The following is a 53,517-nucleotide window of genomic DNA, read 5'->3' on the forward strand; positions in this document are numbered from 1 at the left end:
GGCGCGGCTGGCGCGCACACGCGACAGTTCGGTCGATAGCTCGGACAATTGCTGCGTCGCCAGCACCGAATTGTTGCCAGCCATCAACAGGTCCGACTGGGCGGAGCGGAAGGCCGCGACCTTGGCCTCTGCATCCCTGACCTGCTTCTGCAGATCGTCGATTTCCGGCCCGAGGAAGGCGGTCGCGGCGGCGTTCGACTTGGTCTTGGCATCCGCCTGGTAGGCCAGGTAGGCCTTGGCAATGGCGTTCGGAATGTCGGCGGCAAGCTGGGGATCTTCAGAGGAAAATTCGACGGCGATGACGCGGGTCTTTTCCACGCCATAAACATTGAGCTTGTCGCGCATCTTCGTCAGCACGCGCTCTTCGAGCGGAATTTCTTCCGGATCGCTCTTCAGCCCGGCAACGACCAGGAGCCGGGTGACCGGCGACATGCCGAGCGCATCGTTGAACTCGGGCTTGTCGCCCAGCTTAAGGTCGGCAGCCACCTGCTTGAGAATGTCGGACGAGGAAATGACCTGAACCTCGGTTGCTACACCTTCCGCATCGAGCACAGGTTTGTCGTCTTCATTGGTGCCGGCAGGCCGCGTATAGGCCGATTCGCTCAACTGGATTTTCAGCTGCGTCGTGGCCTTATAATGCGGCGTGGCAAGCCACGCGAACGCGAAGGCGAGACCAGTGACGAGAAGCGTGATCACAAGAATGCGCAGCCAGTTCCGCGCCAGGCTGGCGAAGAGCTGTCTCAGGTCGACATCGACATCTGCGGCCGCGGACTGGTCGGACATGCATTCCTGCTCCGGACATGAGGCTAGATGGTAGCGTAAACAACTATGGTAACTCAGCCGTTAAGATCGCGGTAAGCAGCTGTTAGGGTTTGCTGACATCCGGTAAACAAAGCCAGCAAAACTATACGGCTTTTTGTCGATTGCCGCCAAATCGGCCGCGTCCCTTTACCGGCCATTAACCCTAACAGGATGATAACGAACCCAGATCCTTAAGGTTTGCCGCCGTGTCCTGGCGGCCATAGCGACGAAGGTGTGTGTCCGATCATGAAAAGCGCTGCTGGTCTGTTTCGCGCTCTGCTGGCCGTGTCGATCCTCGCCGGCTGCTCCAGCTACCGGCCGACGCCGGCGGCCTTCCACGAGGTACTCGACCAGCCGTATCGGCTCGGCGCCGGCGACCGTGTCCGCGTCACGGTGTTCGAACAGGACGGTCTGACCAACACCTACAGTGTCGACCAGTCCGGCTACATGTCCTTCCCGCTGGTCGGCGCGGTGCCGGCGCGCGGCCACACGGCCCAACAGCTGGAAAAAGCGCTCGCCGACAAACTGCGCCAAGGCTATCTGCGCGACCCCGACGTGTCGGTCGAGATCGATCGCTACCGGCCGATCTTCGTCATGGGCGAAGTGGGCGCCGCCGGCCAGTATTCCTACGTGCCGGGCCTCACCGTGCAGAAGGCCATCGCGATTGCTGGCGGTTTCTCGCCGCGCGCCAACCAGGAAAGCGTCGACATCACCCGCGACATCAACGGCAAGGTGATGACGGGCCGGGTGGTTACCTCCGATCCGCTGCTGCCGGGCGACACGGTCTACGTTCGCGAACGCCTGTTCTGACATCAACGTGGCGGACCAGCTCAGGATCGTCCACTGCTTTCGCTCACCCGTCGGCGGAATCTTCCGGCATGTGCGCGACCTGACCGAGGCCCAGCTCGCCGCCGGACATGTTGTCGGCATCGTCTGCGATTCGACCACCGGCGGCGAATACGAGGAACGCCTGTTCGACCAGATGAAGGACAGCCTGGCGCTCGGCATCCATCGCACGCCGATGCAGCGCCATGTCGGGCCGGGCGACTTCGCCTCGGCCTGGCGCACTTACAGGATCATCAAGGAATTGCAGCCGGACGTGTTGCACGGACATGGCGCCAAAGGTGGCGCCTATGCCCGTCTGTTCGGCTCATTGTTGCGGGTATCTAGGTCTCGCGTAGCCCGCCTCTATTCGCCGCATGGCGGCTCCCTCCACTATGATGAAACGACGACGACCGGGAAGCTGTTCTTCGCGCTCGAGCGCTTCATGGCGCGCTTCACCGACTGCCTGCTGTTCGTCTCCGACTATGAGCGGCGCACCTATCGCAAGAAGGTCGGCGAACCGCCTATCCCGAACACGCTGGTCTATAACGGCCTGCGCGCCGCCGAGTTCGAACCGGTGGTCGCACAGCCCGACGCAGCCGACCTGCTCTACATCGGCATGATGCGCGACCTCAAAGGGCCTGACATTTTCATCGAGGCGCTGGTGCTGGCCGGGTCCCAGCTTGAGCGCCGCTTGACCGCGGTCATGGTCGGCGATGGCGACGACCTGCCGCGCTACCATGCGCAGGTGAAACGGCTGGGCCTCGAAAAACAGGTCCGCTTCTTGCCGCCTATGCCAGCCAGGGAGGCATTTTCGCTGGCCGATCTGGTCGTCGTCCCCTCCCGCGCGGAAGCCATGCCCTATATCGTTCTGGAGACGCTAGCGGCCGGCAGGCCGATGATCGCCACGGCCGTCGGCGGCATTCCCGAAATCTTCGGTGAGGGATCCCCTGCCCTGATCCGTCCCGATCCGCGCCAACTCGGCGACAAGGTGGGTGAAGCGCTGCGCGATCTCGACGCCTACCGGCGCGTCATGCCCGATACGGCCAGCCTCAAGGCGCGATTCGGCGCCGATGTGATGGCCGCCGAAATCGAAAAGGCCTATTTCGCCGCGCTTAACAGATAGACGACCCTCCAAAACCACAAGTTGTCTCAAGGTTTTTTTAGCTCTCTTTCTGCTATCGTCATCGCGGAAGCTTGTGGGAAACCCGATGAACGAGACCGACCCCACGCGCCGCTTTTCGGCCGATGCGGTGCGCAAATTCGACAGTCCTGCCGAGAGCCCCACGCCCGGCGGCATGAACAGTGTTGCCCGCCAGGTCGCCTCGCAATACCGGCGCGATACGATGTCGCCGGTCATGGTCAGCGGCGTATTGCGCATAGGCGAATTCGGCTTGCTGTTCCTGTCGGGGCTCGCGCTCTACTTCCACTTTGTCGGCTTCTTCAACTATCTCGCCTGGCAATATCCGCTGACCATTGCCGCGGCGTCATTCGTGGCCGTGGTGCTGCTCGACGTCAGCGATTGCTACCAGATCTCCGCCTTGATGCGACCGATCTCCAATCTCGGCCGCGTGCTGATGGTCTGGGCCGGCACCTTCGCGCTGATGGCGCTGACGGCCTTCATCATGAAAATGTCGGAGGATTATTCGCGTCTGCTGTTCGGCACCTGGTTTGTCGTCGGCCTGCTTCTGCTGTTCGGCCTCAGGCTGGTGATGTCGAAGCTGATCCGGCGCTGGGCGCGCAACGGCCGCATGGAACGCCGCGCCGTCATCGTCGGCGGCGGCAAGGCGGCCGAGATGCTGATCCGCTCGGTCGAGAAGCAGCCAGACAACGACATCCGTATCTGCGGCATCTTCGATGACCGCGGCGACAAGCGCTCGCCGCCGATCGTGGCCGGCTATCCCAAGCTCGGCACCATTTCGGAGCTGATGGAATTCGCCCGCATCGCGCGCATCGACATGCTGATCGTGTCGCTGCCGCTGACTGCCGAAACGCGCGTGCTGCAACTGCTGAAGAAGCTGTGGGTGCTGCCGGTCGACATCCGGCTCTCGGCGCATTCGAACGCTTTGCAGTTTCGCCCGCGCGCCTATTCCTACATCGGCTCGGTGCCGATGCTCGATATCTTCGACAGGCCGATCAACGACTGGGATTCGGTCGCCAAGCGCGCCTTCGACATCGTCTTCTCGCTGATCGGCATCATCCTGTTCTCACCGGTGATGCTGGCGACTGCCATCGCCATCAAGCTCGACAGCAAGGGGCCGGTGCTATTCAAGCAGAAGCGGCACGGCTTCAACAACGAGATCGTCGAAGTCTACAAATTCCGCTCCATGTACACCGACCGCTCGGACCCGACCGCCAAGCAGACGGTGACCAAGAACGATCCGCGCGTCACCCGCGTCGGCCGCTTCATCCGCAAGAGCTCGATCGACGAGCTGCCGCAGTTCTTCAACTCGCTGTTCGGCACGCTGTCACTGGTTGGCCCGCGCCCGCATGCGATTGCCGCGCAGTCGCACAACCTTCTCTACAATGAGGTGGTCGACGGCTATTTCGCCCGCCACAAGGTCAAGCCCGGCGTTACCGGCTGGGCGCAGATCAATGGCTGGCGCGGCGAGATGGACACCAATGAGAAGATCCGCATGCGCACGGAATATGACCTCTATTACATCGAGAACTGGTCGATGCTGTTCGATCTGCGCATCCTGGTCATGACGCCGCTGCGGCTGCTCAACACGGAAAACGCCTATTGAGCGCGATTTCCCATGATGTGCCGCAGGCTGCGGTCAATGCCAAGCTGATCGCGCTGATATCCTCGGGCGCGGTGTTTTTCGGCGTCTTCCTGTCAGGCTTCGTCATCGACGAACCGGCGCCCTACGATCTTTGCATGCTCGGGCTGATCGGGGTGTGGGTGCTGTTTGGCCTGCGCATATCGCGCGCCGCCGTGCCGCTGCTCGTGCTGCTGATCACGATGAACATCGGCGGCATGATTGCCATGACGCAGATGGCCGATCTCGCCAACACACCGCTCTATCTCGCCGTCTCGCTTTTTCTCGCGTTCACCGCGGTGTTCTTCTCGTCTGTGACGGCGGTGCAGCCCGGCCTCTACCGGCTGATCTTCATCGCCTATGTCGTCTCCGCGGTGGTGACCTCGCTGCTCGGCATTGCCGGCTATTTCCACGCTTTCCCGGGCGCTGAAATCTTCACCAGATACGACCGCGCCCAGGGCGCCTTCCAGGATCCGAACGTGTTCGGACCATTCCTGGTGCTGCCCGGCATCTATCTGCTCTATCTCCTGTTGACCGGCTCGATCGCGCGCATGCCGCTTCTGGCGGTGCCGCTGCTGATCATCACCGCCGGCATTTTCTTCTCCTTCTCGCGCGGCGCCTGGGGCATGTTCGCCGTCTCGGCCATCCTGCTCACCGGCGCCCTGTTCCTGCAAAGCAACAGCGGCAAGTTCCGGCTGCGCGTCATCATCATGAGCATAGCCGCCGTCACCCTGCTGGTGGTCGCCATGATCGTCATCCTGCAGCTGCCCGGCGTCGGCGAGATGTTTTCCAGCCGCGCCCAGCTCGAACAGAGCTACGACACGGCGCGCCTTGGCCGCTTTGCCCGCTACACGATCGGCTTCGAGATGGCGCTCGAACATCCGCTCGGCATCGGCCCGCTGGTGTTCGGCACCATTTTCGGCGAAGACACGCACGACATCTGGCTGAAGACGCTGATGGATTATGGCTGGCTCGGCTTCGTCTCGTTTCTGTCGCTGACGCTGTGGACGATCGCGGCCGGCTTCCGCATCCTTTTGCGCGACCGGCCGTGGCAGCCCTATCTGCTCTGCGCCTACGTCGCTTTCATCGGCAATATCGGGCTCGGCACATTCATCGATATCGACCACTGGCGCCATGTCTACCTGCTGCTCGGCCTGATCTGGGGCGCGATCGCGCTGGAATACAGGCATCAGCGCGGGTTGCGGGCGGTGGCGGCAAGCTAAACCGATGGGAAAGCCGCCGAGTTCGGATGACTTCGCCTTCAGAACGAATTGCGACCGACGATTTTGTCTATCTCGCGATACCGGTCACCCGCTCGGGATACCGCACTGCCAGCATCGATTTGTCGGCGTGATCGGCAAAGATGGCGCTGACCTTTTCGGCGTCGAACCGCGCCCGTCGCTTGCGCTTCTCGTCGTTGAGCAAAATCCCGCTGATGGCGTCGAACTTGCGGCCGAGGTTTTTCAGTATGCCTCTCTTGATCGGCCAGCTGCTGCTGAAACGGCCGGCCCAGGGAGTGCCTTTCGCCAGATCGCGATAGATCGCCATGGCGTCGACCTCGACACCGATCGGCGGACGGTCCCAGGGCTTGCCCCAGGCGAAGTGGCGGGCGTAGCAGCGGCTGAAAGGGATCTGGCTGGTGTAGTTGGTCATCACGTTCCAGAACGGGTGCATCGTCTGCCACCGTCCCTCGAAGGCCACGTTTAATGGGCCTTGGTCCATTCCGTAGACATGCTCGGACGCCAACTCCCGCGTACGCTCCAGCAGTCCCTCACGCCTGACGAGCGGCATGTTGAACACCAGCACACCCGAATTGAATTTCGGCGCCCCAGGCTGCACCGGCAGATGATTCCTGAACTTCGCGTCGAAATAGGTTTGCTCGTCGTGTGCGGCCAGCAGCGGAGCGTTGAGCGGGACGTTGCAGAGGTCTTCTATCGATCGGTTGAAAAGCACGTCGGCGTCTGAATAGGCGATGCGGTCATATGGTTCGAATTCAGGCAATTGATCGGCAAACAGCCTGATATAGGCTGCAAGAGTAGGATGTGGCCCACGGTTGAAGTTCGTCGCGTCCATGAATTTCGTTACGTCGATGATTCCGATCCTTCCACCGAGCACACGCTCGCCGAGCGAGCGATCTTCGGCGGGAACAATACCGGTGTGCAGAATAAAGCCGTCGACGGGGCCAGAAACATCCAGTACGCGGCGCGCGGCCAGACAGGCGTAAGGGAAGAAATTTTGGTCAGCAGCGAAAAAGAAACACGATTTCTGTGACATGCTATAAAAGCTCACCCTTCAACTGCTCCTTGTTTCGTCCAGGCCCACTGTAACTCTCAGGCGAAACCACCCAGCACTTCTGGAAAATGCACGGCCATGGCACCGGCATCAGCCTGCTCGGCGTACATCTTGTGTGTCTTGCGGCCATCATAGTGAGCCCGCCGCTTTTTGCGCGCGTCGTTCAACAACAGCCCTCGCGCGGCATCGATACTGCGTCCAAGCCTCTTCAGCACGCCCCGTTCGAACGGAATGCGTTGCCGGAAACGCGAAAGCCATGGCGTGTCCTTGGCAAGATCGCGATACACTGCGAGGGCGTCGAGTTCCACGCCAACCTGCCCTCCCCATGGCTTGCTGCCGGAAAAATGTCGGGCGTATGCCTGGGAGAATCTGTACTCCTTGGTGTAGTTGGACATCAAATTCCAATTGGGATGCATCGTCTGCCACTTGCCCTCGAAGGCGATGTTGAGCGCATTTTGGTCGTTGAGCTTCTTCTCCATGGCGACATGGCGGGTGCGCTCCAACAACCCTTGTTCGCGCACAGCACTCATATCAAACAGCAGCACGCCTGAATTGAAGTACGGCGCCCCCGGCTGCATAGCGAGCTTCTGTCGGTAGGTCGGCAGGAAGTACATGTAGTCGTCGTGGGCTGCCAACAGCGGGGCGTGAAGTTGTTGATTAGTCAGATCCCCGATGTCCCGGTTGAAAAGCACGTCGCAGTCCGTGTAAGCGATCCGGTCATATCCCTCGAACGCAGGCATCTGATCGGCGAAAAGCCGAATGAATGCAGCGATACCGCTGTCACGGAAGCCGGACCTGACCTTCGCCATGAACGACGAAACGTCGACCAGTGCAATCTGGTCTTTGAGCAGGCGCCGGGCGACCTGCACATCGTCCTCACTTGCGCCAACGTGAAGAATGAAGCCGGGGGTCGTCGCGGAGACGTCCAGTATTCTGCGCGCGGCCAGACATGCATAGGGAAAGTAGCCGCCGTCAGCCGCAAGAAAAAAACAGGAATTCGGCACGGCCAATCCTACTTGTCGATGTGCCGCGAGCCATATCGCTTTGCCGTTGCAACGACAAGCCAATAGCCGGACTTCGTTGCAATCGACGGCAAGACTTCACGGCGCAGCCACGATCAAAGCCGGCAAGGCTCCACTGCACTTGGTCGGGCTCACCACCGCCCGCCTCGTGCTTGGCGCCAAGAGGCGGTGGCCGACAAGAGCAATGAGATCACCGCGTTCCACCGCTCCTTGCACGTCTTGAAGGACGACGGTCAAGGGGTAAACACGACGGCCGAGAACCGCTATTCCTTCAATAGTAGTATGGTGGCAGAAGCCGAGAAGATTTTCTATGCTTACGTCAATGTTTTTGCATTCGACCGGCGACGACGGTTGCGCTGTAAGACAAATTTAGTTTGCTTGTGTCGTTCCCGAACTACGAAGAGCGACATAACTGGGGGGAATCAATGAACGCCGTGATCGTCATTCCGGCTCGCTATCAATCCGGCCGATTGCCAGGCAAACCGATGATAGAATTAGCTGGCGTCCCCATGATCGAGCGAACTTATCGGCGATGCGCTTTGGGCTTTCCTGCCGAACATATCTATGTGGCGACCGATGACGAGCGCATTTACCAACATTGCGTGGGCGTCGGCATCCGCACGCTGATGACTTCTCCGGATTGCCCGACGGGCACCGACCGCGTTGCCGAGGTCGCCGACAGTGTCGCAGCAGACCTTTATATCAACGTCCAAGGGGACGAGCCGCTCTTCAACCCTCGCGACATTCAACTGATTCTGGATGCCGCAGAGGCTAATCCGGGCGAAGTTCTGAATGGCGTTTGCCCCATAGATACTGAGGAGAGATTCCGCAGCCCTTCAATCCCAAAGGTAGTGATGCGCCCAGATGGACGTCTGCTCTACATGTCGAGGGCTGCCATCCCGACCAGCAAGGCGTTTCAGTTCAAGAAGGCTTGGCGCCAGATATGCATCTATGCATTTACGCCCGAAGCGTTGAGGGCATTCCGCGGCGCCAAGGGAAAAACAGGTTTGGAGCAGATCGAGGACATAGAGATTTTGCGCTTCCTCGAATTGGGCTTCGATGTCCGCATGGTGCCGGTGTCCTCAGACTCTGTCGCAGTGGATACCCCTGCTGATGTAGCGACAGTCGAAGATATTCTGCGACAGGGCGAAAGGTAGACACTATGGCCAGCCTGCGGCGGATCATAAAGACGTTCAGCGCTTCGCTTGAATTAGGCTTGCCGGCGATTACAGGAGACGCCCTGGTGGTCGGCTCGGCACCGGGATCTCGCCCGCCTAGCGGAGCGTTAGACGGCTTCACGCTGATGACCGTCAATGCCTCTCAAGTGTTGGCCGAAAGCTGGGGCTTCGGGGTCCCTGACTTCACTATATTTCGCCCTCAAATCGGAGATGACCGGCCTGAGGATATCAAAGCTCGTGAAGTTCTGGCCGACCGCTCGACAAAAACCGCTATCGTCGTAGATTGGAAAGAGGATCGCTCGGCTTTCGAAGCCATTCTGCGCGAGATGGGCTATGGATGGCAGGCACTGACTCTCCTGACCGAATGGCAAAGACAGCGCGTAATGTTCAAAACCGCGTGCGCGACTTCAGCGCTCGAAGTTGGCAAGCTCAACATCTCCAACGGCATCCTTGGCGCTGGCTTGTCGTTGTACTTAGGCGCGCGCCGCGTGGTGATGGCCGGGGTTTCATTCTCTAAGGACGGACATGCCTACGACAACGCGCATATAACCAAGCGTCTGCATATCGACGACGATCGACGTATTTTGAATGCGTTGTCGAAGCGAACCGGCAAGGTCTTTGCGGCCCAGCCCGCTTTAGCTGGCGAATGCGGCATCCCTTTGTGGCAATAGTTCCCAGAACCTGCAGCGGACGCCGCGCAGAAACTTGCCCTGGCGGCGGCCCCCACCGGAATTCACCGGCAATGATCGGCTTCTGTTCTTATGCGCCAATTTATCCCTTGCGCGCCGACCCTTGAGAATATAGGGCTTTGCGCGGTCCGGAGTGTAGCGCAGCCCGGTAGCGCACTTGACTGGGGGTCAAGGGGTCGTCGGTTCGAATCCGGCCACTCCGACCAAGTTTTCCCCACAACTCAATGCTTTGGCATGTTGCTTCCTGTTCCGTGGACTTGATCGCCAATGATCAGAGCGCGGGGTCCCGAAAATTTCCGGAGTGAGCCCGATCCGGACATGCGCAAGCGCCCAAGTGATGCGAGCCATGGGTAACTCTCTTGGGATGCGGAATTAGGTGTGGAATTAGAGTGCAAATGCAGCTTTGAAGAAGGTGTAGGCACGGGGGAACGCAGATGTCGAAAATGACTGAACGGTTGCGTAAGCTTGGCATTCTGAAAGCGCGGAACACATTGCCTGGATGCGTAAGGGTCGGTCTGCATTCGCACAGCAACTTGCGGCCCAGTTCTTTTCTCCATTGCACTGATCAGTCGCCGGTTGAAATCGGCACCTTTTGCTCAATTGCGCCTGAGGTCCTGTTCGTCTGCCAAGCTAACCATCCGACAGAAACAGCCTCGACCTTCGGAATCCAAGATCGGATCGTTAAAACAAAGACGATGTATGAGTACCTGCGGACAAAGGGGCCAATCGTCCTCGGCAATGACGTCTGGGTAGGAACGAGGGCTATTATTCTTTCTGGTGTTACGATAGGTGATGGCGCCATAGTTGCCGCTGGCAGTGTGGTGACCAATGACGTGCCGCCTTATGCCATCGTCGGAGGCAATCCGGCGAAACTTATCCGGTATCGGTTTTCGGACGAGACCATCGCGGCGATGCGAAATATCCGTTGGTGGGATTGGCCACTCGAGGTGATCGAGCAGGAGAAGGCAGCCTTCGACTTGCCTGCCGACGAATTCGTGAGGCGTTTTGGAGGGAACGCGAAGCCATGAGATGCTTGGTGATCAATCTTGATCGGTCGGCAGACCGGCTGGCTACAATGGCGGCCGAGTTCGCAGGGATCGGCGTTCCTTTTGAGCGCATTGCAGCGGTCGATGCCCGCAACGATCCTTTGAGTTTTCCCGTTTCAAGCCGCCTTACCAGACCGGAGATAGCTTGTTTTCTCAGCCATCGGAAATGCTGGCAGATCATTGCCGACGGCGCGGATCAATATGGCGCCGTCTTTGAGGACGACGCCGCTTTCAAAAGCGATGCCGGATCCATTTTGTCCAACGACGGCTGGGTGCCGCGCGACGCCGATATCGTCAAGCTTGAGACGATGTTCGGCCAGGTCAGGCTGGGGCGCATTGGCTCCATCGGGAACGGCTACGCGGTTGGCCGGCTGGTGGGCGAACATCTCGGAACGGCCGGCTATGTCATTTCGAAGGCTGCAGCTCAAAAGCTGCTCGGCCGTATAAGACACCTGAAGGAGCCGATCGATCTCACATTGTTCAGTCCGAATTCATTGACCTTCGCGTCCAACAAGACATATCAGCTAGCGCCCGCCCTTTGTGTTCAGAGCCAACGGCTTCCAGGAAGAACAGCCAACTCGACACAGATCCAACTGGCACCGCATCATCCCAAAAGCATGGCAACAAAGGTTCACGGAGAATTCTCGCGACTGTTGGCCCACTGCCGAAATGGAACCTTCTGGCGAACCCAGAAGGTGGATTTGCGTTGGGACTTGACGAACGACGTGCCCCCGCCTTTGCGGTCCATGGATCAAATGGCGAAGGATCATCCGAGCCGCGTATCTGGGCTTTGATGTGGGCTTCCCGCAAACAAGATGCGTTTCTTACAACGTCACGCCGGCGTGCCGCTCAATGAATGGCTCGATGGGGCCGGTCAGCAAAGGGGCTTCCTGCTTGATCTTTTCGTCGCTCCAATCCCACCACCGGATCGCCAGCAATTTCGCAATGACGTCCTCCGAAAACCGATAGCGGATAAGTTTGGCCGGGCTGCCGCCAACGATCGCGTATGGCGGTACATCCTTGGTTACAACCGCGCCAGCAGCAACGATAGCGCCGTCCGCAATGTGTACGCCTGGCATGATCATCGCAGAGCGGCCAATCCAGACATCGTTGGCGATGGCAATGCCACCGGGTTTGCCACCATTTTCACTTGGATCGGCCGCGTCCATCATGCGGCTGTAGATCGGGAATGTCGTTGCGGCCCCAGGGGAGTGACTTCCTCCCGAACATATAAGGCTGACGTTGCCGGCGACCGAACAAAACGCCCCGATGGTCAGCGGAGCGTGCCCCGCGGTTCCAAATACCTTCTTGCGGCTCACGCCATAGCTGTGGCGTCCGATTGTCACGCTTGGTGGCAGCTTGGACCGAAACGGGCTTTTCACCCCTAGCCATTTGGCAATACTCACGGCGACCACCTATGCACTGATGCCAAAGAACTACAGGGTTTCGCGACAAATGAAAGCGAGCGGACTTTGCAGCCTGCTGGCTCAGCCGTCGGTTCGAACCCGGCCACTGCGACCGTCTCAAAGCACAAACCAGTCCTCCTTCCCCAAAATCATCCGAAGCGTCCCTACTGACAAACATCAACCCATTCGGCGCCGACAATCTGTGCCATGCGCTGCGGGCTGAGCCTTACAGCGGCGTTGGTGGCGCCGGCCGCGGGCACGACTTCATCGAAGGCGCGCAGCGAGACGTCGCAATAGACCGGCAGCGGCGCCGGCAGGCCGAATGGGCAGACGCCGCCGACGGGATGGCTGGTAATCGCGACAACCTCGTCGGCGTCAAGCATGCGCGGCTTGCCGCCGAAACGGTCCTTGAATTTGCGGTTGTCGAGCCTCGACATGCCGCCGGCCACGATCAGCATGGTCTCACCGCCGACGCGGAGGCAGATGGTCTTGGCGATCTGCGCCGGCTCCACGCCATGCGCCTCAGCCGCCAGCGCCACCGTCGCCGAACTCGCTTCGGTGACGAGCACTTCGACATCGGGCGCATGGGCAGCCAGGAAGGCGCGCACGGATTCAAGGCTCATCTCGGCATTGTCCCATTCGAAAACGGTTAGCGTTCACACTGGATAGCTTCACGCTCGGTCGGCGGCAACCTCCCCGCCCCTCGACGGCCGCAGCGATGCCAAGCCAGGCGGGTCGCGCCGCATGTCGGCAACGCAAGGCGCATCCCCCGTGCGGGAGATGTGTTCGGGCTGCTGCATTGGTAGGTCGCAATGGATCAGGGCCGGCGCTGATGCTGTGCTCCCACGACCAACTGGAGAGATCATCATGCTCAAGCTCGCCTCGGCTCTGGCGCTGCTGCTTATCGGGCCGGCGCCGCTGCTTGCCGACGACATGCCGATGAACGCGGACGCCATCAAATGGGGGCCTGCTCCTGCTGTCCTGCCCGCCGGCGCGGACATGACTGTCATCGCCGGGGACCCCTCGAAGGATGGCATCTACGTGCTGCGGTTGAAGCTGCCGGCCGGCTACAGGATTGCCGCGCACAACCATCCCACCTCGGAATATGTGACGGTGATTTCCGGCAATTTTCATATCGGCATGGGCGACAAGCTCGACGAGACCAAGGGCATCGAACTGACCGCCGGCGGCTTCGGCGTAGCCCCACAGGGAATGAACCATTACGCCTGGACGACAAGCGCTACGATCGTCCAGGTTCATGGCGAGGGGCCGTTCGCGATCACCTACGTCAACCCGGCGGACGATCCGAGCAAGAAATGACATTCGCCATTGGGCGAATGCAACGAGCCCGCCAGGGCAAACCGTGGCGGGCTTGTTGAACGACGCTTGGCCGTTGTTTATGAAACGGACCGGTTTTCCACAGGCGCCGTGGGCGCCGGGGCATCGATCAGGGCCGTTTCCGGCAATTGCAATGCTGCGGCGATCCGGCGAAGTTTCGTCGGATCGGTGTCCTTGCCGCTCTCTATGTCGGCAATCTCGCTGGTCGACAGACCGCAGGTCAGGGAAAGCTCTTCAATACTGTATCCCTTTGTCTCCCGGATGGCTTTGAGGCCGGGGTGCTCGAGCGCAACGTCGGCCGCCAGCCTGGAGAAGGGTTCGTGTTTTGCAGTTTGGGGCATTGGCAACTCCATGGGGCTAAAGAGTTTTGGATCAAATGATAGGGTGTTGCCTGAGAGCCGGGACAATGCCCGCTTGACGGCGATTTGCCAAGGCCCAAACCGACCGTCACAGCATCGTGAACCGGCGTCAAAACCGCAGGCGCCAGGGCACATATAGGATCTCCGCCCCGATCTCCCAATCAAGTTCTTTTGAAGGGCCGCAGGCCGAAGTGTTCAGCGGTTTTGCGCCGCTCGCGCGTTAGCCTGATGTTGCTGGCAGCCGCATCGGGCCAGCTTTTCCCAAGAGGATCAGATCCATGACATTCAAGACATCAGCCATCGTGCTCGCCACGATTTCAGGCCTCGCTGGCGCGAGCATGGTCGCGGCGCAAGCCGCCGAGGCCGTGCGCATTCGCGGCACGGTGACCGCCTTTGCCGGAGCGACGCTGACGGTGAAGACCCGCGAAGGCGCTACCGACGCCATCGCGCTGGCTGAAGGGTGGAAGATTTCCGGCGTCGCCAAGGCGGATGCCGGGGATATCAAGCAAGGCGATTTCCTCGGCATTGCCTCTGTTTCGAAGGCCGATGGCGGCAGCGGCGCGCTTGAGGTGGTGATCTTCCCGGCCGCGCTGAAGGGCGCCGGCGAAGGCGACCGCCCGTGGGATCTCGAGCCCAACAGCCGGATGACCAACGGCACGGTCGCCGATGTCACCGAGATTGCAGGTCGCACGGTGACGCTGACCTACGACAATGGCCAGAAAAAGCAGATCGCGATCCCGCAGACGACGCCGGTGGTGACCTTCGCGCCGGCGACGCCCGCCGACCTCAAGCCTGGCGCTGTGGTGTTCGTCAACGCCGAGCGCGGCAGCGACGGCAAGCTGACCGCGGGCCGGGTCGTTGTCGGCACCAACGGCGTCATTCCGCCGATGTAAGTTGCCGACGAAGCCGCCAGACACAATCCAGAAACAAAATTCTACAGTCCGGAAAAACTGTCGAAAAGTTCGGAGGCGATAGTCATGACTGCGGGGTTCACCGGGACCGATCTTGCTCGGTGACGGTCAAATTCAGCCCGCGCAGAAAAGGAAACGAAGTCATGAAGAAGTCCCTCCTGTCGGCTCTCGGGCTGGCTTTTGCCCTGGCTGTCTCTCTGCCGCTCATCGGCGCCAGCAGCGCCGACGCAGCATCGCTGCACAAGAAGCATCACCATCATCATCATCACAACAAGCATCACCGCCGTCACCATCACCACCACCACCACCACAAGGTGGAGGCCAAGAAGGCCTGACACGGCCGACTTGCCCAACGGGAAGGCTGGCCCTGGAGTCCTCGCCAAGGCCGCCTTCCCGTTGGTTTTTGCCAGGCGACACGTGGAAAAGCTGAAGGCAGGATTCGATGGCGCCGATGCGCCAGAACGCGAGCAACCACAGGTTGCCAGTTGCAGGACACCCCAGGTCTCTCAATGCCGTCGAACCCGCTAGGACGGCGCCGCGAACGCGAGCACTATTGCGATCAAAATCAAAAGCGGCCCCATCCATTTGAAATGCTTCGCGACCTGCAGCCACCATGGCTGCTGACCTTGCTGGGCCTGAAAAGGACTTTGGAGCAGCCCAAAACCAACGCCTGTCATCCACAGCCCAGCGCAGAACATGATGAACTCGTCGATGTAATTTGCGACCACGCCCGTCTCCTCCGCCGGTACCTTTGGACTGGCGTTATAGTCGCAGCCGGGAGTGGCAGAAAGCGCGGTGCCAAGTGGCGGCAATGACTGCTGCCGCCACCTGACAAGAGCCGGGCGCGGACTCGGTCTTGGCCGGCCATTTGGGCACGCCACGGTGTGACCTTCGCATGGGATGCCGCGCTGCTACGTCAGCGCCCTTCACGCGAAATGCATGATCGATGCCCGCCCGGCCCCGCCAGGCGCCGTCAGTTGGCGAAGGCTAAAAATCGACGTCGCAAAAAAATGCGGAGAAAATTCGAACCACGCATGAACCTTTGCTTTGGAGGCCGCACTAACCCGGCATGGACGCCGATAAGGCGATCCCAACACAGAAGGACGCCATGGTGGCGATCCTCGATCCAGAGAAGGAAATGCTCAAATGACCAACTTCAAGCGCATCACGCTCGCCGCGGCTTTCGTCGTCTCGGCCTTCGGTTCGGCTTCCGTTCCGACCTCGGCTTTCGCCAACGGCACGCATCCCACGGGCGACGGCGGCGCGGTTTGCAAGGGCTCCGGTCATTGCCTGGTGCTCTCGATCGAGTGCAAAGGCACCTATACCGACGCCACGGACAAGAATGGCACTGTCTATGGCAAGTGCAGCCAGACCGCGCAGGTTTCGCCGCAGGCCAAGATCAAGCTCGCCAAGTAATCGGCCGCAGATCAGGGAAATGGCGGCCGTCCGCGGGACGGCCGCCATTTTCTTTTTGTTTTCGTGAATTGTTTTAGCGCCGGCTGAGCAACAGGCTGGCGAGAAGGCCGACCACGACCAACCCAACAGCAGCGGCTGTTGCCGGACGATCGCGCGCCGTCTTTTCGATCGCCCTGCCCTGCTTCCTGATCGCCGGCAGCGCATCGCTGACAAGGTCGGCAAGCTGCCCATAATAGTCCGAAGCGGCATCGCGCCCGTCCTCGTAGTAAGCACCGCCGCGTTTGGCCACGACTTTGCGCAACGCGGCGAGCTCTTTGGAAAGGGTCGCGACCTGCTTTTCGAGATCGAGATCGGAGAGGGTCGAAAGCGATACCATGATTGTTTTCCTTCTTTTTGAGAGAAGGCCAAACGCATGGCCGCAGAACCGGTTCCGGTCTGCTTGCCCGAGGCAGCGGAAAGGTTAGCGCACCTGGTCGAGCAGACGCTTGCACTCCAGGAGGTCAAACAGCGCCTCCTGCAGCAAGGCCCGGTTGTCGCGCGATAGTTTCGACGCGCCGGGCTGGACCGGACCTTCCTCCTCGGTCTTGCCCAGGCCGAAAAAGCGGCGGCTGGGTTTTACCTTGGGCTGGCCGACCAGCATCTCGTCATCCATGCCGCGAGGCTGGGCGGCCGGAGTCAGCGGCACCTGATCGGCCTGCCTGCGCTGCGAGATCGCTTCGACGGCAGCCATGTCGCCATTGCCGATCGCGACCAGGAAATGGTTGCCGTTCTCGCGCAGCAGTTTCTGCACGCCCTTGATCGTGTAACCTTGGTCGTAGAGCATGTGGCGGATGCCCTTGATCAGTTCGACATCCTGCGGCCGGTAGTAGCGGCGGCCGCCGCCGCGCTTCATCGGCTTGATCTGGTTGAAACGGGTTTCCCAGAAGCGCAGCACGTGCTGCGGCAGATCCAGATCCTCCGCGACCTCGCTGATGGTGCGGAAAGCGTCGGGGCTCTTGTCCATGGGCGAAATCCTCACGCTGGACGACGATCCGGCCCAGTCTGCCGAATCGGGCATCATTTCAGCGGTTTATGAAACAATATTCAAGCCCGGCGTCAAAACGGCCCGGCGTTTTCAACCGAAGCCTGCGGCAGAACCTATTTGCCGCCCTTGGCCTTGCTGTTCTGGTGCGAGCGCAGGATACGGCTTTTCAGCACGTTCGACGACTTGAAGGTCATCACCCGGCGCGGCAGGATCGGCACTTCCTCGCCGGTCTTGGGATTGCGGCCGATGCGTTCGTTCTTGGAACGGACGTGGAAGGTGGCGAAGGACGACAGCTTCACCGTCTCGCCGCGTACGATGGCTTCACAGATTTCGTCCAGCACCGCTTCGACGAGTTCTGCCGATTCAGTGCGTGACAAGCCGACCTTACGGTAAACAGCTTCGGCAAGGTCGGCGCGCGTAAGTGTCTTTCCCCCCATGCGACCGTCCCATCAGTTCAAAAAACATAAATCGATACAGGTAAAGGCAGAGCCTAAGTAATTGATCCGGCAAGGTCAAGGACCGAAACCGGACCGTTCGGCACTTACCAGCGAACGAGAACCGCGCCCCAGGTGAAGCCGCCGCCCATCGCTTCCAGGAGCACGAGATCACCCTTCTTGATGCGACCGTCGGCGACGGCCACCGAAAGCGCCAGCGGCACGGAAGCAGCCGAGGTGTTACCGTGCAAATCGACGGTGACCACCACCTTTTGCTCAGCAATCCCGAGCTTCTTGGCCGAAGCGTCAATAATGCGTTTATTGGCCTGATGCGGCACGAACCAGTCGAGGTTGTCGGCGGTTATGCCGGCCTGCGAAAACGTCGCCTCGATGACGTCGGTGATCATGCCGACGGCGTGCTTGAACACTTCGCGGCCTTCCATCCTGAGATGGCCGACCGTGCCGGTGGTCGAGGGACCGCCATCGACGAAAAGCTTGTCCTTGTGGGCGCCGTCGGAGCGCAGACTCATCGCCAGCACGCCACGGTCGGCAATGCCGCCGGTGCCCTCATCCGCTTCCAGCACCAGCGCGCCGGCGCCGTCGCCGAACAACACGCAGGTCGAGCGGTCGCTCCAGTCGAGGATGCGCGAAAAGGTCTCCGCGCCGATCACCAGCACGCGCTTGGCGAGGCCGCCTCTGATGTAGAGGTCGGCGGTGGTCACCGCATAGACGAAGCCCGAGCACACCGCCTGCAGGTCGAAGGCAAAGCCGTGATGCATGCCGAGCCGGTTCTGGATCTCGACGGCGGTCGCCGGAAAGGTGTTGTTGGGCGTCGAGGTCGCCAGCACGATCAGGTCGATGTCGGCAGGCGTAAGACCAGCATTGTCGAGCGCTGCGCGCGCCGCCGCCTCGCCCAGCGACGCCGTCGTCTCGTCATCGGCGGCGATATGGCGCTGGCGGATGCCGGTGCGCTGGGCGATCCACTCGTCCGAGGTCTCGACCATGCCTTCGAAATCGGCATTCTTCATGATGCGGCGGGGCAGCGCAGCACCGGTGCCGCGCACGACTGATCTGATCAAAGCTCTTTCCTATTCCTTTTCGTCGACGGTGGCGTCGGATTTCCTGTTTGCCTGGGCATGCGGGTTGCGCGCATGGAACAGGTCGAGATCGGCCTCGATGCGGTCGATCAGATTGTTGCGCACCATGTCGTAGCCAAGCTCGATGGCCGCCGCGAAACCGTCCGAATCGGCGCCGCCATGGCTCTTTACCACGATGCCGTTCAGACCCAGGAAAACGCCGCCATTGGAGCGGCCCGGATCGAGCTTTTCGCGCAGGCGGTCAAAAGCGCCCTTGGCGAAGACATAGCCGATCCTAGCCATCAGCGTGCGGTTCATCGCGGCGCGCAGATAGCCTGAGATCTGGCGCACAGTGCCTTCTGCCGTCTTGAGCGCGATGTTGCCGGCAAATCCTTCGGTGACGACCACGTCGACCGTGCCCTTGCCGATGTCGTCACCCTCGACGAAGCCATGATAATTCATCGAGGCCATGTTGGCCTCGCGCAGCATGCGCCCGGCTTCCTTGACCTCTTCCTGACCCTTGATCTCCTCGACGCCCACATTGAGCAGGCCGACTTTCGGCCGGTCGATGCCGAACACCGAGCGCGCCATGCCGGTGCCGAGAATGGCAAAGTCGATCAGCTGGTGCGCATCGGCGCCGATGGTGGCGCCGACATCCAGCACCACGCTCTCGCCGCGCATCGTGGGCCAGATCGCCGCGATCGCCGGACGATCGATGGTCGCCATCGTGCGCAGGCAGAATTTCGACATCGCCATCAGCGCGCCGGTATTGCCGGCCGAAATGCAGGCCTGCGCGCTGCCACTCTTGACTGCTTCGACAGCCTTCCACATCGACGACTTCCAGCGGCCGTGGCGCAGCGCCTGGCTCGGCTTGTCGTCCATCCTGACCGCGACTTCGCAATGGTGGAACTCGCTGACCTCGGCCAGTTTGGGAAATTTGGCGAGTTCGGGGCGCACCAATTCCTCGCGCCCATATATGACGAAGCGGATGTCGGGACGCCTGACGGCGACCGTCATGAGTGCCGGGATGACCACGTTTGGCCCGTGATCGCCACCCATGGCATCGATGGAAATCCTGATCACGCGGTCTTTATCTCACTAGCTTGGGCCAGGGCACATGGCCCGCGAAAGAAATACGAAACTCGCGAAATTCGGGGGCTCGCGAAGGTTCGGCGAAAATAGCGGTTTTGGGCAGCCGCACAACCGGCTTTTCTCCGATCTCTTCGTGTTTTAGGATTTTCCAAGCAAGGATCGCAGCTTTTGCTGGAATTCATTCTCGACGGGCTCGTCCGGGCCGGCGGCATCGAGAGAGGCGCCTGCCTTGCGCGGATAGGGATCGATCGCCAGCCCGAAGAACTGTTCGGCGAGCGCGCCGACGTCGATCGTGTCGCCGGAGAATGTTTCCGGGCCGTCTGGCCCGTCGGCGTCGAGCAGGATCTCGCCGCCGCCTTCGAAATCTTGCCGTCCGAGTTTGGATTGTTCGGGCAAGAACAGCGCCTCGACCTCCTCGTCGATATGGGCCGCGACCGGCTCAAGGGTGACGATGCAGGCCTGGGTGATATCAGCCTCGACGCGGCCGCTGACCTTGACGCCATTGCGCTTCCACGGCGCCACCAAAAGCTCAGCACGGTAGTTTTCGACCGAAAGCAGCTCGTGCTCGCGCGCAAGCATTGCGCGCTGCGCGGCGTCGGCGTCGATCACCACCTGCAAACCTTTGTGCGGCAGGCGGCCGACATTGGCCGCAAATGAGACCGGGCTAGGCGTGTCCACATGTTTCATCTTGGTCTCCCCTCCTCACTCCGCTTTCGCGACGGGAAACGCCACGGCACCGGAAACGATCGATTCGGACGGCTGTGCTTCAAGCTGCCTTGCGGCATCGATTACATAGGACGCCAGCGGCAAGGCTTGCGGCCAGGCGCCGGCATCGGGTCTGACATTGCGCGCCAGGGCGGCAGCAAGCGCGTCGCGGTCGCTGCGTTCCAGCGCGTCGTCATAGGCGGCGGTACGGCCGTAGAACATTTTGGCCAGCCTCTTCATGCGCTTGGGCACGCCGACATCGCCAACGCCCAGTTCCCGCAGCGAATGCTCGACATCGAGAAAGAACTCGTCGATCAGCACCTGCGCGACCTCATGCGCGACGCCCTCTTCGCCGCGGAGCCGGTGCTGAAACAGGAACATATGCAGCGACAGCATCTCGAAACGGCCGAGCGGCGTATCCGGCACATTCCAGTGGGAATAAAACACGGTCTGCCGCGCCGCCGCCACGATTTGTGCGTAAAGCGCCTCGGTGATAGCGCGGTTGGCGTTGCGTTCGCGGCCAAAAAGGCGCTGGAACATTGAGGGTGGTCTCCTGGGGACCGATTGTTTGAATGGGCCTTGTTGCATCGGCAAGCAAGCTGGTTTACCGGTTTTGCCGCCCAGCGCAAGTTGCGGCCAGCTAATGGAGTTGTTGTTGCGCGCGCTGAAATTCAAGTCGACTTTTCTGCCTGGGGCCACCGCCGCGGTTTCGCTGGTGCTGGTGGCTTCCGCGCTGTCGGGCTGCAATTCGTCCAAGATGTTCGGCGACCTTAACCCTAGCGAGACGCTGACGCAGGGCTATGTTATCGACCAGCAGGCGGTCGATTCGGTGCCGGTGGGCTCCAGCCGCGAACAGGTGCTTCTGGCGCTCGGCACGCCATCGACGAAAGCCACCTTCGACAATGAGGCGTTCTATTACATTTCGCAGACGCGCAAGCGCTATGTCGCTTTCGACAAGCCGCGCCTGGTCGACCAGAAAGTGCTCGCGGTCTATTTTGGCGAGGACGGGCGCGTCACCCAGATTGCCAATTACGGTCTGAAGGACGGCAAGATTTTCGACTTCATCTCGCGCACCACGCCGACCGGCGGCAAGGACCAGAACTTCCTCAGCCAGATCATCAAAGGCGCCAGCAAACTGGCGCCCCCCATTCCTGGCGGCGGCGCCTAAGAAGCGACCGCCTTCCTCAGATTTTTGCTTCCCCCGAAGCGACACCTTCTCAGGCGACCAAAAGCCCGCGGGAGCGATCCTGCGGGCTTTTGTTTTGAGGTCATGCGGCCGCAACACCCGTCGCGCTTTGCCGCGCGTGGCCTGTTCGGCCGCCGGGCTCCAGCGAGGCGCGGTGCACAGCCGCACTCTGCCGCGCTTCCGAAGGCGTCATGCCGAAATGCCGGCGGAAGGCGTGGTTGAAGGTCGAGAGATCGCCGAAGCCGGCGTCGAAGGCGATGGCGCCGATGGTGCGGTGTGCCAGGCGCAGGTCGGATAGCTTGCTGCAAACCAGCGCCAGCCGCCGGCCAAGCACGAACTGCGACAGCGAGGTACCCTCACCCTCGAACAGCTTTCTGATATAGCGCGCGCTGACGCGGTGGCGCCCGGCCAGCGCGTCGGACCCGACATCGCCGGAAGCCAGATTGCTTTCGATATCGGCTTTGATGGCGCGCAGCCGCGCGGCGCGTATGCCGCGGCCTGCGGCGATCTCGGTGGCGTCCTGCGTTGCCCCGACCACGACCGCGACAAGGTCCTGTATGTGCTTGGCGGCAAGCCAGCGCAATTCGGACGCGGCCAGGTTCGGCTCCTGCATCAGCAGACGGACATAGCTGGTCAGCAGCAAGAACTTTTCGCCCACGCATGACATCGGCGTCATCAGGGCGGCATCCGCATTCGCAGCCATGGGCCCGAACGCTGCCTTGGGGATGGTGATGAAGAGATGATGCGACATCGCCCGCTCGATCACATGCGGATCAGAGGAGGACAGAAGGATTGCCTGGCCGGCCTCGATGCTGGCCTCGCGGCCGAGATGCGAGAAGGTGGCAGCGCCCTCCAGACACATGAAGAAAATGTAATCATCGGTCCCCTTGGCCACGGCGCGGGAACGGATGGTGCGGAAGGCGGTGGTCCTCGATTCGGCAATGCCGACGCCCGGCAGCCGCAGGATGGTCGCGTCGACGGAGAGCTTTTCCTCCGTGACGTTAAAATCCATGTCGGTCACCATCCGGCGCAACAGGTCGCAATAGACGTTTCGCCATTCCGCTCGCGGCCACATGGCGGTCGAAAAGCGCGCATGCGCAAACTCGGGGGGTCGAATAGTCATGGGGTACTCCCAAGCGATTGTCTTCATTTCACTGTCGTTCGTAAGTCGAGGCTCGTTCCATGAACGGCCTCTCATCCGACGGCGGCAATCGGGGGGCAGTGGATGGCTACAATGATTTGCGCACTTGGACAAAAGACTATTTACGAAGCTATGGATGAGCTTTGTTCATTCATGCTAAGGAACCCATGGGCGGGATCGGGTAACGGCAAATGACAAGACGGCTTCCACAACTGGAATCCATTCGTGCTTTCGAGGTCATTGCCCGGCTGGGCAGCTTCAAGCGCGCCGGCGATGAGCTGAATGTTACCCCAAGCGCGCTCAGCCACCGCATCGCCGATCTCGAAGCCGATCTCGGCGTGCTTCTGTTCACCCGCCATGTCCGCCGCGTCGAACTAACGCTTGAAGGCGAAAGATTGTCCGCGGGCGTGCGACGCGCACTGCTGGAAATCCAGAGCACGATCGCGAGTGTCGCGCGCAACGAGCGCACGAGGCTGAGGGTCACCGCCATTCCTTCGCATGCCGTGCGCTGGCTGGCCCCGCGTCTGCACAGGTTTCGCAAAAAGCATCCCGAAACAGAGATCGACATCAATGCGGATCTTGCAGTCGTCGACCTTTCGCAGCGAACAGTCGACATCGCATTGCGTTTCGGCGGCGGACACTATCCGGCCGTCGAGACCGAATGGCTGATGGCAGATGCGATCTTTCCTGTCGTCAGTCCCGACTATCTCGCCGCCAACGGCCCGGTCAGAGACCAGCACGATGTGCTGCGACTGTTCCGCATCCTCGACACGACGGCCGAAAATGACGAGAGCGGCGCCAATTGGCGCCACTGGTTCGAGAGAAACAATCTGCCGCTGGATACGGTTGGCGACGGCATGAATCTGAATGGCACCTTGTTGGCGGTCGAAGCGGCGGCGAGCGGTCTGGGCGTCGCTATCGCGAGGAAGTCGCTGGTCGAGAGCGATTTGCGGACCGGCAGGCTCGTCCGCCTCCTGACGACGGACATACCGACGAACTGGAACCACTACGTCGTCGTCCACCCGTCCATCTCCGCCTGGGAGCCTGCCAGATCGTTCATCAACTGGCTGAAGGCGGAAGCCGGCGACAACACCGGCGCCGGTTGACCTCGGCGGCCGTCCAGGAGCTCTCATCGGAAGGCGTCGGGGCTCACGGACTCATCGTATCGGCCAGTTGCTCATCCTTGCGGCCCGACTGGTTCGCCGCCTTGGCGGCAAGCGCTGCCGCCATCTGGCTCTCCAGCTCGCGCAGCTTGGCGTCGAGTGTCGCCATGCCGCCCCAGGCGAATGTCGCGCGGTATAGCGGTGCGATCTCGGGCGTCAGGAATTCGACCAGGGTTTCGTCCTCGACCCAGACCTTGAGCACCTTGAACAGGCGGGCATCGATCAGCTCGCTATGCCAGCCCATGCGGGCGGCAATGCCCTGGATGGTTTCGGTCGAATTGGGCGTGCTGAGCAGCACATGCGAGCCGGAGCGCAGGCGCATGTTCGGGTCGAAGCCGATGCCGAGCGGCGCTTGCTGGTCCAGAACCGTGCCGCACGGCAGGATTTCGATCAGCGAGCCGAAATCGTCGCCGAGGCAGACAAACCATGCCCCCTCAGGAAATGGCGGCGACGGCGCACGAACCGCGGTGGCGACAAGCATTTCGGCAAGGACGCTGGCGACGGCCTGCGGATCGCGGGCGTTGAATGAAGCGTGATGCAGCATGGCAATACTCCTGTTTTCAACGGCGGCGGCCGGCAGAAGTGCCGACCCATGCCGCGGCGTTCCGTAAAAACTGAATCACCGGCTGAGCGTCAGGATGACCGCGGCAAACAGGCAGGCGTATTCGGCCAGTCCAAGCACTAGGCGCAAATTGTGGTTGGCCGCCCAGCTGTCGCGCGTCTGCGCCCAATCATCGGGGATGGTCACCGGCGTCCAGCTCTGCACCTGTTTGTTGAGCGGCACCTGACGGCTGACGGTGAAGCCAATGTCGATCACCACCAGCGCCGCGGCGACGATGGTCAGGATGCGCGGCAGGCCGGCATCGACCGCAAACATCGCCATCGCCGCGATCAGCACCAGCGTCGTCAGCCTGACGAACGGCATCACCCGGGTAAACGTCCGGTCGCGCATCTGATGCATGGCCATGTACTGGCCGGCGGTAAGATCATCGATGCGAAAATCGTGGATTACGCCCGAGACGTAGATGCCGGCAATAATTCCAGCCAGCGCAAGCGAAGCCGCCATCAAGAAAATGTCCATGTCTTTTCCCTGCCCGAATGTCGTTTCCCTGGCCAAAATCGCCGCAGAGGCGAGCCCGACACCGCGCCTATTGCAATGTCCTGGCCAATGGCCGGGGTATTAAAGCAGGCGGACGGTCCGGGCTTGGGTAGGATGGAACGATGTTTTGGGCAATGCGGCCCTCCGATTGCGTCGGAAACATCAAGTGCCGTGAGGTCGAAACCCATCAGCAATCTTGACGCGTACTTGCCAGCGACCGGTCAAATTCGTATCAGACCGTGCTGGCCAATGGCGCATCACGCTGAATTGGGAGGAGCATCCGTGCCGGAAAAAACCCGGACAAAACCGACAGGCTGGATGGCGACCGGAACGGCTGACAGCCAAGTGGTCACGCCTGACTGGATGCCCATCGAGCCGGTGACGATCGATGGCGTGAGGGTCAAGGAGATCAGGCCGGTCGCAACCTCCACCGGCTATCTGACCGAGATCTTTCGCCAGGAGTGGGAGCTCGATTCGGAGCCGGTCGGCCAGGTCTTCCAACGCACCTTGTATCCCGGCGCGGTGACGGGCTGGCATGCCCATGCGGTGACGACCGACCGGCTGTTCTGCTGCGTCGGCAGCGTTCGCATTTCGCTGTTTGACGGACGCAAGGCCTCGCCGACCTTCGGCGCCGTCTGGCACAAGATTATCGGCCCGTTGCGCCCGGCGGTCGTCATCATTCCACCCGGAATATGGCACGGTGTTGTTTCGCTCGGAGCGGAGACGGCGGTGCTGCTCAACCTCGTCGACAAGGCCTATGCCTACGATCAGCCCGACCATTGGCGCCTGCCGCCAGACACCGACCACATTCCCTACAGACTGGTGTAGCGTGGAAGCATCGGCGCAGCGCGATCAGGCCGGCGGCGAACCGCTGGTTTCGATCGTGATCGCGACGCACAACCGGCCGGCAGCACTGCGGCAGGCATTGACCAGCGTCATGCGCCAGACGTTGCAAGACTGGGAAGCCTTGGTCATTGGCGACGGTTGCAGGCCGGATACGGCGGCCGTTGTCGCTGAATTTGACGATGCCCGCATCGTCTACATCGATCTTCCTGTCAATTTCGGCGAACAGTCCGGTCCCAACAATATCGGCTTTGCCAGGGCGCGTGGCCGCTTCGTCGCCTTGCTCAACCACGACGATCTGTGGTTTCCCGACCATTTGGCGGCGATGACCGGCTGGATCGACGCCTCGGGCGCCGACGTGGTGCTGGCGCGCGGTGCCGTCATCCAGCCGCCGTCGGCGGCCGGCAATCCTGTCAATTCGATCTTCGGGATCGGCAAGGATGGTTTTTACGACCCCGTCACGACGGAAGGATTTGGCTCGGCACACATGTTTCGCCGCGCTTCGTTCAGCCTGCTCGGACCTTGGCGACCCGCCAGCCAGTGCTTTTGCGAAAGCTCGCAGGACTGGCTGTTTCGGGCATGGCGAAAGGGCGCGGTGATCGCGACGATGCCGCACCTCACCGTGATCAAGCTGCATTCCGGCATACGCAAGGGCTCCTATCTCGGCGACAATGCGCAGGAACAGAAGGATCTTCTGGACGCCATGCAGACGCCGGACGCCTTGCGCGTGAAAATCCTTGGCTGCGCGGGCGAACCCATTCGCCTGGCGGCATCGAGTTATCTCAGGCGCAGGCTGATGGCGGCTCTTGGCATCCATCCCCGCGCCCGCGCCTTCCGCCGCAAGTACAAGCGAGGCGCTTTCGTCGCCAAGCTGCGGCGCCTGCGTGGCCTGGCGCCGATGCCTGAGCGCGAGCCTGGCGTGAGCGAATTGCTCGATCGCTACAGCAAGCGTGGCGATGCCGGCAGCGAGCCGGGTGAGGTCTGAACAGACCCCCGCATGAATCTCAAACAAAAACCCGCGGGATCGCTCCGCGGGTTTTTTCTTGAATCAGTGGCTTTGCCTCAGCCGTGCGCGAGCACGGCCAGCAGCAGAAGCGCCACGATGTTGGTGATCTTGATTGCCGGGTTGACCGCCGGGCCGGCGGTGTCCTTGTAGGGATCGCCAACCGTGTCGCCGGTGACCGAAGCCTTGTGCGCTTCGGACCCCTTGAGGTGCTTGACGCCGTCCTTGTCGACAAAACCGTCCTCGAACGACTTCTTGGCATTGTCCCAGGCGCCGCCGCCCGAAGTCATCGAGATGGCGACGAACAGGCCGTTGACGATGACGCCGAGCAACGAGGCGCCGAGTGCCGCAAAGGCGGACGCCTTGGAGCCCGAGATCAGCTGCACGCCGAAATAGACGACGAGCGGCGCCAGCACCGGCAGCAGCGAGGGGATGATCATTTCCCGGATCGCCGCCTTGGTCAGAAGGTCGACGGCCCGGGCATAGTTCGGCTTGGAGGTGCCGGCCATGATGCCCGGATCCTCGCGGAACTGCTTGCGCACTTCCTCGACGATGGCGCCGGCCGCACGGCCGACCGCCGTCATGGCGATGCCGCCGAACAGATACGGGATCAGACCGCCGAAGATCAGGCCGGCTACGACGTAGGGATTGGAGAGGTCGAAGGAGACATCGCCCATGCCCTGGAAGTACGGATATTTGTCGCCATTGGCGGCAAAGAACTTCAAATCGTTCGAATAGGCCGCAAACAGCACCAGCGCGCCGAGGCCGGCCGAACCGATGGCATAGCCCTTGGTCACCGCCTTGGTGGTGTTGCCGACCGCGTCGAGCGCGTCGGTGGAGTGGCGCACTTCCTTGGGTAGGCCGGCCATTTCGGCAATGCCGCCGGCATTGTCGGTGACCGGGCCGAAGGCGTCGAGGGCGACGATCATGCCGGCAAGGCCGAGCATGGTGGTGACCGCGATCGCCGTGCCGAACAGGCCGGCGAGCTGGTAGGTCGAGATGATGCCGCCGACGATGACGATTGCCGGCAGTGCGGTCGATTCGAGCGACACCGCAAGTCCCTGGATGACGTTGGTGCCGTGACCGGTCACCGAGGCCTGGGCGATGGAGTTCACCGGGCGCTTGTTGGTGCCGGTATAGTATTCGGTGATCACCACGATAAGACCGGTCACAACGAGACCGATCAGGCCGCAGATGAACAGGTTCTTGCCGATGATGGTCATGCCGGCGACGGTGCCGACCTCGCCCCAGCCGACGGTTGCCGAGGTAGCGACACCGAGACCGACGATCGACAGCAGGCCGGTGACGATCAGGCCTTTGTAGAGGGCGCCCATGATCGAGCCGTTGGAACCGAGCTTGACGAAGAAGGTGCCGACGATCGAGGTCAGGATACAGGCGCCGCAGATGGCGAGCGGATAGAGCATCGCCGCACCCAGAGCGGCGGTTCCGCCGAAGAAGATGGCAGCCAGCACCATGGTGGCAACGACGGTCACCGCATAGGTCTCGAAGAGGTCGGCGGCCATGCCGGCGCAATCACCGACATTATCGCCGACATTGTCGGCGATGGTGGCCGGGTTGCGCGGATCGTCTTCGGGAATACCGGCTTCGACCTTGCCCACGAGATCGCCGCCGACGTCGGCGCCCTTGGTGAAGATGCCGCCGCCCAGACGGGCGAAGATCGAGATCAGCGAAGCGCCGAAGCCGAGCGAAACCAGCGCATCGATGACGATGCGGTCATTGGGCTGCAGGCCCATCGGGCCGGTCAGAATATAGTAGTAAATCGACACGCCGAGCAGCGCCAGGCCAGCCACCAGCATACCGGTGATGGCGCCCGACTTGAAGGCGATGTCGAGACCGGCGGCGAGGCTGTTGGACGCCGCCTGCGCGGTGCGCACATTGGCGCGCACCGAGACGTGCATGCCGATGAAACCGGCGGCGCCCGAAAGCACGGCGCCGATCAGGAAGCCGACCGCGGCGGTGATCGAGAGCAGCCACCAGGCGAGCACGAGCACGACCACGCCGACGATGGCGATGGTGGTGTACTGGCGCGCCAGATAGGCCTGCGCGCCTTCGCGGATGGCGGCGGAGATTTCCTGCATGCGTGCATTGCCCTGATCGGCTGCAAGAACCGATCGTGTCGCCCAGATGGCGTAAAGGATTGAAAGCAAGCCGCAGGCGATGACGGCAGAAATGATGGTCATTGCCGAATTTTCCTCGATTGATGGCCCAAAAGAACCCCTCCCTGGGCCGTTGGTGCGGGGAGCGGATAAGCCTAGGCGGAATCCGTCCTTCGCAGCGGTGTATGCGAAACAGGGCTCGGAACGTCAAGATATTGTTCGGTTTTTGCCCCGCTTTCAGCCAAAAGGTTTAGGCCACAACATTCCCATTGCCGATGCCCTGCTATTAGATCGATTGAAATGACGCCGCGTCAGTCAATGCTTTGCCCGCAGTCCAGCGAAGGTCAGTCGCCAGTCTCCTGCCCCATCTTGCGCGCGGTGTAGCGCTCGATGGCGGACAGTCCGTCATAGATCAGCACCGCCAGCGCCGCGACGATCAGGCCGCCTTGCAGGACGAAGGCGAGATTGTTGGATAGCAGGCCGGCGATGATCACCTCGCCCAGCGTCTTGGCGGCAACCGTCGAGCCGATCGTCGCCGTGGCCAGGCTGATCACCACCGACAGCCTTATTCCGCCCAGAATGATCGCGGCGCTCAGCGGCAATTCGACCTTGACCAGTCTTTGCCAGCCCGTCATGCCGGCGCCGCGCGCGGCCTCCATGATGTTGCCCGGCAGCGTTGTGAGGCCGGTCAGCGCGTTCTCGAAGATCGGCAGCAGGCCGTAGAGGAACAGCGCAATCAGCGTCGGCTTCTCGCCGAAACCGACGGCGGGCACCGCCAGCGCCAGCACCGCCACCGGCGGAAAGGTCTGGCCGATATTGACCAGACTGCGCGACAGCGGCAGGAATTCGGCGCCCGCCGGCCTGGTCACCAGGATGGCAAGCGCCACGGCAACGATGGCAGCGGCGACGGTAGCGATCAGCACGGTCCTGAGATGCAGCAGGGTCAGCGTCAGCAGGCTGCCCTGATTGTAGATCGCCGGCGCATTGTTTTCGGTCAGCGGCTTCAACAGCGGCTCGAACCAGCCGGGATTGGTGACGAAGGCTATGAGAAGCACCACCAGGGCAAGCCTGAGCAGCGAAGGCAGCCAGGCTTTTAGACCGGCCCCTTTCATGCCGGCCTCGCCGCGCGCTTCACCAGCCCGTCGACGGTGACGCGGCCGAGCAGCTTGCCGTCTTCGCCCTTGACCGGCAGCGCCGGCCGGCCCGACCACAGAAGCTCGGCCAGCGCGTCGCGCTGGCTGGCGTCGCCTGGGATCGCCTCGCCTTCGGCAGTCCCCTTTTCCACGGCGTCGCGCACGCGGCCGAGCGACAAGAGCCGGAACGGCTTTTCGCTGGCGCCGACCAGGGTTTCGACGAAGGCGTTCGCCGGCCGCGCCAGGATCTCTTCCGGCTTGGCGTATTGCACCAGCTTTCCGGCATCCATGACGGCGATCTTGTCGCCCATGTGGACCGCCTCCTCCATGTCGTGGGTAACGAGGATGATGGTGGTGCCGAAGCGCTTCTGGATTGCCAGCAGGTCCTCCTGCGCCTTGGTGCGGATGATCGGGTCGAGTGCGCCGAACGGTTCGTCCATCAGAAGCACATTGGGCTCGGCGGCGAGCGCGCGGGCGACGCCGACACGCTGCTGTTGCCCGCCGGACAGTTCGTGCGGGTAGCGCGGGCCATAGGCCTCGGGGTCGAGCTGGTAGAGTGTCATCAACTCATCGACGCGGGCCTTGATGCGGTCCTTGTCCCAGCCCAGCAGGACCGGCACGGTGGCGATGTTCTGCGCAACGGTGCGGTGCGGGAACAGGCCGTGGCCCTGGATAGCGTAGCCGATGCTGCGGCGCAGCTCGTAGCCGGGCAGCGTGCGGTTGTCGTTGCCGTCGAGCTTGATGACGCCGGCGGTCGGCTCGACCAGCCGGTTGATCATTCGCAGCAGCGTCGTCTTGCCGGAACCGGAGGTACCGACAATGACGCAAACCGTACGCGGCTCGACGACCATGGACACGTCGTTGACCACGGTCGTCGCGTCATAGCGCTTGGTAATGCCTTCGATCTCGATCATGCCGTTTCAACCCTGCGCCTGGTGGCGGTCATTTCGATCACTGCGTCGAGGATGATGGCCGCGGCGAAGGCCAGCGCTACCGTCGGCACGGCGCCGAGCAGCACCAGGTCCATTGCGGTCTGGCCGACGCCCTGGAAGACGAAGACGCCAAAGCCGCCGCCGCCGATCAGTGCGGCGATGGTGGCCAGGCCGATGTTCTGCACCAGCACGATGCGGATGCCGGTGAGGATCACCGGAAAGGCCAGCGGAAACTCGACGCCGAACAGGCGCTGGCCATCGGTCATGCCCATGCCGCGCGCTGCATCATTGGCCGCGCGGGGTACGCCGGCAAGCCCGACCACGGTGTTGGCCACCACCGGCAGCAGCGAATAGAGGAACAAAGCCACGAAGGCGGGCGCGGTGCCGATGCCTCTGATACCGAGCGCTGCGGCACCCGGAACATGCGCGGCGACCCAGCCTAGCGGCGCGATCAGCAGGCCGAACAGCGCGATCGAGGGTATGGTCTGGACGATGTTGAGCACATTGAGCACGCCGGCCCGCAACCGTTCGACGCGGTGGCACAGGATGCCGAGCGGCAGGCCGACGATCACCGCCGCCGCCAGCGAACCCAGCGCCAGTGTGATGTGCTTGGAGCCTTCGGCCCAGAAACTATCGGCGCGGTTTGCATATTCCTTGAGGAGCGACAGGCTGTCCCACTGCCCCGATATCAGCAACGAGCCGATGGCCAGCGCCGCGAGGACGAGCACGCCGATGCGGGCAGGTGGCGACAGGTTGAGCCTGGTCAGCACGTCGGCGAGCAACAATGTGAAGGCAAAGATCAACAGCCAGAACCCGGAAGCCGGCGAGATGCGGGCGAAGGTGTTGCCGGCCGGCGTCAGGAAGGTGCCGGCGACACCGATCAGGATGGCAAGGGCGGCGAGCGCCACGACGCTTGCGGCCAGGCGCAGGACAAGCGGGGTCTTCAGCAAGGCAACAATTGCGGCCACGACGACGACTGCCAGCAGCAGCGGCCCGATCGTTGCGGGCAACGCCTCCAGCATCGAGCGCGCCTGACCGGGGACGATACGATTGGCGCGGAAGGTGGCGAACGGGGCCAGAAACGCCGCATAGGCAACGATCGCCGCGATAACCATGCCGAGCTTGTCGAAACGCAGGGTCATGGATGCCCCTCATGAGGAGCGATTTTCCACGTTGCGCAGACTACGCTGGTGATCGGCGAAAGCCGACGCGAAATCCGATCTCCCCCTTTGCGGGGGAGATGGCCGGCAGGCCAGAGGGGGGTGTGAAGGATCGCCAGCTTTCGAGCGTCGGCCTGTTCAGAAGCAACCCTGTCGAGGCACGCACCTGCTACCGGTTGTGAGGTCGGCGGGACAGCACCCCCCTCTGTCCTGCCGGACATCTCCCCCGCAAGGGGGGAGATCAGCAGCTTCCAGAGAGGGGTGTCTCGCACCAGCGTCACGATCAGCTATGCGCTGACTACTTCAAAAACCCGTTCTTCTTCAAAAAGTCCTCGGCAACGCCCTTGACCGGCTCGCCTCCGACCTGGACGCGGCCGTTGAGTTCCTGCAGCGTGACGAGGTCGAGCTTGGCGAACACCGGCTTCAACAGCGTCTCGATCTCCGGATGCTCTTTCAGCACCGCTTCGCGGATGATCGGCGCCGGCTGGTAGACCGGCTGCACGCCCTTGTCGTCGGCGAGCACGACCAGGCCGGACGGCGCGATGCCGCCGTCGGTGCCGTAGACCATGGCGGCGTTGGCGCCGTTGGTCTGGTTGGCGGCAGCACCTATTGTCGCGGCGGTGTCGCCGCCCGAAAGCGTGATCAACTGCTCGGGCTTCAGCGTGAAGCCGTAAGTGGTCTGGAACGCCGGCAGGGCTGCCGCCGAATTGACGAACTCAGCCGACGCCGCCAAAACCACCGTGCCGCCGCCGGCGACGTATTTGCCGAAGTCGGTCAGGGTCGCCAGCTTGTTGGTCTCGGCAACCTCCTTGCGCAGCGCGATCGCCCAGGTGTTGTTGGCCGGTGACGGCGACAGCCAGACGATCTTGTTGGCATCATAGTCGAGCTTCTTGGCGGTCTCATAGGCCTTGGCGGCATCCTTCCAGACCGGATCGTCGGCCTTCTCGAAGAAGAAAGCGGCATTGCCGGTGTACTCGGGATAGATGTCGATCTCGCCGGCAGTGATCGCCTTGCGTACGACCGGCGTGCCGCCGAGCTGGATGCGGTCGGTGGTCTTGATGTTGTTGGCGTTGAGCACAAGCTGGATGATGTTGCCGAGCACGCCGCCCTCGGTGTCGATCTTCGAGGAGACGACCACCTGGGCATTGGCGGAGGCGGCCGTGATGCCGAGCGCCAACGCCGCCCCGGCCAGAATCTTGACTGAAAACATTGTGAAAACCCCTTGCTTTGGACCGAAATGCGGTGGCCGCATATGAGCATGGCTCCAACGCCCCGTCGGGGCACACGGTTTCATAACAATGGGTACAGACGCAATAATTTTGTGCGGTCGCCGCGATTTCGGCCGACGCCATGCTGACAGGTCGTGCCAAGCCAAAGATAGAACCGGATCAGGCGCGGGCTTTGCGTGATCCGGTCAGTTTGAGCGCGCCAAGGGCGACGAAGCAGAGGGCGACGACCGGGAAAACCAGCCAGTTCAGCATCTCCCAGCCCCACGCATTGTAGATGGCGCCCGACATTAGCGAGGCGAAGGCGACGGAGCCGAACAGGACGAAGTCGTGGAAGCCCTGCACCTTGCTCTTTTCGGACGGATGGTAGCTGTCGGCGACCATGGAGGTGGCGCCGATGAAGGCAAAATTCCAGCCGAGGCCAAGCAGGATCAGCGCCGTCCAGAACTGCCATAGATGCAGGCCGGACAATGCCACCGCGGCGCAGCCGATGAGCAGGACCAGGCCGGTTGCGACGATGCGTTCGGCGCCGAAGCGATGGATCAGCGATCCGGTGAAGAAGCTCGGCGCAAACATCGCCATCACATGCCAGGAAATGCCGAGCGTGGCGTCGTCCGTCGACAGGCCGCAGCCGACCATGGCCAGCGGCGCGCCGGTCATGACGAAACTCATCAGCGCATAGCTGCCGACGGCGCAAAACAGTGCCGCGACGAAACGCGGCCGGGTGACGATCTCGGACAGCGGCCGCGCGTCGCTTGACGCGACTTCCGCGTGGCCGGGAGCCTTGGCCGGGATGCGCAGGAATGACAGGATGATGGCGCCGGCCGCCGCCAGAACCGGAATGGCCACGAACGAGCCGGCAAACATCACCGGCGCCAGCAATTCGCGGGTGAAGATGACGATCTGCGGCCCGAGGATCGCGGTGATGACGCCGCCGGCCAGCACGAAGGAAATGGCGCGCGCCTTGAATTCGGGCGGAGCATTATCGGCGGCGGCGAAGCGGAACTGCTGGACGAAGGCGCCGCCGACGCCGATCACCAGCAGCGCGAAAGCGAACAGCCAGAAGCTGGCGTGGAACAGTGCCAGCGTGGAGATGACGCCGCCAAGCGCGGTCACGATGGTGCCGGTCATGAAGCCGCCGCGCTGGCCGAGCCAGCGGATGATGGCCGCGGCCGGCAACGCGCCGAGCGCCACGCCGATGTTGAAGCCGGTGATTGGCGCCGTTGCCAGCGACTTATCGGGGCCAAGCAGATATTGCCCGGCCAGCCCGCCCATGGAAATGGCAATCGGCGCGGCCGAACCGATAATCGCCTGCGACGTCGCCAGGATGATCGCCGTGCGGCGCGCTTCCCTTGCTGCGCCGGGGACGGTGCCGGTCACAATGCGTCCTTGCCGCGCCCCTCGCCCCGCACCCGGCGCGACACACGGTCGAGCACGGCGTTGGTCAGCTTCGGCTCGTCTTCCTCGTAGAAGGCCTTGGCGATGTCGACATATTCCGAAACGATGACGGCCACCGGCACGTCGTCGCGCTTCATCAGTTCGTAGACGCCAGCGCGCAGGATGGCGCGCAACGTCGAATCGAGTCTGGACAGCGGCCAGTCTTCCGTCAGCGCCTGGCGTATGATCGGATCGATGGTCGTCTGGTTCTCGACGACGCCGGCCAGGATGGCGCGGAACCACTGCGCGTCGGCCTCCCGATAAAGCGCGCCGTCGACTTCCTTGCCGAGCCGGAACGCCTCGTATTCGGCGGTGATCTCGAAGACGCCGCTGCCGGCCACGTCCATCTGGTAAAGCGCCTGCACGGCGGCCAGACGGGCGGCGCCACGCTTATTGGCATGGCGTGTCGCGGGCTGGCCGGGCGAAGCGGGTTCGCTCACGATTGCGCTCCCAGCTTCTCCTTGAGCGCGATCATGGTCAGCGCCGCGCGCGCGGCAAAGCCGCCCTTGTCGCCCTCCGAGCGCTTGGCGCGCGTCCAGGCCTGCGCGTCGTTCTCGGTGGTCAGGATGCCGTTGCCGATCGCAATCGCTTCCTGCACCGAGAGATCCATCAGCGCGCGGCTCGATTCATTGGCGACGATGTCGAAATGATAAGTGTCGCCACGAATGATGGTGCCGAGCGCGACAAAACCATCATAGTCCTTGCCGCCCTCGCCCATGCCGTCGAGCGCAAAAGTGATCACTGCTGGAATTTCCAGCGAACCGGGAACGGTGATGACGTCATAGGTCGCGCCGGCTTCGTCGAGCGCGCTCGTCGCGCCGTCGAGCAGCGCGTCGGCAAGATCGTCATGAAAGCGCGCCTCGATGATCAGAAGGTGGGCCTTCTTCTTCGGGCGAATGAACGCTTTGCCGTGTTGGGATGTGCCTGCCATGAATGTCTCCGGGGGTAGCCGGTGACTTAGGCCGAAGCCGGTTTGATCGCAAGCGGAAGATTGCTGGAGGTGAGGCCGTCAGATACCGGTAGCCTCGCGATACCGACGCACTGTGTCGCGAAGACGATCGTTTATGGGCTGAGCATTGATCAGAGCTTCAGGGAAAACCTTGCGATCGTTGACCGACAAACTGAGGCCGAGCGCGTCCTCAGTGTGGAGCTCTTCCCGCTGCCCGAAGTGAATTTCGTCTCTTGTCATCACAAACCTTCCTTCGCGGCCTCGACCAGCCGCGCGGCGTAGCGGGCCATGGTGTCGATCTCGAGGTTGACCTTGTCGCCGACCTTGCGCTCGCCCCAGGTGGTCACGGTCAGCGAATGATGGATCAACAGCACGTCGAAACGGGCGCCTTCGACCTTGTTGACGGTGAGTGAGGTGCCGTCGAGTGCGACGGACCCTTTGGGCGCGATGAATTTCGCCAGTTCGCGCGGCGCCTCCAGCGTGAAGCGAACGGCATCGCCTTCATCCTTGCGCTCGGCGATTTCGGCCATGCCATCGACATGACCCGACACGATGTGGCCGCCGAGTTCGTCGCCGATCTTCAGTGCCCGCTCGAGATTGACCTTGGTGCCTGATTTCCAGCCCGACGCCGTGGTCAGCCTCAGTGCCTCTTCCCAGGCTTCGACCTCGAACCAGCGGGCGTTCGAGCCGCCATCTGGCAGCGCCGTCACCGTCAGGCAGACGCCGCCGCAGGAGATCGAGGCACCGATGGCGATCGTCGCGGGGTCATAGGCGGTGTCGATGCGCAGGCCGACGCCTTCGCTCAGCGGCTTGACGGCCGCGACGGTGCCGATATCGGTGACAATTCCAGTGAACATTTCAGATATCTCTCACCCATTCGGCATAGCTGTCTTCCCCGAAGCGCATCTCGCGCAATTTGCGGAAGCCTGCCGGGATATGGTTGGCGTCGATGGGCGATGCAATGCCGCCCTCGCCGATCGCTTCCGGTCCCTGGAACAGCACGATGCGGTCGATCAGTCCTTCGGCGAGGAAGGCGCTGGCCACCTTGGCGCCGCCTTCGACCAGAACGCTGGCCATGCCGAGCGCGCCGAGATCCTCGAGCAGTTCCGGCAAGGCCACGCCGCCTTCATGGGTTTCGGTGCCGATGAAGCGCACGCCGGCACGCTCCAGCACCGACCGCCGTAGCGGATCAGCCTCCAGGCTCGCGGCGACATAGAGCGGCACCCGGTCGGTGCCGGAGACCAGCTTCGAGGCTTCCGGCAGCCTGATCTGGCGGTCGAGCACGATGCGCGCCGGCGAGCGGTTCTCCAGCCCCGGCAGCCGCACGGTGAGCGCGGGATCATCCTCCAGCGCCGTGCCGATGCCGACCAGTATGCCATCGGCTTCGGCGCGCATCAGATAGACTTCGCGGCGGGCGATATCGCCGGTGATCGCGACCTGGCCGGCGCCATGCCTGCCGATCTTGCCGTCGCTGGAAAGCGCAAGCTTCAGAATCACTTCCGGACGCTTTTTCATGGATCGAATCAAATAGCCGGCCATCTGCTCGGCGGCTTCCTCGACCAGCACCTTTTCGACCACTTCGATGCCGGCGGCGCGCAGGATGGCATAGCCTTTGCCGGAGACGCGCGGATCGGGATCGCTGGCGGCGCCCACCACCCGCGCCACTCCGGCATTGACCAGCGCGTTGGCGCAAGGCGGGGTGCGGCCATGGTGGGCGCAGGGCTCCAGCGTGACATAGGCCGTGGCGCCCCGCGCCAACTCGCCGGCTTCAGTCAGCGCCTCGGTCTCGGCATGCGGCCGGCCGCCAACGGCGGTGACCCCTGTGCCGACGATCATCGGGCCGGGGCCATCGTCGCGAACGATGATGGTGCCGACCGAAGGGTTGGTCGAGGTGCGGCCGGCATTTCTGCGCGAGAGCCTCAGCGCTGCCGCCATGAAACCGCGATCGAGAGCCTGCTGATCGGCCTTCCCTGACGTTTGGGTTGCCATGCTCAGCCGGCGTCCTCTTCGCTCTTCAGCTCGTCGCCCTTGAGCTCGTCGCCTTTGAGCTCACCCAGCACATCGTGGAAATCCTTGGCCTCACGGAAATTGCGATAGACAGAGGCGAAGCGGACATAGGCGACGTCGTCGAGCGACTTCAGCGCTTCCATGACGAGCCGGCCGACCTCGCCCGAGGCGATTTCAGTCTCGCCGGAGCTTTCGAGCTGGCGCACGATGCCGGTGACGGCGCGGTCGATGCGCTCGGGATCGACATTGCGCTTGCGCACCGCGATCTCCACCGAACGCAAGAGCTTGTCGCGGTCGAACGGCACCTTTCTGCCGGACTTCTTCACCACCACGAGGTCGCGCAACTGGACGCGCTCGAAAGTGGTGAAACGGCCACCGCAATCGGGACAGACGCGCCGCCGGCGGATCGCGGCGCCATCCTCGGCGGGGCGCGAATCCTTCACCTGCGTATCTTCGGACTGGCAATAGGGACAGCGCATGGAGAGCCTTCAGGTTGGCGATTCTGGCGGAACGATAGGCTTAGAGGTTTTTGCCGGGACGGCAAAGGTTCGGCAACGGCCGCTCGCGCCCTCAGAGATAGCGAGGCGGGAGGAAAATTGCCAGCCGCGCCAGATATGTCAGGGGGCGACGTCCTTGGTCGGGAAGCCGCAGGACGTTCCGAGGTTGCGGTAGGCCTTGGTGAAGCCATCCATCGGGATGCTGGCGACAGCCTGCTTGCCGAACGTCACATCGAGCGAGATGACCTGGCGCATGGCCCGCAACAAAGCGAGACTGGTCTTGACCTGGTTGTCGACGGTCCAGCTCGGGCGGCCGGCATCATTGGAATAGACGGTCGCGGAAACCTTGACGCCGGGGTCGCCAAAGGTCGCGGCGATCTTCTTGCCGGTCGGCAGGTCCTTGTTGGCGATCGTGAACATGATCGCCGGATAGGCATCGGGCGGCAGGGCGTCGCCAGTCGAGATCGAAAGCGTCAGCGTGCCGGCATTGCCGTTGCCGTCGAGAAAGGCCGTGGAGGCCGCACAGGTCTTGTGCGAATCCTGGCCGGTGTCGAGCGCATCAATGATGGTGGTCCACCTGCGAAAGGTGTTGGTGCCCGGGATATCCGTGCCCGGCTGCGTCTGCTCCTGGGCGATCGCGCCCGACACGGCGACAGCGGCAAGCGAGCCGAGAAAGGCCAGAACGGCAGGATGGAACATGCGCATCGTCAGATCTCCAACAGGCCGCGCCGCCCGAACAGCAACCGGCGCAGAGCGCGGGATAAAAGACGAAGCGCCGCTGGCGGTCAACCGAGATAGGGATAGAGCGGGAAACGATCGGTCAGCGCCACGACCTTGGCCTTCACCGCCGCCTCGACCGCCGCATTGCCTTCGTCGGAATTGGCGACCTTCAGCCCGTCCAGCACTTCGGCGATCAGCTTGCCGATCTCGCGGAACTCGGCATGGCCGAAGCCGCGCGTGGTGCCGGCCGGCGTGCCCAGACGCACGCCAGAGGTGACGAAAGGCTTTTCCGGATCGAACGGGATGCCGTTCTTGTTGCAGGTGATGTTGGCGCGGCCGAGCGCTGCCTCGGCGCGCTTGCCGGTGGCGTTCTTGGGCCTGAGATCGACCAGCATCAGATGATTGTCGGTGCCGCCGGAGACGATGTCGAGGCCGGTTTCCTTGAGGCTCGACGCCAGCGCCTTGGCGTTGGCGGCGACGCTCTCGGCATAGAGTTTGAAACTCGGCTTCAGCGCCTCGCCAAAGGCGACCGCCTTGGCGGCGATGACATGCATCAGCGGCCCGCCCTGCAGGCCGGGGAAAACCGCCGAGTTCATCTTCTTGGCGATGTCCTCGTCATTGCACAGGATCATGCCGCCGCGCGGGCCGCGCAGCGACTTGTGCGTGGTTGTGGTGACCACATGGGCGTGCGGCAGCGGTGACGGATGCACGCCGCCGGCAACCAGGCCGGCGATATGGGCCATGTCGACCATCAGATAGGCGCCGACCGCATCGGCGATCTCGCGAAAGCGCTTCCAGTCCCAGATGCGCGAATAGGCGGTGCCGCCGGCCAGGATCAGCTTCGGCTTGGTCTCATGCGCGGTCTTTTCGATCGCGTCCATGTCGAGCAGATGGTCGTCCTTGCGCACGCCGTAGGAAATGACCTTGAACCATTTGCCGCTCATGTTGACGGGCGAGCCGTGCGTCAGGTGGCCGCCGGAATTCAGGTCGAGGCCCATGAAGGTGTCGCCGGGCTGCAAGAGCGCCAGGAAGACCGCCTGGTTCATCTGGCTGCCGGAATTCGGCTGGACATTGGCGAAGTTGCAGCCGAACAGCTTTTTGGCGCGCTCGATGGCGAGTTCCTCGGCGACGTCGACGAACTGGCAGCCGCCATAATAGCGCTTGCCCGGATAACCCTCGGCGTATTTGTTGGTCATGATCGAGCCCTGCGCCTCGAGCACGGCGCGCGAAACGATGTTTTCCGAAGCGATCAGCTCGATCTCGTGACGCTGGCGGCCAAGCTCGTTGCGGATCGAGCCGAAGATCTCCGGATCGGCATCTTCCAGCGTGGTTTCGAAGAACGATTCGAACTTGTTCGACGCTGCCGCTGCAGTTGCCATCGCCTGAAATCCTTCGGTTCGGGGCATTTATCTATGCATATCGTTGCCCCGAAACCGCTGCACGGTTCCGGGCGACATGCATTGCCGCGCCATTAACACAGTTGTTTTCGCCTCGCCACGTTTGCAGCGCGAAATTTGCTGGCCGGATTGCGCCAGAGCGGCCCTGAACCGCTATTTTCGCTCCTGCCGCCCCTGCAGCAAGGCTTCGGTGAGCGTGATCTCGGTAAACAACGCCCTCGCCGTGTGGTCGTTGATCGCGCCGCTGCTTAACATGTCGCGCACGGCGGTGCGCTCGGCCTCGATGCCGGCAAGCCGCATTTCGAGCTCCAGCCGCCCGGCTTCGCGGGCCTCGGCCCGGGCGTCATCGGCCTCGTCCGAAGTGGCGATGCGGCGCCGGTAGCCGGCGACGATGTTCTCGGCGGCGGCAAGCCTGGCGCATGGCCGGCACCACCAGCCCCGCCTCATGGGACTTCGAACGGAAAGGCCACCTTGCGGTGGCCTTTCCTAAATGAGATCAGCCGCTTAGAGCGAAGAGGTGATCTGCAGTTCGCTGGCGCCATCGAGCGCGTAGACGTCGTCGCGGAACTGCACGACGCCCGGACCCGTCGACCAGGCCGACACATAGAGGAAGTGGACGGGAACCGGGTTGACGACCTGCACCGGCGTGTTCTCGCCGGTCTTGATGGTCGCCTCGAAATGCTGGCGATCCCAGCCGGGTGTGTCGCGCAGGATCCATGTGACGAGGTCGCGCACGTTCTGGACACGCACGCAGCCCGAGGAATCGAAGCGCATCATCTTGCCGAACAGGCTCTGCTGCGGCGTGTCGTGCATGTAGACGCCGTCGGGGCTGGGGAAGTTGATCTTCACCGAGGCCATGGCGTTGCCGGAACCCGGATCCTGGCGGAAGCGGTATTTTGCGGCATCATCCGTCGACCAATCGACAGTCATCGGATCGACTTCGCTGCCATCCGGCGCAAACAGGCGGATATGGCTGTCCTTGAGATAGTCGGGGTTCTTCCGCATCAGCGGAATGATGTCCTTGCGCACGATCGAGACCGGCGCGTTCCAGTAAGGATTGACGATGATCTCGTTGATCTTGGAATTGACCACCGGGGTCTGGCGGTCGATCTTGCCGACGATTGCGGTGTGGCGCAGCACGACGCGATCGTTCTCGACCGCCTCGATCTGTGCCGCCGGGATATCGACCAGCACATAACGGCTGCCCAGCGTGCCGGCCTTTTCGCGCAGGCGCTCCAGGTTGGTCTGCAGCTGACCGAGGCGGATCTGCGCCGAAACGTTCATCGCAGCATAGGTGTATTTGCCCATGGCGCCGTCGGCCGGCAGGCCATGGCGCGCCTGGAAGCGCTTGACCGCGGCGTCGACGTAGGAATCGAACGACGTCGAAATGCCGGCGCTCTGCGCCAGGTCGCCCGAAACCATCAGCCGCTTGCGCAGCGGCACCACGTCCGGATCGTCGACGCCAAGCTGCAGCTTCTTGGTCGCCGGCACCTCGCCCCAGCCGCCCTGGGCGACGATGTTCTGATACTGCGCCACCGCCTGTTCGGTGAAGGCGACCGTCTGCAGGCTGAAGATCGGCAGCGTCGAGGCGACCTTGCCGCCCTCCGAGGCGCGGGCATCGAACTGGTCGTCCCAATTGCCGCGGCCCGACGATTTCAGGATATCGTCGATCACATCCTGCGCGCTGGCGGCATTGGCAACCATGGCAACGGCGAGCGCGGAAGCTCCGGAAAGGAAAAGGCGGCGGCTGGTTCTCATGGACGTTCCAGACATTCTTGTCGTGTTTGGCTTCTAGCGTTTGGCTGTTGCAGCGTTCGGCTACGTGCTCGATCCTGGGCGATATCGCCCGCACTCTAAAGTTGGCACTGTTAACAATTAGCCAACCATGACCTGCATCACTGAGCCGTGAAAAGCGGACCGCGATGCGACATTACAGGCGCGCGAACAGCTTTCGCCGCCGCATCACCCGCATCCCCGCTTCCACCGCGAATATGGCGGCAACGTGGCTTACGCCGAATTTGGAAGCGCCGGCGGCTCGAAAAGAAAAGGCCGGTGCTTTTCGGCACCGGCCTGTTGGCTGAGACTTTCCTCCGGCCGCGCTTCTACCGGCGCAGCTGCTATTCAATGGCCCGCTGATTACATCCGGTAGGCGATGGTGTCGTTCCAGAAGCGGTCGAGGCGCTGCAGCGCGCGGTTCATCTGCTTGAACTCTTCGCTGTTGATGCCGCCGACCTGTTCGATCGAGCCGACATGGCGCTCATAGAGACCGGCGACGACTTCCGCCACTTCATTGCCCTTCGGCGTCAGCGAAACGCGGACCGAACGGCGGTCGATGCGCGAGCGCTGGTGGTTGATGAAGCCGAGATCGACCAGCTTCTTCAGATTGTAGGAGACGTTCGAGCCGAGATAGTAGCCACGCGAGCGCAGCTCGCCGGCGGTCAGTTCGGAATTGCCGATATTGAACAGAAGCAGCGCCTGGATGGCATTGATGTCGGAACGGCCGTTGCGGTCGAACTCGTCCTTGATCACGTCAAGCAGACGGCGATGCAGACGCTCCACCAGCTGCAGCGATTCCATGTAAAGCGAACGGATAGCCTCGCGGCGATCGTCGGATACGTTGGCGGTCTTCGCCGCCGGACGCGAATTGATCATTGTCTTTGCCTCTCGTTTGTCGCCCTGGTGATTTTTTGTTTTTCACCTTGATTGCGACACTATCGAATACTCATAAAATTCGACTTAAACGCTAGGGCTAACAAGAGCTTACCGGTAATAGGTTTCGCAAGACGCTTAACGAACGGTCACCCGAGCAAGGATAATTAACCTAAAGATTTAGCCAATGGCTGCGGGGCGGCGTTTCAGGCGCGCGCGGGGCGCTTGCGCATCCAGATGACGATGCGGAAGGCGATGTAGAGCAGCGCGACCGCGGCATGCGAGAAGACGATCAGCGGCCGGTGGCCGTACAGATCGGGGAAGCCGGCATACATGATGGTCTCGGTGACAGCACAGATGAACCAGATCACCGGGCCCCACGACGCCAGCATCCACAGGCCGGCGGCGGCGAAGGGGAAGAACACGGCCAGCATCACCGCCACGACCTGCCAGTGCACCGGCATCAGGTCGAAGCGCCACAGCGGGCCGGGATAAAAGCCGATCAGCCGGATCCAGTACAGGATGCCGAACAACAGGCAGTAGCCCGCTATGACGCGCTGGAACCAGGCGAAGATGATCTCGACGCCCGAGGGCTGCAGCACGATACGCCGCGACGTGACCTCGCTCACAGTTCGAGCTCCCGTTCGAGCGGCGCGAAATAGGCGTCCACCGAAGCAGCGTCAACCTCGGCCAGGCTTGCCGGCCGCCATTGCGGCGTCGAACCCTTGTCGACGAGGACGGCGCGGATGCCTTCATAGAAGTCGTGCCCGGCCAGCATGCGGTTGAGGATGCGGAACTCCATCTTCATGCAGGCTTCCATCGACAGCGTCAGCCCGGCGCTGATCTGGCGCCACGCGACATTGAGGCTGGTCGGCGAGCGGGTGCGGATGGTGGCCAGCGTCTTGGCGGCAAACTCGTCGGCGCCTGCCGCCCGCTCCAGGCTCTCGAGGATTTCGGCGAGCGAGGGTTGGGAAAAATGCCGGGCAATGGCTTCCAGCACCGGCTGGCCGGTCTCCCGCCTGGCCGGCACGAAAAAGCCGCGCAGCACCGATTCCGGATCGCCATTGGCGCAGAGCCGATCGAGAAAGGCAGCCTGGTCGGCGGCCTTGATGGTGTGGGTGGCCAGGCCAGACCACAGCGCATCGCCATAGCGAATGCGGTTGCCGGTCAGCGCCAGATACATGCCGAAGCTGCCGCCAAGGTCGGGCAGAAGATGGCTGCCGCCGACATCGGGGAAGAAACCGATGCCGACTTCGGGCATGGCGAACTGGGCGTTCTCGGTCAGCACACGCTGCGAACCGTGGAAAGAGATGCCGACGCCGCCGCCCATAACGATCCCGTCGATCAGCGCGACATAGGGCTTTTTGTAACTGTTGATGCGGGCGTTGAGCCGGTATTCGTCGGCGAAGAACTCGACCGGCGGCTTTCCGGCGCGGGCCTCGTAGACGTGCATGATGTCGCCGCCGGCGCAAAACGCCCTGCCCTCGGCCTTGACGATGACGACATCGACGCCGGTATCGCGCTCAAAAGCGTCGAGCGCCTTGTCCAGCGCCTTGATCATGCGATGTGTCAGCGCATTGAGCGCCTGCGGCCGCGTCAGCGTGACGACGCCCGCCTTGCCCAACCGTTCGAAGCGGATCTCGTCGCCGCCGCCAAAATCCATCGTCAGAGAATCCCTCCCCGCGCCTGCGGGACTGAAGTGCTAAAGGTGGCGCATGGGTGCGTCAACCGGCGGGCGCGGTTTGGATTTTCGCAAGGGAACGCAACCGTGCTTTGCCCCCCGCAGAAAAGCGCGCAGAATTGCCGGGCGAAACAGCCTTTCTTCTGATGCAGGGACAAACGCATGACGCTTGAAACCGCAGCGCCGAGCCATGGCTGGGAGATGCGAAAAAGTTCGACCCGGATGATGTTCTCAGCCGCCCGCTGATGGCCAATCTGGCGACCGTGACGCCTGACGGCGCGCCGCGCAACGCGCCGATGTGGTTCATCTGGGAGGACGCTGCAATCTGGCTGCTCGGCTCGACCGGGGCAAGTGCTGTCAAACACCTCGAACGTGACCCGCGCGCGCCGTGGAGATCGTCCATTTCGACAATGAGGCCGGCATCCTGCTGCATCTCGGCCTGCGCGGCTCCGCCACCATCGAGCCGATGGCGCCGAACCGCTTCAAACGGCTGCTGCACAAATATCTCGGCCCGGAGGCGACCTGGAACCGCTGGTTCATCGACAATGTCGCCGACATCGGCCATCCGGACGGGCGCCTGATCCGGCTTGCCCCGAAGAGCATCTTCACCAACAATGTGTCGTTCTTCAAAACCGGCCCCGAGCTGGCGTGGCCGCCGAAGCCGTAAGCAGCGCGTTATCGACTGGCACAATCGTGTCGCATTGGTCAGCGGCAAGGCCTCGTGGTAAAAGCCGCCTCGACCCGGAGTTTTTGCGATGAACAAATTCACCCCCGCGACGAGCAACAAATTCGCGCCGGCAAAGCCCGGCGGTGCGCGCAGCGTCGACGAGATCACCGGCAGCCGCCGCTTGCGGCGCATGCGCAAGGCCGACTGGTCGCGCCGCCTGGTGCAGGAAAACCGGCTTACGGTGAACGATCTGATCTGGCCGATCTTCGTCATCGACGGCAAGAACACGCGCGAGCCGATCGCCGCCATGCCCGGCGTATTCCGCCTGTCGCTGGACCTCGCCGTCAAGGAGGCCGAGCGGGCCGCTAAGCTCGGCATTCCGGCGATCGCCACCTTCCCCAATGTTGAACTCAGCCTGCGCGACCTGACGGGATCGCACATCCTCGACCCGGAAAACATCATCAACCGCGCAACCCGCGCCATCAAGGACGCGGTGCCGGAGATCGGCATCATCACCGATGCCGCGCTCGATCCGTTCACCTCGCACGGCCATGACGGCATCTTGCGCGACGGCATCATCGTCAATGACGAGACGGTGGAACAGGTGACCGCCGCGGCCGTCATCCAGGCAGCGGCCGGCGCCGACATCATCGCGCCGTCCGACATGATGGACGGCCGCATCGGCGCCATCCGCGACGCACTCGACGCCAACGGTTTTTCGGATGTGGCGATCATGTCCTATGCGACGAAATTCGCCTCCGCCTTCTACGGCCCCTACCGCGAGGCGGTCGGCACCGCGGGCCTGCTCAAGGGTGACAAGAAGACCTACTATCTCGACCACGCCAATTCCGACGAAGCGGTGCGCGAGGCCGAGCAGGATATCGCCGAGGGCGCCGACATGCTGATGGTCAAGCCCGGCCTGCCCTATCTCGACATCATCCGCCGGCTGAAGGACGAGTTCCAGATGCCGACCTTCGCCTACCAGGTGTCAGGCGAATATTCGATGATCAAGGCGGCGGCCGCCAATGGCTGGATCGACGGCGAAAAGGCAATGCTGGAGAGCCTGCTCGCCTTCAAGCGCGCCGGCTGCGACGGCATTCTGACCTACTTCGCGCCGGAAGTGGCGCAAATGCTGAAGGGATAAATTCACTCCAGCACATAACTCTCTTTGACATTTCTTGTTTCGAAGTCCAGCCGACCACGCCCGCAAACCGACATGTCTTGGAACACGTCGGGATTCTTGATGCCTGCTTCGACACAGGCTTCTCTCAATTTGGCGGTGCAAATGACGATGCCCATGTTCTTCTGTTTGAAGATATGCGCATCGCCAACAATCTCCTCCTTGAAATAGAAGCACGCGCCTCCGGCGCGGTCGTAGTGGACGCCTCCATTCTCGCCGATCAAAAGCCTAAACTTCGACGATTCGAGATCCACGGCATCAATCTTGCGAACGATGTCGCAAAGGTAGTGCTTTGGTTCGATCGGCTTTCCGCTCAAATAGAATACGTCGCAGTCGTTAAACACGACCCCATCGGGGTCGACTGACTGCAGAACGTCCTTCAGGCGCTCGGATACAAGCCAGTAACAATGAAAATCTTCTAAGTCTTTTGGTGGCCTGCAATAGTCTGTCGCTTCAGGCCGTAGCCTGGGCGTCTCCGGGTACTCAGGAAAGCCGTATCCCCCAAACTCCGTCGGCCCGAGCAGTATGCGGGATGGCGGCACCAAAGCTTGGGCGTTTTCCAGCTGAAGACAATGGGACCCGCCGCGATATGTCGGTCCGATCTGGAAGAATTTTCCATGTTTCTTGAATTTCGCCTCTTTGCGGAAAACCCGCTCTGGGACTTGAGCTGGCCTATTCTGCGGGCGGTTCCGGTTGGCAAACAGTTTTGCAATGAGTGAAATAATGGTCACGTGCGCGCCTGCTCAGTCTACCGACTTTCGAGTTCAAGACTAAATCGCGTGAGAGTACCCGTCCACCTGCTTCGCGCCCGAAGTGGCGCAAATGCTGAAGGGCTAGCCGGAACCCGGACTTTCCGGGTTCCGGCTTTTCCTCACGCCTTTGGCAAATAAGGAATCGTTCCGGCGAGATCGGTATCGTCGATCAGCTGGAAGCGGCTGTCGCTGCCCTTCCGGCGCTCCGCCACAAACGGGGCGTATTGCGGATCGTTGGTGAAGGCCTCGGCTGCCTTTGCCGACGGAAACGCCATGATGGCGATCAGGCTGGTGTCGAGCGGCTTGCCCTCCAGCGTCTTCACATTGCCGCTGCGGGCGAGATACTTGCCGCCATGCTTGTGGACGAGGTCATGCACCGAAGCGGCATAGGCCGGCACCCATTTGTCGTCCTTCACCTTGATGTCTGCGATCACGTAAGCGGTCATTGTCCAACTCCTCATGGATCGGCACCGGACTGCCCGGTGACGTGACCGCTGCCTCGCATGGCGGCGCCGGACCGCTCCAGTCACAGAACTGTACCGGGGGTGCCAGTACAGCTTCTGTACTGGCTGAACTCAGGTTTTCTGAATAAGGTCCGGCAACATCTTTTGGAGCTCACCACATGACACAAGCCGGTTACAAGCAATTCTGCCCGCTCTCCATGGCCGCCGAGCTGCTCTGCACACGCTGGACCATGGTGCTGCTGCGCGAACTGGTGGCGGGATCGACCCGCTTCAACGATTTGCGCCGCGGCGTGCCGAAAATGTCGCCAACCCTTCTGTCGCAACGGCTTAGGGATCTCGAAGCGGGAGGCATCGTCGAGCGGACCGAGATCGCGACCGAGAAGGGCGTGTTCGAATACCGGCTGACCGAGGCGGGCCGGGATTTGCGCCCGGTTGTCGAGGCGATGGGGTTTTGGGGCCAGAAATGGGTCGAGGCCAGGCTGTCGCTCAAAAACCTCGATCCGTCGCTGCTGATGTGGGACATGCGGCGCAATCTGAACCCCAGTCCGCTGCCGGACGGGCGCACCGTGATACAATTCCTGTACCATGACCTGCCGGCGTCAAAACGATCGTGGTGGCTGATCGTCGAAAAGCAGGGCGAGGTCGATCTTTGCTGGTACGATCCGGGCTTCGACGTCGATCTCTACGTCTCGACCGATCTGTGCACCATGACCTCGATCTGGATGGGGCTGACGACAGTTCACAAGGAACGCGACAAGATCAGCCTGACCGGCGATCTCGACGTCGCCGGCAAGATGCAGATCTGGCTTGGGCTCAGCCCGTTTGCGGTGATGCCGAAGCGCGTGGCGGCTTGAGGTCCCTGCGCATTCCACAGATCGGCTTGCCTCTAAAAATACTAGTTTCAAAATGCAATCAGTTTGAATACTGATTGCAAATCACAACTGGTCACCGAAAGGGAGTCTCCATGTCCAAACTTCGCGTCAATGCCTTCACCTTGTCGCTCGACGGTTTCGGCGCCGGTCCTGACCAGGACCTGCAAAATCCGCTCGGCGTTGGTGGCGAATATCTGCACAAATGGATGACCGGCACCCGCACCTTCCATGAGATGGTCGGCAAGGATGGCGGCACCACCGATGTGGACGACCGGTTCACTGTCCGCAGCTTCGACAATGTCGGGGCCTGGATCCTCGGCCGCAACATGTTCGGCCCAATCCGCGGCGAATGGCCAGACGAGAGCTGGAAAGGCTGGTGGGGCGACAACCCGCCCTATCACGTGCCGACCTTCGTGCTGACCCACTACAAGCGCGACCCCATTGTGATGGAAGGCGGCACCGTTTTCCACTTCGTTGCCGGCGGCATCCACGCCGCGCTCGAACAAGCAAAGGCCGCGGCCGGCGGCAAGGATGTCCGCGTCGGCGGCGGCGTTTCCACCATCCGGCAATATCTGCAAGAGAAGCTCATCGACGAGTTGCATCTGGCGGTGTCGCCGGTGTTGCTCGGGAGGGGCGAGAGCCTGTTTGCCGGGCTGGATATGCTGAAGCTGGGTTACCAGTGCACCGAGCAGGTGGCGACAGCGCTCGCCACGCATGTGACGATCAAGCGGGTGTAGTGGCGAAGTGATAGGCGCAGGCTTCTTTCTCCCCGTTCTACGGGGAGAAATGCCCGGCAGGCAATGAGGGGCAGCGCTGCTTTTGGAGGTTAGCAGCGTCCGACGGCTGTGAATTCGTCGATGCCGGCGCTGCCCCTCATCCGCCCTTCGGGCACCTTCTCCCCGTGAAACGGGGAGAAGGAAAAGTGCTCAATACTTCTCCGGCACGTAAAGCTCGCGCGGCAGGACCTGGCGCTCGTACTCCGGGTTGAACACCCGCTCGGGCAGCGTGATTTCTTCGTGCGGCACGTCCTCATAGGGCAGTTGTTTGAGGAGATGGTCGATGCAGTTCAGCCGCGCCCGCTTCTTGTCGTTGCCTTCGACGATGTACCACGGTGCCTCTGGGATGTTGGTGCGGGCAAACGTCTCTTCCTTGGCCTTGGTGTACTGCTCCCAGCGCACGCGCGACTGCAGGTCCATCGGCGACAGCTTCCACTGCTTCATCGGGTCGTGGATGCGCATCATGAAGCGCATCTGCTGTTCCTCGTCGGTGATCGAGAACCAGTATTTGACCAGCGTGACGCCGGAGCGGACCAACATGCGCTCGAACTCCGGCACGTCGCGGAAGAACTCTTCGACCTGATCGGGTTCGGCAAAGCCCATCACCCGCTCGACGCCGGAGCGGTTGTACCAGGAGCGGTCGAACAGCACGATCTCGCCGCCGGCCGGCAGATGCGGCACGTAGCGCTGGAAATACCATTGTGACTTTTCGCGCTCGGTCGGCGCCGGCAGCGCCACGACGCGGCAGATGCGCGGGTTGAGGCGCTGGGTGATGCGCTTGATGACGCCGCCCTTGCCGGCGGAATCACGGCCCTCGAAAACCACCACTAGCTTCTTCTTGTGGTAGGCAACCCAGGACTGCAGCTTGATCAGTTCCGACTGCAAGCCGATCAGGTCGCGGAAATACTGCATGCGATCGATCGACGGCGGATGCGCGTTCTTGTAGATCTTGGCGATCTCCAACGACAGCGCCGGCTCCGAGATTTCCAGCTCATAGTCCTCGTCGAGCGTGTCGGCGAGTTCGGCTTCCAGCCAATCCCTGGCCGCAGAATTCTGCTTTAGCTCATTCATTTCCACTGCTCCGCTTGCCGGCTGACATGAAACCCTGAGCCGACTCGATATAGGCCGGCAATGACGGTTTTATTGCAAGCCGCCGGCCAGCCGGTCTTCACTGCAAAGCAGCGAGGCATTGCCGATCCAGCGCCCTGGCATGGCGACAAGCCGCTCAAATTGTCCTACAAATAGCGGACCCGTTCGGGCTTCCCCGCCCTTTCCTGCTAAAACCGCCTCCCCACCAAAACTACGAGGATCAGACATGGAATACCGCACGCTTGGCCGTTCCGGCTTGAAAGTTTCGGCGCTGACCTTGGGAACCATGACCTTCGGCGGCAGCGGGCCGTTCGCTGCCGTCGGCAATTCCGATCTCGCGGAGGCCTCGCGCATCATCGACACTTGCATCGATGCCGGCATCAATCTCATCGACACCGCCAATGTCTATTCCAACGGTCTGTCGGAAGAGATCATCGGCGAGGCGCTCGGCGGCAAGCGCAAGAACGACGTGCTGATCGCCTCCAAAGCGCGCATGCGGATCGGCAAAGGCCCCAATGACGAAGGCCTGTCGCGCCATCATCTGATCCGCGAATGCGAGAAGAGCCTGAAGCGCCTCAGGACCGATGTCATCGACATCTATTTCCTGCACGAATGGGACGGCGCGACGCCGCTCGAGGAAACCATCGCCGCGCTCGACACGCTGGTTGCCCAGGGCAAGATCCGCTATGTCGGCTGCTCCAACTATTCCGGCTGGCAGGTCATGAAGGCGCTCGGCATCAGCGACAGCCAGCACCAGCCGCGCTTCGTCACCCAGCAGATCCACTACACGCTGGAAGCACGCGAGGCCGAGTATGAGCTCTTGCCGATCTCGGTCGACCAGGGCCTTGGCGTTTTGGTGTGGAGCCCGCTCGCCGGCGGCCTGCTGTCGGGAAAATACCGCCGCGACAGTCCGACGGCGCGCCAGATCGGCGGCTGGTCGGAACCCCCGATCCGCGACGAGGATCGGCTGTGGCGGATTGTCGACGTGCTGGTCGATATCGGTGCGGCACGCGGCGTTTCGGCGGCCCAGGTGGCGCTGGCCTGGCTGCTCGGCCGGCCGGCCGTCAGCTCGCTGGTGATCGGGGCGCGCAACGAAGCCCAGTTGAAAGACAATCTCGCCGCGGCGAGCCTGACGCTGTCCTTTGATGAACGCCAGCGTCTCGATGCCGTCAGCCGGCCTCCGGTGCTCTATCCCTACTGGCACCAGCAGTTTACGGCGAAGGACCGCTTCGGCCCGGCCGATCTGGTTATGGACCGCAGCGTCATCTGACTTAAGGGCGCCGGAAGCCGCTAGCCCGCGATAAACCGCCAGACCTGCGGATCGGGCTCGATCTGGCCGCTGAGCACGAAATATTTGTAGAGCACGAGCAGGCAGATCGCCTGCTCGGCCCGCTCGTCGGCGAATTTGCGGCAATAGGCGTTGGCCGCCGCAACGATGCGCTGGGCCTCGGCCGGATGTTTCTCGAGATGGTGCACGCGCTCGGCCAGATCGCTGAAGTCGGGCGCCAGCGGCACATAATGGACATCGGGCTCGAGCTGCCCTTCCGCGAACCAGGTCTCATAGGTCGGCGGCGGCATCAGGCAGAGCGAGTTCGAGCTCATGATCCATTTCAGATTGGTCGCGACATCATTGCCTTCGAGCGAGATGATGTAGCGGTAGCGGCGCTGCTGATCGATGCTGAGATAGGGCTTGCGGTATTCCGCAGGTGCTGTCGCCCTCGGCGTGCCGACATCGCAGAACGGCAGATTGCGGGCTGCATCCAGCAACAAGGTGCGGATCGGATTGTTGAGTTCGCCGCGCCAAACGACGAGCGGATGCTTGTCGGCGAAGGCGACATCGTCGGCCGGCATGTAGAAATGACGGAACTTGTTCAGCTTGAACAGGACGCCGTTGCCGTTGTCGCCCGCTATCGGCCGGTCCTTGACGATCGACGGCATCTTCGGCACTTCGATGACGTCGCCGAATTCCAGGTCGATGCGCAGATCTGGGTCGAAATAACGGGTGAACTCCTTCAGATCGTAATAGTACATGCTGCGGTCCGACGGCAGCCGGCTGACCGGCACGGCCTCGGGGCTGGGGCTAAAAGGCTCCCGCAGCGTGTTGTAGTAATTGAGCCGCTGGCGGACCGATGCGTCGGAAAGCCTGGCCTGATCGAGCAGCCGGCCGAGCCGGCGCCGGAAAAGAACCGGCGGCGCGATGTCGCGCATGGCGTTGCGCGCATAGTAGATCAGCTTCTGTGCGTTTCTTTGAAGCGTGGCCATCGGTCGTTTTGATTCGAAATCGGTCGGCGGCGGCTCCAGCAACTGTCCCGCAGCCTTTTCTAAACCATTGTGTTCGCCATCACGCAAGTCCAGAACCGCTGGCATCTGCCCTCGCGGCGCTGTTGTGTTTGCCGGCCAATGCTTCTAGGCAGGATCAGGCACAGCGAAAGGAAACGATATGGCTCGACCACCGAATTACGGTCAGGAACGCAAAGAGCGCGACCGGCAGAAGGCCGCCAAGAAGGCGGAGAAGCTCGCCGCCAAGGTCGCGGCCAAGGAGCGCGCCGAGCCTGAGAACGAGGCAAGTTCGAAAACCGACACCGAAACAGAAAAATAGGCAAGACAGGATCACCGGCCCACGAAACGGGCCGGATCCTGGCAAAATGCCGGTCTGATCAGGCCGATGTGATCAGGCCGGGGCCTTGTCGCTGACGAAGACGTTGACCTCGCGCGCGGCGGCGATGAAGGCGCGTCTTGCGATCATCGCCGGCTTGTCGCCGGCCAGCGCGTCATGGCAGGCCTGCAGCGCTTCGCGGTGCTTAGGGCTGCGCTTGCCGGGCCAGCTGTTGAGCAGGTAATCGGAAGCCTCGCGCACCGTACGCAAGAGCTGAGTGCTTCCCTCCGTGCCCGACTTAACGGTCACGGGTGTTTCAAATCGGTTGTTTTCCATGGGCGCCTCTTACGCCATCGGCGTCCGCGAAGCGAGGCCGAAAGCGGATCGCGACGGCGTTCTTTCGTTTTC

Annotated in this window: 64 protein-coding genes, 1 tRNA gene and 2 pseudogenes; 26 read left to right on the top strand and 41 right to left on the bottom strand. The window is 62.1% G+C overall.

All coding sequences use genetic code 11. The features are described 5' to 3' along the window. A partial coding sequence (locus NKI61_RS13855; RefSeq protein WP_352839794.1) for a GumC family protein occupies positions 1–783 on the bottom strand: 783 nt, incomplete at its 3' end. 264 nt (positions 784–1,047) lie between these two features. Here NKI61_RS13855 and NKI61_RS13860 point away from each other — a divergent pair. The 4 genes from NKI61_RS13860 (at position 1,048) to NKI61_RS13875 (ending at position 5,608) form a co-directional block, all read left to right on the top strand. Beyond that, entirely contained in the window at positions 1,048–1,611 is a 564-nt protein-coding gene (locus NKI61_RS13860; RefSeq protein WP_023682330.1) for a polysaccharide biosynthesis/export family protein, read from the top strand. Positions 1,612–1,618: 7 nt separating this feature from the next. Then, on the top strand, positions 1,619–2,749 hold the full coding sequence (locus NKI61_RS13865) for a glycosyltransferase (RefSeq protein ID WP_352839796.1): 1,131 nt from the start codon (positions 1,619–1,621) through the stop codon (positions 2,747–2,749). Between the two features lie 85 nt (positions 2,750–2,834). Then, on the top strand, positions 2,835–4,370 hold the full coding sequence (locus NKI61_RS13870; RefSeq protein ID WP_352839797.1) for an undecaprenyl-phosphate glucose phosphotransferase: 1,536 nt from the start codon (positions 2,835–2,837) through the stop codon (positions 4,368–4,370). After that, positions 4,367–5,608: an O-antigen ligase family protein gene (locus tag NKI61_RS13875; RefSeq protein ID WP_023715407.1), complete on the top strand. Its 1,242-nt coding sequence runs from the start codon at positions 4,367–4,369 to the stop codon at positions 5,606–5,608. Before NKI61_RS13870 ends, NKI61_RS13875 begins: the two co-directional genes overlap by 4 nt. A gap of 67 nt (positions 5,609–5,675) precedes the next feature. Here the strand turns inward: NKI61_RS13875 and NKI61_RS13880 are convergent, their stop codons facing one another. Together NKI61_RS13880 and NKI61_RS13885 are read right to left on the bottom strand one after the other, a co-directional pair. Continuing rightward, complete coding sequence (locus NKI61_RS13880) at positions 5,676–6,659, bottom strand: glycosyltransferase family 8 protein (protein WP_352839798.1); 984 nt, start codon at positions 6,657–6,659, stop codon at positions 5,676–5,678. A gap of 56 nt (positions 6,660–6,715) precedes the next feature. After that, positions 6,716–7,681, bottom strand: a complete 966-nt coding sequence (locus NKI61_RS13885; protein WP_352839800.1) for a glycosyltransferase family 8 protein — start codon at positions 7,679–7,681, stop codon at positions 6,716–6,718. 69 nt (positions 7,682–7,750) lie between these two features. On the opposite strand from NKI61_RS13885, the pseudogene NKI61_RS13890 reads away from it, so the two are divergent. The 6 genes and pseudogenes from NKI61_RS13890 to NKI61_RS13915 form a co-directional block, all read left to right on the top strand. After that, a pseudogene (locus tag NKI61_RS13890) lies at positions 7,751–7,933 on the top strand (ISAs1 family transposase); the annotation flags it as partial. Between the two features lie 191 nt (positions 7,934–8,124). Beyond that, complete coding sequence (locus NKI61_RS13895) at positions 8,125–8,856, top strand: 3-deoxy-manno-octulosonate cytidylyltransferase (protein ID WP_352839802.1); 732 nt, start codon at positions 8,125–8,127, stop codon at positions 8,854–8,856. Between the two features lie 5 nt (positions 8,857–8,861). Then, positions 8,862–9,548: a hypothetical protein gene (locus NKI61_RS13900; RefSeq protein WP_352839804.1), complete on the top strand. Its 687-nt coding sequence runs from the start codon at positions 8,862–8,864 to the stop codon at positions 9,546–9,548. A gap of 147 nt (positions 9,549–9,695) precedes the next feature. Beyond that, positions 9,696–9,772 (top strand) — tRNA-Pro (locus NKI61_RS13905). A 228-nt stretch (positions 9,773–10,000) separates the two neighbouring features. Further along, positions 10,001–10,594 carry a CatB-related O-acetyltransferase gene (locus NKI61_RS13910; protein ID WP_352839805.1) on the top strand — a complete coding sequence of 198 codons (594 nt, stop codon included), beginning with the start codon at positions 10,001–10,003 and terminating at the stop codon, positions 10,592–10,594. Positions 10,595–10,602: 8 nt separating this feature from the next. Continuing rightward, entirely contained in the window at positions 10,603–11,406 is an 804-nt protein-coding gene (locus NKI61_RS13915; RefSeq protein WP_352839807.1) for a glycosyltransferase family 25 protein, read from the top strand. 30 nt (positions 11,407–11,436) lie between these two features. Here NKI61_RS13915 and NKI61_RS32905 read toward each other — a convergent pair whose 3' ends face one another. Then, positions 11,437–12,018 (bottom strand): CatB-related O-acetyltransferase, encoded by a 582-nt coding sequence (locus NKI61_RS32905; RefSeq protein WP_502899897.1) that lies wholly within the window; start codon positions 12,016–12,018, stop codon positions 11,437–11,439. A 164-nt stretch (positions 12,019–12,182) separates the two neighbouring features. Next, positions 12,183–12,641, bottom strand: a complete 459-nt coding sequence (locus tag NKI61_RS13925) for a YbaK/EbsC family protein (RefSeq protein ID WP_023669382.1) — start codon at positions 12,639–12,641, stop codon at positions 12,183–12,185. 244 nt (positions 12,642–12,885) lie between these two features. Between NKI61_RS13925 and NKI61_RS13930 the strand changes: the two genes are divergently transcribed. Continuing rightward, positions 12,886–13,338 carry a cupin domain-containing protein gene (locus tag NKI61_RS13930; protein ID WP_352839809.1) on the top strand — a complete coding sequence of 151 codons (453 nt, stop codon included), beginning with the start codon at positions 12,886–12,888 and terminating at the stop codon, positions 13,336–13,338. Positions 13,339–13,415: 77 nt separating this feature from the next. Here the strand turns inward: NKI61_RS13930 and NKI61_RS13935 are convergent, their stop codons facing one another. After that, positions 13,416–13,697, bottom strand: a complete 282-nt coding sequence (locus NKI61_RS13935) for a helix-turn-helix domain-containing protein (protein ID WP_023689492.1) — start codon at positions 13,695–13,697, stop codon at positions 13,416–13,418. Between the two features lie 296 nt (positions 13,698–13,993). On the opposite strand from NKI61_RS13935, the gene NKI61_RS13940 reads away from it, so the two are divergent. Together NKI61_RS13940 and NKI61_RS13945 are read left to right on the top strand one after the other, a co-directional pair. Continuing rightward, positions 13,994–14,608 carry a hypothetical protein gene (locus NKI61_RS13940; RefSeq protein ID WP_023669379.1) on the top strand — a complete coding sequence of 205 codons (615 nt, stop codon included), beginning with the start codon at positions 13,994–13,996 and terminating at the stop codon, positions 14,606–14,608. A 161-nt stretch (positions 14,609–14,769) separates the two neighbouring features. Next, the gene (locus tag NKI61_RS13945) at positions 14,770–14,961 is read left to right on the top strand and encodes a hypothetical protein (protein ID WP_081732515.1); all 192 of its coding nucleotides are present in this window, start codon (positions 14,770–14,772) and stop codon (positions 14,959–14,961) included. A 189-nt stretch (positions 14,962–15,150) separates the two neighbouring features. Here NKI61_RS13945 and NKI61_RS13950 read toward each other — a convergent pair whose 3' ends face one another. Next, positions 15,151–15,354: a hypothetical protein gene (locus NKI61_RS13950; protein ID WP_023697438.1), complete on the bottom strand. Its 204-nt coding sequence runs from the start codon at positions 15,352–15,354 to the stop codon at positions 15,151–15,153. Between the two features lie 418 nt (positions 15,355–15,772). On the opposite strand from NKI61_RS13950, the gene NKI61_RS13955 reads away from it, so the two are divergent. Then, complete coding sequence (locus NKI61_RS13955) at positions 15,773–16,042, top strand: hypothetical protein (protein ID WP_023715401.1); 270 nt, start codon at positions 15,773–15,775, stop codon at positions 16,040–16,042. A 73-nt stretch (positions 16,043–16,115) separates the two neighbouring features. On the opposite strand, the gene NKI61_RS13960 is transcribed toward NKI61_RS13955, so the two are convergent. The 7 genes from NKI61_RS13960 to NKI61_RS13990 all read right to left on the bottom strand — a co-directional run bounded on the left by NKI61_RS13960 (position 16,116) and on the right by NKI61_RS13990 (position 20,913). Further along, entirely contained in the window at positions 16,116–16,418 is a 303-nt protein-coding gene (locus tag NKI61_RS13960; RefSeq protein WP_023669375.1) for a hypothetical protein, read from the bottom strand. A gap of 84 nt (positions 16,419–16,502) precedes the next feature. Continuing rightward, positions 16,503–17,045: a MerR family transcriptional regulator gene (locus NKI61_RS13965; RefSeq protein WP_023669374.1), complete on the bottom strand. Its 543-nt coding sequence runs from the start codon at positions 17,043–17,045 to the stop codon at positions 16,503–16,505. A gap of 134 nt (positions 17,046–17,179) precedes the next feature. Beyond that, positions 17,180–17,503, bottom strand: coding sequence for an integration host factor subunit alpha (locus NKI61_RS13970; protein ID WP_006201891.1), 324 nt, complete (start codon positions 17,501–17,503; stop codon positions 17,180–17,182). A 104-nt stretch (positions 17,504–17,607) separates the two neighbouring features. Further along, complete coding sequence (locus NKI61_RS13975) at positions 17,608–18,579, bottom strand: beta-ketoacyl-ACP synthase III (RefSeq protein WP_352839810.1); 972 nt, start codon at positions 18,577–18,579, stop codon at positions 17,608–17,610. A gap of 9 nt (positions 18,580–18,588) precedes the next feature. After that, positions 18,589–19,659: a phosphate acyltransferase PlsX gene (plsX, locus tag NKI61_RS13980; RefSeq protein WP_023669372.1), complete on the bottom strand. Its 1,071-nt coding sequence runs from the start codon at positions 19,657–19,659 to the stop codon at positions 18,589–18,591. Positions 19,660–19,806: 147 nt separating this feature from the next. Continuing rightward, positions 19,807–20,355 (bottom strand): YceD family protein, encoded by a 549-nt coding sequence (locus tag NKI61_RS13985; RefSeq protein ID WP_023682378.1) that lies wholly within the window; start codon positions 20,353–20,355, stop codon positions 19,807–19,809. Between the two features lie 15 nt (positions 20,356–20,370). After that, entirely contained in the window at positions 20,371–20,913 is a 543-nt protein-coding gene (locus NKI61_RS13990; RefSeq protein ID WP_023669369.1) for a ubiquinol-cytochrome C chaperone family protein, read from the bottom strand. A gap of 115 nt (positions 20,914–21,028) precedes the next feature. Here NKI61_RS13990 and NKI61_RS13995 point away from each other — a divergent pair, with 115 nt between their 5' ends. Beyond that, the gene (locus tag NKI61_RS13995) at positions 21,029–21,541 is read left to right on the top strand and encodes an outer membrane protein assembly factor BamE (protein WP_023669368.1); all 513 of its coding nucleotides are present in this window, start codon (positions 21,029–21,031) and stop codon (positions 21,539–21,541) included. Between the two features lie 100 nt (positions 21,542–21,641). Here the strand turns inward: NKI61_RS13995 and NKI61_RS14000 are convergent, their stop codons facing one another. Further along, entirely contained in the window at positions 21,642–22,682 is a 1,041-nt protein-coding gene (locus NKI61_RS14000) for a helix-turn-helix domain-containing protein (protein ID WP_352839811.1), read from the bottom strand. Between the two features lie 209 nt (positions 22,683–22,891). Here NKI61_RS14000 and NKI61_RS14005 point away from each other — a divergent pair, with 209 nt between their 5' ends. After that, positions 22,892–23,806, top strand: a complete 915-nt coding sequence (locus tag NKI61_RS14005) for a LysR substrate-binding domain-containing protein (RefSeq protein ID WP_023682380.1) — start codon at positions 22,892–22,894, stop codon at positions 23,804–23,806. A 43-nt stretch (positions 23,807–23,849) separates the two neighbouring features. Here the strand turns inward: NKI61_RS14005 and NKI61_RS14010 are convergent, their stop codons facing one another. Next, positions 23,850–24,407, bottom strand: a complete 558-nt coding sequence (locus tag NKI61_RS14010) for a hypothetical protein (RefSeq protein WP_023682381.1) — start codon at positions 24,405–24,407, stop codon at positions 23,850–23,852. A 75-nt stretch (positions 24,408–24,482) separates the two neighbouring features. Then, entirely contained in the window at positions 24,483–24,944 is a 462-nt protein-coding gene (locus tag NKI61_RS14015) for an anthrone oxygenase family protein (protein ID WP_023669364.1), read from the bottom strand. A 300-nt stretch (positions 24,945–25,244) separates the two neighbouring features. On the opposite strand from NKI61_RS14015, the gene NKI61_RS14020 reads away from it, so the two are divergent. Both NKI61_RS14020 and NKI61_RS14025 read left to right on the top strand, forming a co-directional pair. Next, the gene (locus NKI61_RS14020) at positions 25,245–25,790 is read left to right on the top strand and encodes a dTDP-4-dehydrorhamnose 3,5-epimerase family protein (RefSeq protein ID WP_245260844.1); all 546 of its coding nucleotides are present in this window, start codon (positions 25,245–25,247) and stop codon (positions 25,788–25,790) included. Position 25,791: 1 nt separating this feature from the next. Further along, a complete protein-coding gene (locus NKI61_RS14025) occupies positions 25,792–26,790 on the top strand; it encodes a glycosyltransferase family 2 protein (RefSeq protein ID WP_023734148.1) in 999 nt (332 codons plus the stop codon). A gap of 77 nt (positions 26,791–26,867) precedes the next feature. Here the strand turns inward: NKI61_RS14025 and NKI61_RS14030 are convergent, their stop codons facing one another. Beyond that, complete coding sequence (locus NKI61_RS14030) at positions 26,868–29,009, bottom strand: sodium-translocating pyrophosphatase (RefSeq protein WP_023689501.1); 2,142 nt, start codon at positions 29,007–29,009, stop codon at positions 26,868–26,870. Between NKI61_RS14030 and NKI61_RS14035 the strand changes: the two genes are divergently transcribed. Continuing rightward, entirely contained in the window at positions 28,999–29,229 is a 231-nt protein-coding gene (locus NKI61_RS14035; protein WP_156933240.1) for a hypothetical protein, read from the top strand. The two genes, NKI61_RS14030 and NKI61_RS14035, sit on opposite strands and share 11 nt — an antisense overlap. A 40-nt stretch (positions 29,230–29,269) precedes the next feature. Here the strand turns inward: NKI61_RS14035 and NKI61_RS14040 are convergent, their stop codons facing one another. From NKI61_RS14040 to NKI61_RS14125, 18 genes are all read right to left on the bottom strand, one after another. After that, a complete protein-coding gene (locus tag NKI61_RS14040; protein ID WP_031196635.1) occupies positions 29,270–30,037 on the bottom strand; it encodes an ABC transporter permease in 768 nt (255 codons plus the stop codon). Continuing rightward, positions 30,034–30,972, bottom strand: a complete 939-nt coding sequence (locus NKI61_RS14045; protein ID WP_023819344.1) for an ABC transporter ATP-binding protein — start codon at positions 30,970–30,972, stop codon at positions 30,034–30,036. The genes NKI61_RS14040 and NKI61_RS14045 overlap by 4 nt, the downstream gene beginning before the upstream one ends. Next, a complete protein-coding gene (locus tag NKI61_RS14050) occupies positions 30,969–32,132 on the bottom strand; it encodes an ABC transporter permease (protein ID WP_352839814.1) in 1,164 nt (387 codons plus the stop codon). Before NKI61_RS14050 ends, NKI61_RS14045 begins: the two co-directional genes overlap by 4 nt. Positions 32,133–32,448: 316 nt before the next feature. Then, positions 32,449–33,360 carry a glycine betaine ABC transporter substrate-binding protein OsmF gene (gene osmF / locus NKI61_RS14055; RefSeq protein WP_023689505.1) on the bottom strand — a complete coding sequence of 304 codons (912 nt, stop codon included), beginning with the start codon at positions 33,358–33,360 and terminating at the stop codon, positions 32,449–32,451. A gap of 178 nt (positions 33,361–33,538) precedes the next feature. Beyond that, positions 33,539–34,756 carry an MFS transporter gene (locus NKI61_RS14060; protein ID WP_023705069.1) on the bottom strand — a complete coding sequence of 406 codons (1,218 nt, stop codon included), beginning with the start codon at positions 34,754–34,756 and terminating at the stop codon, positions 33,539–33,541. After that, the gene (gene nusB / locus NKI61_RS14065) at positions 34,753–35,253 is read right to left on the bottom strand and encodes a transcription antitermination factor NusB (RefSeq protein ID WP_023669355.1); all 501 of its coding nucleotides are present in this window, start codon (positions 35,251–35,253) and stop codon (positions 34,753–34,755) included. The genes NKI61_RS14060 and nusB overlap by 4 nt, the downstream gene beginning before the upstream one ends. Then, positions 35,250–35,744, bottom strand: coding sequence for a 6,7-dimethyl-8-ribityllumazine synthase (gene ribH, locus NKI61_RS14070; protein ID WP_023669354.1), 495 nt, complete (start codon positions 35,742–35,744; stop codon positions 35,250–35,252). The genes nusB and ribH overlap by 4 nt, the downstream gene beginning before the upstream one ends. 78 nt (positions 35,745–35,822) lie before the next feature. Then, positions 35,823–36,002, bottom strand: a complete 180-nt coding sequence (locus NKI61_RS14075; RefSeq protein ID WP_352511371.1) for a hypothetical protein — start codon at positions 36,000–36,002, stop codon at positions 35,823–35,825. Continuing rightward, positions 36,002–36,619: a riboflavin synthase gene (locus NKI61_RS14080; RefSeq protein ID WP_023708666.1), complete on the bottom strand. Its 618-nt coding sequence runs from the start codon at positions 36,617–36,619 to the stop codon at positions 36,002–36,004. The genes NKI61_RS14075 and NKI61_RS14080 overlap by 1 nt, the downstream gene beginning before the upstream one ends. 1 nt (position 36,620) lies before the next feature. Next, complete coding sequence (gene ribD, locus NKI61_RS14085) at positions 36,621–37,751, bottom strand: bifunctional diaminohydroxyphosphoribosylaminopyrimidine deaminase/5-amino-6-(5-phosphoribosylamino)uracil reductase RibD (protein WP_352839817.1); 1,131 nt, start codon at positions 37,749–37,751, stop codon at positions 36,621–36,623. Between the two features lie 2 nt (positions 37,752–37,753). Beyond that, positions 37,754–38,248: a transcriptional regulator NrdR gene (gene nrdR, locus NKI61_RS14090; protein WP_023669351.1), complete on the bottom strand. Its 495-nt coding sequence runs from the start codon at positions 38,246–38,248 to the stop codon at positions 37,754–37,756. A gap of 138 nt (positions 38,249–38,386) precedes the next feature. Continuing rightward, positions 38,387–38,971 carry a hypothetical protein gene (locus NKI61_RS14095; RefSeq protein ID WP_023819340.1) on the bottom strand — a complete coding sequence of 195 codons (585 nt, stop codon included), beginning with the start codon at positions 38,969–38,971 and terminating at the stop codon, positions 38,387–38,389. Positions 38,972–39,051: 80 nt separating this feature from the next. Continuing rightward, entirely contained in the window at positions 39,052–40,365 is a 1,314-nt protein-coding gene (gene glyA / locus NKI61_RS14100; RefSeq protein WP_352511375.1) for a serine hydroxymethyltransferase, read from the bottom strand. A gap of 171 nt (positions 40,366–40,536) precedes the next feature. Continuing rightward, the gene (locus NKI61_RS14105) at positions 40,537–40,830 is read right to left on the bottom strand and encodes a hypothetical protein (protein ID WP_352839820.1); all 294 of its coding nucleotides are present in this window, start codon (positions 40,828–40,830) and stop codon (positions 40,537–40,539) included. Positions 40,831–40,887: 57 nt separating this feature from the next. Then, the gene (locus NKI61_RS14110; protein WP_023708671.1) at positions 40,888–42,141 is read right to left on the bottom strand and encodes a L,D-transpeptidase family protein; all 1,254 of its coding nucleotides are present in this window, start codon (positions 42,139–42,141) and stop codon (positions 40,888–40,890) included. A gap of 378 nt (positions 42,142–42,519) precedes the next feature. Beyond that, positions 42,520–43,035: a transcriptional regulator LdtR gene (gene ldtR / locus NKI61_RS14115; RefSeq protein WP_023672997.1), complete on the bottom strand. Its 516-nt coding sequence runs from the start codon at positions 43,033–43,035 to the stop codon at positions 42,520–42,522. A 203-nt stretch (positions 43,036–43,238) separates the two neighbouring features. Beyond that, a complete protein-coding gene (locus NKI61_RS14120; RefSeq protein WP_023672998.1) occupies positions 43,239–43,661 on the bottom strand; it encodes a DUF6163 family protein in 423 nt (140 codons plus the stop codon). Continuing rightward, positions 43,658–44,695, bottom strand: a complete 1,038-nt coding sequence (locus NKI61_RS14125; protein WP_023672999.1) for an enoyl-CoA hydratase/isomerase family protein — start codon at positions 44,693–44,695, stop codon at positions 43,658–43,660. The genes NKI61_RS14120 and NKI61_RS14125 overlap by 4 nt, the downstream gene beginning before the upstream one ends. 263 nt (positions 44,696–44,958) lie before the next feature. Between NKI61_RS14125 and NKI61_RS14130 the strand changes: the two are divergent. From NKI61_RS14130 to hemB, 3 genes and pseudogenes are all read left to right on the top strand, one after another. After that, positions 44,959–45,039: pseudogene (locus NKI61_RS14130) on the top strand (pyridoxamine 5'-phosphate oxidase family protein); the annotation flags it as partial. Between the two features lie 62 nt (positions 45,040–45,101). Further along, complete coding sequence (locus tag NKI61_RS14135; RefSeq protein WP_352839835.1) at positions 45,102–45,380, top strand: hypothetical protein; 279 nt, start codon at positions 45,102–45,104, stop codon at positions 45,378–45,380. An 88-nt stretch (positions 45,381–45,468) separates the two neighbouring features. Further along, positions 45,469–46,524: a porphobilinogen synthase gene (hemB, locus tag NKI61_RS14140; protein ID WP_027049604.1), complete on the top strand. Its 1,056-nt coding sequence runs from the start codon at positions 45,469–45,471 to the stop codon at positions 46,522–46,524. 2 nt (positions 46,525–46,526) lie between these two features. Here hemB and NKI61_RS14145 read toward each other — a convergent pair whose 3' ends face one another. Continuing rightward, complete coding sequence (locus tag NKI61_RS14145) at positions 46,527–47,291, bottom strand: imm11 family protein (protein ID WP_352625374.1); 765 nt, start codon at positions 47,289–47,291, stop codon at positions 46,527–46,529. 140 nt (positions 47,292–47,431) lie between these two features. Beyond that, positions 47,432–47,758 (bottom strand): DUF1330 domain-containing protein, encoded by a 327-nt coding sequence (locus NKI61_RS14150; protein ID WP_023673003.1) that lies wholly within the window; start codon positions 47,756–47,758, stop codon positions 47,432–47,434. A 176-nt stretch (positions 47,759–47,934) separates the two neighbouring features. On the opposite strand from NKI61_RS14150, the gene NKI61_RS14155 reads away from it, so the two are divergent. After that, the gene (locus NKI61_RS14155; protein WP_023697455.1) at positions 47,935–48,630 is read left to right on the top strand and encodes a winged helix-turn-helix transcriptional regulator; all 696 of its coding nucleotides are present in this window, start codon (positions 47,935–47,937) and stop codon (positions 48,628–48,630) included. Positions 48,631–48,740: 110 nt separating this feature from the next. Beyond that, positions 48,741–49,385 carry a dihydrofolate reductase family protein gene (locus tag NKI61_RS14160; protein WP_023697456.1) on the top strand — a complete coding sequence of 215 codons (645 nt, stop codon included), beginning with the start codon at positions 48,741–48,743 and terminating at the stop codon, positions 49,383–49,385. A 189-nt stretch (positions 49,386–49,574) separates the two neighbouring features. On the opposite strand, the gene ppk2 is transcribed toward NKI61_RS14160, so the two are convergent. Beyond that, positions 49,575–50,495 carry a polyphosphate kinase 2 gene (ppk2, locus tag NKI61_RS14165; RefSeq protein WP_023689516.1) on the bottom strand — a complete coding sequence of 307 codons (921 nt, stop codon included), beginning with the start codon at positions 50,493–50,495 and terminating at the stop codon, positions 49,575–49,577. A 244-nt stretch (positions 50,496–50,739) separates the two neighbouring features. Here ppk2 and NKI61_RS14170 point away from each other — a divergent pair, with 244 nt between their 5' ends. Continuing rightward, entirely contained in the window at positions 50,740–51,783 is a 1,044-nt protein-coding gene (locus tag NKI61_RS14170) for an aldo/keto reductase (protein ID WP_023730846.1), read from the top strand. Between the two features lie 20 nt (positions 51,784–51,803). Here the strand turns inward: NKI61_RS14170 and NKI61_RS14175 are convergent, their stop codons facing one another. After that, on the bottom strand, positions 51,804–52,775 hold the full coding sequence (locus NKI61_RS14175; RefSeq protein WP_023697459.1) for a glycosyl transferase family 90: 972 nt from the start codon (positions 52,773–52,775) through the stop codon (positions 51,804–51,806). A gap of 178 nt (positions 52,776–52,953) precedes the next feature. Here NKI61_RS14175 and NKI61_RS14180 point away from each other — a divergent pair, with 178 nt between their 5' ends. Further along, complete coding sequence (locus NKI61_RS14180; RefSeq protein WP_023673009.1) at positions 52,954–53,112, top strand: hypothetical protein; 159 nt, start codon at positions 52,954–52,956, stop codon at positions 53,110–53,112. A 72-nt stretch (positions 53,113–53,184) separates the two neighbouring features. Here NKI61_RS14180 and NKI61_RS14185 read toward each other — a convergent pair whose 3' ends face one another. Beyond that, positions 53,185–53,418 carry a DUF982 domain-containing protein gene (locus tag NKI61_RS14185; protein WP_245259900.1) on the bottom strand — a complete coding sequence of 78 codons (234 nt, stop codon included), beginning with the start codon at positions 53,416–53,418 and terminating at the stop codon, positions 53,185–53,187. Between the last annotated feature and the right edge of the window lie 99 nt (positions 53,419–53,517).

This window comes from Mesorhizobium sp. M0514 (genome assembly GCF_040321145.1).
Lineage (GTDB): Bacteria > Pseudomonadota > Alphaproteobacteria > Rhizobiales > Rhizobiaceae > Mesorhizobium.

Bases quoted from the DNA above. Each gene is read 5' to 3' on its own strand.
- NKI61_RS13860 (WP_023682330.1), top strand. From the start codon at position 1,048: ATGAAAAGCGCTGCTGGTCTGTTTCGCGCTCTGCTGGCCGTGTCGATC.
- NKI61_RS13870 (WP_352839797.1), top strand. From the start codon at position 2,835: ATGAACGAGACCGACCCCACGCGCCGCTTTTCGGCCGATGCGGTGCGC.
- NKI61_RS13880 (WP_352839798.1), bottom strand. From the start codon at position 6,659: ATGTCACAGAAATCGTGTTTCTTTTTCGCTGCTGACCAAAATTTCTTC.
- NKI61_RS13895 (WP_352839802.1), top strand. From the start codon at position 8,125: ATGAACGCCGTGATCGTCATTCCGGCTCGCTATCAATCCGGCCGATTG.
- NKI61_RS13900 (WP_352839804.1), top strand. From the start codon at position 8,862: ATGGCCAGCCTGCGGCGGATCATAAAGACGTTCAGCGCTTCGCTTGAA.
- NKI61_RS13910 (WP_352839805.1), top strand. From the start codon at position 10,001: ATGTCGAAAATGACTGAACGGTTGCGTAAGCTTGGCATTCTGAAAGCG.
- NKI61_RS13925 (WP_023669382.1), bottom strand. From the start codon at position 12,641: ATGAGCCTTGAATCCGTGCGCGCCTTCCTGGCTGCCCATGCGCCCGAT.
- NKI61_RS13930 (WP_352839809.1), top strand. From the start codon at position 12,886: ATGCTCAAGCTCGCCTCGGCTCTGGCGCTGCTGCTTATCGGGCCGGCG.
- NKI61_RS13935 (WP_023689492.1), bottom strand. From the start codon at position 13,697: ATGCCCCAAACTGCAAAACACGAACCCTTCTCCAGGCTGGCGGCCGAC.
- NKI61_RS13940 (WP_023669379.1), top strand. From the start codon at position 13,994: ATGACATTCAAGACATCAGCCATCGTGCTCGCCACGATTTCAGGCCTC.
- NKI61_RS13945 (WP_081732515.1), top strand. From the start codon at position 14,770: ATGAAGAAGTCCCTCCTGTCGGCTCTCGGGCTGGCTTTTGCCCTGGCT.
- NKI61_RS13955 (WP_023715401.1), top strand. From the start codon at position 15,773: ATGACCAACTTCAAGCGCATCACGCTCGCCGCGGCTTTCGTCGTCTCG.
- NKI61_RS13960 (WP_023669375.1), bottom strand. From the start codon at position 16,418: ATGGTATCGCTTTCGACCCTCTCCGATCTCGATCTCGAAAAGCAGGTC.
- NKI61_RS13965 (WP_023669374.1), bottom strand. From the start codon at position 17,045: ATGGACAAGAGCCCCGACGCTTTCCGCACCATCAGCGAGGTCGCGGAG.
- NKI61_RS13970 (WP_006201891.1), bottom strand. From the start codon at position 17,503: ATGGGGGGAAAGACACTTACGCGCGCCGACCTTGCCGAAGCTGTTTAC.
- NKI61_RS13985 (WP_023682378.1), bottom strand. From the start codon at position 20,355: ATGAAACATGTGGACACGCCTAGCCCGGTCTCATTTGCGGCCAATGTC.
- NKI61_RS13990 (WP_023669369.1), bottom strand. From the start codon at position 20,913: ATGTTCCAGCGCCTTTTTGGCCGCGAACGCAACGCCAACCGCGCTATC.
- NKI61_RS14000 (WP_352839811.1), bottom strand. From the start codon at position 22,682: ATGACTATTCGACCCCCCGAGTTTGCGCATGCGCGCTTTTCGACCGCC.
- NKI61_RS14005 (WP_023682380.1), top strand. From the start codon at position 22,892: ATGACAAGACGGCTTCCACAACTGGAATCCATTCGTGCTTTCGAGGTC.
- NKI61_RS14010 (WP_023682381.1), bottom strand. From the start codon at position 24,407: ATGCTGCATCACGCTTCATTCAACGCCCGCGATCCGCAGGCCGTCGCC.
- NKI61_RS14015 (WP_023669364.1), bottom strand. From the start codon at position 24,944: ATGGACATTTTCTTGATGGCGGCTTCGCTTGCGCTGGCTGGAATTATT.
- NKI61_RS14035 (WP_156933240.1), top strand. From the start codon at position 28,999: ATGATGGTCATTGCCGAATTTTCCTCGATTGATGGCCCAAAAGAACCC.
- NKI61_RS14030 (WP_023689501.1), bottom strand. From the start codon at position 29,009: ATGACCATCATTTCTGCCGTCATCGCCTGCGGCTTGCTTTCAATCCTT.
- NKI61_RS14040 (WP_031196635.1), bottom strand. From the start codon at position 30,037: ATGAAAGGGGCCGGTCTAAAAGCCTGGCTGCCTTCGCTGCTCAGGCTT.
- NKI61_RS14045 (WP_023819344.1), bottom strand. From the start codon at position 30,972: ATGATCGAGATCGAAGGCATTACCAAGCGCTATGACGCGACGACCGTG.
- NKI61_RS14050 (WP_352839814.1), bottom strand. From the start codon at position 32,132: ATGACCCTGCGTTTCGACAAGCTCGGCATGGTTATCGCGGCGATCGTT.
- osmF (WP_023689505.1), bottom strand. From the start codon at position 33,360: ATGTTTTCAGTCAAGATTCTGGCCGGGGCGGCGTTGGCGCTCGGCATC.
- ribH (WP_023669354.1), bottom strand. From the start codon at position 35,744: ATGGCAGGCACATCCCAACACGGCAAAGCGTTCATTCGCCCGAAGAAG.
- NKI61_RS14075 (WP_352511371.1), bottom strand. From the start codon at position 36,002: ATGACAAGAGACGAAATTCACTTCGGGCAGCGGGAAGAGCTCCACACT.
- NKI61_RS14080 (WP_023708666.1), bottom strand. From the start codon at position 36,619: ATGTTCACTGGAATTGTCACCGATATCGGCACCGTCGCGGCCGTCAAG.
- ribD (WP_352839817.1), bottom strand. From the start codon at position 37,751: ATGGCAACCCAAACGTCAGGGAAGGCCGATCAGCAGGCTCTCGATCGC.
- nrdR (WP_023669351.1), bottom strand. From the start codon at position 38,248: ATGCGCTGTCCCTATTGCCAGTCCGAAGATACGCAGGTGAAGGATTCG.
- NKI61_RS14095 (WP_023819340.1), bottom strand. From the start codon at position 38,971: ATGCGCATGTTCCATCCTGCCGTTCTGGCCTTTCTCGGCTCGCTTGCC.
- glyA (WP_352511375.1), bottom strand. From the start codon at position 40,365: ATGGCAACTGCAGCGGCAGCGTCGAACAAGTTCGAATCGTTCTTCGAA.
- NKI61_RS14105 (WP_352839820.1), bottom strand. From the start codon at position 40,830: ATGAGGCGGGGCTGGTGGTGCCGGCCATGCGCCAGGCTTGCCGCCGCC.
- NKI61_RS14110 (WP_023708671.1), bottom strand. From the start codon at position 42,141: ATGAGAACCAGCCGCCGCCTTTTCCTTTCCGGAGCTTCCGCGCTCGCC.
- ldtR (WP_023672997.1), bottom strand. From the start codon at position 43,035: ATGATCAATTCGCGTCCGGCGGCGAAGACCGCCAACGTATCCGACGAT.
- NKI61_RS14125 (WP_023672999.1), bottom strand. From the start codon at position 44,695: ATGGATTTTGGCGGCGGCGACGAGATCCGCTTCGAACGGTTGGGCAAG.
- hemB (WP_027049604.1), top strand. From the start codon at position 45,469: ATGAACAAATTCACCCCCGCGACGAGCAACAAATTCGCGCCGGCAAAG.
- NKI61_RS14150 (WP_023673003.1), bottom strand. From the start codon at position 47,758: ATGACCGCTTACGTGATCGCAGACATCAAGGTGAAGGACGACAAATGG.
- NKI61_RS14155 (WP_023697455.1), top strand. From the start codon at position 47,935: ATGACACAAGCCGGTTACAAGCAATTCTGCCCGCTCTCCATGGCCGCC.
- NKI61_RS14160 (WP_023697456.1), top strand. From the start codon at position 48,741: ATGTCCAAACTTCGCGTCAATGCCTTCACCTTGTCGCTCGACGGTTTC.
- ppk2 (WP_023689516.1), bottom strand. From the start codon at position 50,495: ATGAATGAGCTAAAGCAGAATTCTGCGGCCAGGGATTGGCTGGAAGCC.
- NKI61_RS14170 (WP_023730846.1), top strand. From the start codon at position 50,740: ATGGAATACCGCACGCTTGGCCGTTCCGGCTTGAAAGTTTCGGCGCTG.
- NKI61_RS14175 (WP_023697459.1), bottom strand. From the start codon at position 52,775: ATGGCCACGCTTCAAAGAAACGCACAGAAGCTGATCTACTATGCGCGC.
- NKI61_RS14180 (WP_023673009.1), top strand. From the start codon at position 52,954: ATGGCTCGACCACCGAATTACGGTCAGGAACGCAAAGAGCGCGACCGG.